Below are 57,671 nucleotides of genomic sequence, written 5' to 3'. Positions count from 1 at the left end.
CACAAATGACTTCCATTGATAAAGCAGCATCCTGAACTGAACTTACCATGGGGCCCGCTTGATCCAACGACGAAGCAAAAGCGATAATACCGTAACGGCTGACACGACCGTAAGTAGGTTTCACACCCACGATCCCTGTGAAGCTTGCAGGCTGGCGAATAGATCCGCCCGTGTCTGTTCCGATAGTGCCCGCAACCAGGCGTGCTGCTTGCGCTGCTGCCGAACCACCAGATGATCCACCGGGAACTCTTTCAAGATCCCACGGATTTTTCACAGTGCCATGGAATGAAGTTTCATTCGATGAACCCATTGCGAATTCATCTTGATTTAACTTACCCATAACCACGACACCAGCTTGTTTTAAGCGCGCCACCACTGTGGCATCATACGGCGGCACAAAGTTGCTAAGAATTTTTGAACCAGCCGTTGTTGTGATGCCTTTCGTGCAAAGCATTTCTTTGATACCAAATGGCACGCCAGCAAGAACGCCGACGTTTTCGCCTTTGGCGATACGGGCATCAATAGCTTCCGCATCTTTCACCGCATTTGGATTCTGCGATGTGAATGAATTTAATTTTGAATCTAAACTTTGAATGCGATTTTGAAAGTGAGTCACCACTTCCTTGGCACTGACTTTTTTAGATTTTACCGCATCGGCAATTTCACTAAATGAAGCAAATGTTAATTCCATGCTTATGCCTTATACGACCGGAGGTACTTTAAAGAGGTTGCCAGCACGGGCTGGTGCATTCGCAGTCATCTCTTCCGCAGAGAATTCCTGTTTTGCTTCATCAGGACGCCAGTAAACTTCGATTTCAGTGGGAGTAATAAGTGGCTCCACATTATTCGTGTCGATATTCGCAATCTTCTCAAAGTTGTGTAAAACTTTTTCAAGCTGTGCACTGTACTCGTTAGCTTCTTCATCAGTGATGTGAAGACGAGCAAGTTTTGCGATATGTTCGATGGTCTTTTTATCGATCACGATAACTCCTCGGTTGACGGCCCACAGTTCGGACTTGAAGTGGGCTTATTAATGTAAGCAAAAAAACAACTGTCAGTCATCAAATGCCCTGGGCTAGGCTAGTTGCAGCTCAGAACGAAGCGTCACTTCCGCGCGATTGCGTGATTCAGAACGCACTCCCTGCTAGATTCGTTGCATGGCCCAAAAAAGTGCAAAGAATCGTCACGAAGAACTTAAAAGCATCATCGCAAAGCATGATCACGCTTATCACGTGCTCGACAAACCCATTATTTCGGATTTCGAGTATGACCAACTCTTTACTGAGCTTTTGAAACTCGAAGCCACTGAAGAGGGCCTCGATCTAACGGATTCACCTTCACAACGTGTCGGGGCAAAACCGTTGGAGGTTTTTAGCAAAGTTGCACATAGAGTTCCAATGCTTTCTTTGGCGAATAGCTATTCTCCCGAAGATATTTTTGATTTTGATGAACGTATTAAAAAGTTTTTGAAGACCGATAAGGAGATTGAATACTTCTGCGAATTAAAATTCGACGGTCTTTCGATGGAACTTGTCTATGAGAACGGCAACTTAGTTCGTGCGCTCACTCGTGGGGACGGAACTGTTGGTGAAGATGTCACTCAAAACATCAAGACCATTAAAAGTATTCCATTAAAACTTGGCAAAGGTGCTCCAGAGGTTCTTGAAGTGCGTGGCGAAGTTCTAATGTTCAAAGAAGACTTCGCTCGCCTGAATGAAAATCAGCAAGAAAATGGTCAACAAACTTTCGCGAATCCAAGAAATGCAGCGGCGGGTTCGATGCGCCAACTTGATCCGCGCATCACAGCGTCTCGTCCGTTGAAATTTTTTGCGTATGCCTTGGGTCACACTGAAGGCATCACATTTAAAACTCAGGAAAATATTCAGGAAACGTTTGCAGAGTACGGTATTCCCACAGCTTTGAAATCCGCACCTGACTTGGTGCAAGTGGCGAAGGGACCGCAAGAGGTTGTCGACTTCTATCATCGTATCGAAAAAGTCAGACCTAAACTTCCGTTTGATATTGATGGCGTAGTGATCAAAGTTAATTCGCTGCGCCTGCAAGACGATCTGGGTTTGGTTGCGCGCAGTCCGCGCTGGGCAACGGCTGCGAAATTTAAACCAGAACAAGCAACAACTGTGGTTGAAGATATCAACGTGCAAGTAGGTCGTACGGGTGCGCTGACTCCGGTTGCGATTATGACACCGGTTAAAGTCGGTGGTGTCACCGTAACCAACGCAACTTTGCACAATCAGGACGAGATCGATCGCAAAGACGTGCGTATCGGTGACACCGTTGTCATCCAGCGCGCGGGTGATGTGATTCCCGAAGTTGTATCTGTCGTTTTAGAAAAGCGTCCAAAGAACAGTAAGCCCTTTACCATTCCTTCAAAATGTCCTGCCTGTGGTTCAGAAGTTGAAAAACTTGAAGGCGAAGTGGTTACTCGTTGTGTGAATCCGCTATGTATCGCGCAAGTGAAAGAATCGTTGAAACATTTCGTCGCAAGACGCGCGATGAACATTGATAAAGTCGGCGATCGTTTGATTGAAACTTTGGTGGATGCACAGTTACTGACAAAATTTTCCGATTTCTATCGCCTGACAAAAGAAGACATTCTGTCTTTGGACCGCCAAGGTGATAAATCCGCTGAAAACATCATTAGCAGTATCGATAAAAGTAAAACACCGCCTTTGGCGCGTTTTATTTTTGCGTTGGGCATCCGTTTCGTCGGCGAACAAACCGGCAAACTCTTAGCCGATCATTTTGTTACTATTGAAAAGTTTTTGGAGGCTTCGGAAGAAGAACTTCTGCAAGTTCCAGAAATCGGTCCTAAGGTTGCAAAATCAATCATCGAGTGGACTTCCAACAAACGTTTGGTGAAGGAAGTACATGAAATGATTAAGCTTGGTGTGAACATAACGAACCCGGTGCGTTCAACCGAAGGCTCTCTTTCAGGTATGAGTTTCCTGATCACGGGCACGTTGCCGGTGAAGCGTGACGATGCCAAAGACATCATTGAAAAGAACGGCGGCAAGATTCTAGGTTCGGTGTCTTCGAAATTAAACTTCTTAGTTGTGGGTGATGACCCGGGATCGAAAGTCGATAAAGCACAAAGCTTGGGCGTAAAGATCATCTCTTGGGATGAACTACAAAAGATGCTGTAGAAATAAAAAACCCACAGTTTTAAGGCTGTGGGTTTTAAAATTTATAAGCTAAAACTAGCTAACAATTATAGGTGATCGATAACGATATCACGAGCCATAACTGTTTTACGGCCATCAGCTTTCGCGCTATCGATGCCTTTCATGCAAAGTTGTTCGATTGCTTTGCTAAGTACGTCGATAGTTTCTGCTGAAGTGTTCATGCCACCTTTTTCTTTGATGAGCTTTTTTACTTTGCTAGTTACTACAAGAACTTCTGCCATGATTGAACCTCTCCATCCGTGTTTAAATTGAAACAGTAAAAGGTTTGCATAGGGTCCAGGAATTGACAAAGAAAATTCAAATTTTGCAGCGCACCAGGTAAGCAGATTTAACCGCGAGCCGACGGATTTACCACTTCAGATTTTCCATCCATGAACTTCATAAGTTCTGCCTGCCGTACTCCATTTTCCCCTGGGGAAATCCAAATAAAGGTTTTTTGGTCAATCGGCTTTGTACACTCCACGTCTAAAAATGCCGGCGACCAACATCCGCTGTTCAAATGTTCAACCGAACCGATGATTTCGTGGCGGGTATGATGAGTATGTCCGTAAACAATGCGTTTCACCTTCGTGATCGCACTGGCCATTGCAAGAACGCGGTCATCTGGTTCCTTATAACTGGAAACTAGTGAGCTGATCGACTTGCTGTAAAACAAGAAAAATGGCAGCAACAAAAATAACGGAATAAATGCCCAGAAGAAGGAAATTTCGTACACCGAACGCACAAACACCATCAATTGGAAAATCAAAAAGAAGGCAATGAAGACGATAAACGCACGATCCAACCACAACTCACGCGCAAGCAATGCCGGTTTACTAGCTGCTGGAACTGCAAAAAGTTCTTTCATCTCTCGCACCATGCGATCTTCGGCATTCGCTTTTTGCGCGATGATTGATACACGGTCTTCAATGCGCAGTGGATTACGAATCGGAGCCGACAGACGATCAAACGACGCGTGCACCAATGTCGCTAGCGAACCCCAGAACCACGTGAATACCAAACCAGGTTGTGCCTTCCAAATATATTTGAAAAAGAACTTAACGTACTCTGAAAGGGTCATGATGTAGTTCGTATCAACATGCGGATTAAAGAATCCCATGCCGTTAGAAATATAACGACACGCCAAATTTCCGAATGGCAGTTTCAAAGCGACGTAATTATAACCGCGCACATAAGGATTAATTGGGTCTTCACATAAGCAATACGGATCATACTGATTGCCATGTTCGATCAATGTGTCTTGGTTGCTGATATAAAACCACTCAACGAAGCGCACTTGTTCTTTTTTATCATCCGGCAGATTCAGACTATGAAAAATTTCTTCCTGTACGCCGGGAAAATGAAGTTCTAAATCGTGATTGCCGATCACAAAGACGGCGCGATTTCCACGCATGATGAAGTCACGTAGTGACGTCATAAACTCAGCATGGTCTTTCAAAATCTTTTGAATTTTAAAACGCGAACGATCCGGGCGTGGGAATAGACCACGATGTTTTTCCAACCAACTGACGTGGAATGTTGGTTCATCGGGAAGTGCCATCACGCTATCAAAATCAAAAATGTCGCCGTTTAAGATCAACTCTATCGGCGCACCTTGGGCTCTTTCTTCGATGTGTTTAAGAAAGCTTTCAAAAACATCATCAAAAAAGAACTGACGAGTCTTAAATTTTTTCCATAAAGGAAAACGAATATTAACAGGTTCTGCCTCAGATAAATGGAGGTCGCTAATCACCGCAGTATATTGCGCTGATCTAAAATCTGATTTCGGATAGCTAAAAAAAGAAGTGGGCAAAGAACCCTCCCAAGAATATGATCGTCGAGATGAAAGACTTTATCAAGAGCCTCAAAACACCAATTGCAATTGTCGGTATGGGAAAAAGCGGTGAAGCAGCCAAACGTCTGCTCATTTCTTCAGGAGTTGCCGCATCTTCAATCAAATGCTTCGACGGCAAACTTGCAACTGCTGACTATAACGATCCGAATAAACTCATGTCTGAGGCTCAGCCAAAAACTCTGGTGGTTTCACCAGGCGTTCCTTTGGCCTCCCAATGGATTCAAGACGCACAAAAGAGTGGCGTAAAAATCACAAGTGAAATCTCGCTTTCTTGTTCGATCCTAACTTCTGAAAAGTTAATGGGCGTAACAGGTTCGGTGGGTAAAAGTACGACCGTGTCTTTGTTGCAAGCGGGATTAGAGTCTTTTTCAAAGACGGGCTTCGTGGGTGGCAATCTGGGAACTCCCTTTGCTGAATACGCTGCCGATATTGTTGAAGGTAAACGCAAACCTGCCGACTGGGTTGTTCTGGAACTTTCCAGCTATCAATTAGAAAATTGTGAAGGCTTGGAACTGGAATACTCCGCGATCACGTTTCTTACTTCCAATCATCTTGAACGCTATGACAATCTTCAACACTACTATGATACGAAGTGGAAAATCTTAGATCTAACAAAGCACGCGATGCTTTTGAACAACGAAGGCGGCGATCTTGTTGAATACGCGCAAGGCAAAGGTCATTCGCAACAAGTAAAAGTTATTTCAAAAAAAGATACTCAGCTTCGCTCGCTACAACTGGATAAAGCTCTTTTGATTGGTCAACACAACCAAGATAATTTGGCTTTGGCAGCGACATTGGCATTGGAAGCAGGCTGGCCTGAATCTTCAATTGAAGCGATGAAAAACTTCAAAGGTTTGGCACATCGTTTGGAAAACATGGGCACAACTAAAGGGATTCGCTTCATCAACGACAGCAAGGCAACAGCGATGGACAGCGTTCTGATCGCAAGCACGGCTGCTCACGATACTTTAGTTCCTGGTGGAAAATTATTTTTGCTATTGGGTGGACGCGATAAAAATCTTCCGTGGGAACAACTAAAACCACTTGAAGGATTCACGGATATTGAATTCGTATTCTTTGGTGAATGTCGTGAAATTGCTCAACGTAAATCGACTTTGCCTGGCGAAAGCTTTGCGAAACTAGATGAAGCATTAAGCTATTCATTCGAAAACGCCAAAAGCGCCGACACGGTTTTACTAAGTCCCGGCGGCACAAGCTTGGACGAATTTAAATCATTCGAAGATCGTGGAAATTTCTTTAAGAAAAAAGTCGAACTATTCGCGGAATGTCAGGATTGATAAAGAGTTCGCGTCGACCGGAACGACACGCGAATAGATTTTTTGTGAGCGTGAACCAAGAACCACAACTTCGTGTGTATCTTCTGGCACGTTGTAGATAATGAATCCGCCACCGCCCATGCCCTTACGATTTTGCAGGATGCGACCTTGCATATCGAAGTACACGATATTGTGCGCATTAAAATCATCATAACCCGCGATATAAACTTCAAAGTCTTCATCAGGAACAAAACCAACAACATAACCAGAAGTAGGTGTGTCGTCGATTTTCAAGAAGGCTTTAATCGCACTTAACCAATTGAATTGTACCAGTGGCACGTGAATAAATTCATCTGCATCGTTATAAAGATAGCGGGCCGGCAAGTAGTCGGCACTTTCTGGATGAACACGCATTAAACCTAAACGATTAATGTGCGGAAGCATCAGTGCACGGCTGCCGTTTTCAACTTGCAGTTCTTCAACCAAACTTTGCATTGTAATCGTTGCAGCTTTTGGTTCACCTGTGAAGGCGTCGTAAACTTTTAACGGAACTGGTTCTGACTTAATCGTCGCTTCAACATCACCGACCGCGACGGAACCTTCCTCAACAACTACATTCGAATAACCAAAGATCGATTCACCACGAGTTGCCAATAGCGATTGGAACCCTGGAGTCACGCCGACGAATGCGAACAAACCATTTTCGCTTGTCGCTTTCAATGTCGGATCAGGAATCATAAATTGATTAAAGTAAATCGCTTGTGCACCAGGATCTGATTCAATTGAAACATCAATACCAGAAATGTTTTTACCATCAAGAATCACGCGGCCCCAAACGATTGTCGGTTCGCCTTCAATCGATGTTGCTCGCTGCTGTGACACGATATCTTGCATCGCTTGAATCATTGAATTCGGATAAAGATTACTTCTGAATTCCTGACCCGAAACAACGATTTGTGCCGTTTGCAAATGTTTCGGAGCCGCCGCACGCATGACCGTCGTCGAACCACGAGTCACATTATCCATCGAAACGGCGCCGTCTTTTTTAACCGCAACATCCGTCACACCTTTAATCAGTGTCACGCGCGTTTGCGAAGGGGCCATATCGTTTGCACGAGTGTTATAGAAGTCATTCACCACGCCTGCGATGTCTGTGCGTGGAAGAACTTTCAGTTTTGGACCTTGCAGATAGTTACCATTATTTGAAGCAACAACATTTAAGCGGAAGCTGCCTTCACCCAATGTCTTACCGTCTTTATCCACAAGTTTAGCCACAACCGAACCAGAAGCTTCTTCAACATCAATATTGTAAGTGCCTTGCACCAGATCAACGCGACCTAATTCTTTTAAGACACCTTCGTCATTACGACGAATTTCAATATGATGTTCATTGGTGATCGCTAAGCCACCAGTGATTTCAATTGGACCAACGATGCGACGTGAACCCGATGCTTGTTCATCGGCACCACCAACAAATGATTTTTGACCCAGAATAGAAGTCGCACCATTGTCAGATGCAGGATTTGCACCTGAACGATTCGGAATATCAACATGCGGACGAGACGGCTCGGTACGCGTGCGACCATAATTATCCGTCGAAGCAACGTATACTTTATTAGTTGGTGCCACATTGATGTTTGTACCAACCAGTACCCCTGATTTCTCCAAAACTTCTTTAGCACGTTCAGAGAATGTTGGTTCCTGCCAGTTTTGATTCAAAACTTCAGTGCGATATTGTGCCTCACGAACACGTTGTTGTTCTTTCGGCGGAAGTTGCGCAATCCACGCGTTATCATTTTCTTGAGGCAGGTTTTCTTGAGCCACCATGCGGCCGGTAGGGCTGTTGGCGGCGGGAATCGGTTCCGGTGACTTCCTCAAAACCATCTCTGCCAAAACGACTTTTTGTGTGAATAGTGGTGCAGAGGATTTACCCGCTTCTAATAGGTTTGCAGTTTTATTTGCAAAAACGTCCCACTCAGAATTCGGTTTTTTATTTTCAACAAGTTCTTCAAAGGCAACATAGGCTGGAGAATTTTTTTGCGCTTTGATTATCAGGGCTTCATAGATAGGAACGAATTTTACGCCGCCAATATTACTTGACCACGTAAAGCATGCCGCTATGACTGCAAACGGTATCAACCGTTTTAGCTGCGTTCCTTGCAACGTCCACCCCAAAATTAAGAATAGTCATCTTTGACTACTCTTAATGTATTTAGAAGGATCTGAAGTCGTCAATGATGTTACGGTTGTCACGACTAAGGGCAAGAGCCTTTTTGATCTTTTCCGCGATGGTAGCGGCTTTGTCGTCATCACGATCAGTGACATCAAAGCCACCGTCGTCGTTTCTGTCTTCAATCAAAACTTCGACTTGAACATCGTAAGGACGGCGGTCGCCAAGCACCAAGACGTGAGTCGAGTAGCGCTCTTTCGCCATATCCATCTTCTCGATATTCTTACCTTTTTTATCGTAGTACTGAGAAAAAAGCTCGCGACCGTTCTGACTGATACTGCGAGGTTCTCCGATAACTGACACAATAACTTTTCTTGTTTCGCTGATATTCAGTGGAGTTTCGCGCAAAACGACGCCCCCACCGTGCATGCAGCTAGACAATAGTAGAGCAACTGGAAGTAGGAAGAACCAACGCAAGTGTTTCATTATTTCTTCTGACCTTTGTTCCAATCAGCCATAAACTGTTGGATACCTTTGTCAGTAAGTGGATGACCCGTCATTGATTGCATTACTTTGAACGGAATAGTTGCGATATCCGCACCCATCAATGCAGCGTTTTGCAAATGCATAGGTCCACGAACGCTGGCTACCAAGACTTCAGTCTCGAATGCATACTGGTCGTAGATCTGAATAACCTGGCTAACCATCTCTAGACCATCAGTTCCAATATCATCCAAACGACCCACGAATGGAGAAACCATTGTTGCGCCCGCTTTAGCAGCTAGCAACGCCTGAAGTGGAGAGAACACCAAAGTAACGTTTGTCTTGATACCTTCCGCAGCAAATTTCTTAACTGCGATCATACCGTCTTCACACATTGGAACTTTGATAACAACGTTATCAGCAATTTTCGCAAGCTCTTTACCTTCACGAACCATTTCTTCGTGTTGAAGGCTAATAACTTCCGCAGATACTGGACCTGTTGTCTCTTTGCAGATGTCGCGGATGATATCGTGGAATGGACGACTTTCTTTTGCGATAAGGGAAGGGTTTGTCGTTACACCATCAACCCAGCCACGAAGATTGGCTTGTCTGATTTCTTCAATGTTTGCTGTATCGATAAAAAACTTCATGGGTTCTCCCTGAACTGATAATTGGCATTAATTATACATAGAAATTTGTACGTCGGCTGATTTTAAAAATCAACCAGGCTTTTACCCTGAATATGGAACTCCGCCATGCGCGCTGGAGGTGCAGTTTTTGAAATTTCACTCAGAGTTTTTTGGAAAATCGGATGTTCGTACTGTCCCCACGCCTCTGCAGCGCAACGAATGATCAATGGATCTGTATGAAGCTCCGGATAGGGCAGAGTCAGGCGCGGAGACATTAAGATCAAATTATCGTAAGCAAGCAAGGTTAGTTCCGCATGGCTTTTTTGACTTAAACCTTGCGCACCTTGTTCGCACAACGAAAGAACCATGTGCAGGCATTGATCCACACTCATCACCGTGTCAAAACGAATGACGAATTCCATGCGCGCACTTAAATCCACACGCGCATCGGTCATATATCTTTTGTAAACGGAAGAAATCGTTTCGATGGCGCCACATTCTTGGATCTTAGCAAGAAGATCTTTGGCCTTCGCTTCGCCACCAACCAAATCAAGTGCGACAAAAATTAACGAACGATGCGGAAGGCTCATGCTTTTTTACCAAACAACACATCACGGATCTGATATTGACCCGGCTTTTGTTTCGCCAGCCAAACCGCTGCACGTACAGCACCTTTCGCAAAGACGGTGCGATTTAAAGCGCTATGTTCGAAAGTAATCACTTCTTCGTCGCTCATCGCAAAAATCTTGTGCACACCAAATACGCCGCCGCCACGAATCGCCAATGGTTCTGGCAATTCACGACCCACTGCTTTTTCAAGGTTCTCTTGCAAAGTGATGGCCGTGCCTGATGGTTTATCTTTTTTGCGATTATGGTGAATTTCTTCAATTTGATAATCGAAATTAGAAATGGCAGAGAAAACTTTCAAGGCCTCATTCAATACTACCACGCCCATACTCATGTTTGAAGCCCACAACAATGGAATTTGTTTTCCATATTTAGGCAACAGAGCTTTTTCTTTTGAAGTAAAACCCGTCGTACCACACACGACCGGAGTTTTATTTTTCGCAGCAAGTTTTAAAACCTCTGGAAAGAATTCCACCGAGGAAAAATCAATCCACACGTCCACTTTGGCTGCTTTTTTAGAATCCAATTTTTCATCACGCAGAAGGGGATAAAACAATTCTGCTTCGGAACTTTGTGCAAGCACCGCTTGGATTTCTTTACCCATGCGGCCATTCACACCGACAAGTCCGATTTTCAGTTTCTTCATGCAAGAACCCCAACTTTGCGCATTTCATTTTTCAATTTCGCTGATTCCGTTTCGCCTAGTTCTACAAGTGGCAAACGAAGTTCTGCAGAATCAATCAAACCCATCAATTGCACAGCTTTTTTAACTGGAATTGGATTTGCTTCAACAAATAACAAGTTAATCAAGTCGTTGTACTTCGCGATATCCTGACGAGCCTTTTCGATGTGACCTTCAGCCACCCAAGATTTCCACTGTGCCATTTGTTTTGGAATCACATGCGAAGCCACCGAAATCACACCGTGACCGCCGACGCCCAAGAATTCCACATAAGATCCGTCATCGCCTGAAAGCATGACGAAATCGCGACCACAGGCTTTTACGATCTCATCAGCGAAATCAACTTTGCCCGTTGCTTCTTTAATGCCGATCACACCTTGAACTTTGGAAAGATCACGGATTGTTTCCGTTGCAAGCGACGTGATTGTACGACCAGGAACATTGTAAAGAATTGTTGGAATGTTCACGGCTGTAGCGATGGCTTTAAAGTGGGCGAACAATCCACGTTGCGGTGGTTTGTTATAATAAGGAACAACAACTAAAATAGCATCTGCGCCAAGACCTTCGGCTTCTTTTGATTCGGCAATAGTTTTTGCCGTGTCATTAGAACCCGTGCCCATGATTAAGGGAATTTTGTCGCCAACAATTTTGCGCATAAATTTAAACAACTCAATACGCTCTGAAGAAGTCAGCGTTGGGCTTTCTGCTGTCGTACCGTTCACAACAAAGCCATCAACACCGTTACTAAGTTGGTGCTTCACCATGCGCTCGATAGAGTCGAAATCAATTTTGCCGTTTTTAAACGGAGTCAAAAGCGCAGTGAACGTTCCTTTAAAGTTTTTCATTTTACTACCTCAAGATTGTATTGAAATTCACCAACAAACACAGCTCCCCCAGTCATCAATGGACAAGGGTCACCTTCGATAAATTGCACTTCCATCGCGCCACCAGGCATTTGCACTTCAACTCGAGAAAGATTTTTTTCCTTCGCATACACCATTGCCGCAGCAACAGCGCCCGTTCCGCAAGCTAAAGTGTAATCTTCAACTCCGCGTTCGAAAGTCACAGCACGAATTTTGTTTTCAGATTCAATCGCGTAATAAGTGACGTTCGCACCCGCAGCACCCAGATCTTTGTGAGAACGACATTCACGCGCAAGATCCTTCATGTTCGCAGCATCGTCCATCGTGATCAGCTTTTGTACTAAATGCGGAACACCTGTATTGACCAACGCAAACACTTCCGAAGAGCCGAAGTGAGTTAACAACGAAATTTTCGGATTTACAAATTTCGCTTCTGGCATCTTCACACGAATGCGTCCATCGCCAAGCACTTGCGCTGTCACAAGCCCTGCGCCCGTTTTAAAACGAATGTTCGCATGTTCCGGAGATAATTTTTCATAACAGAAGCGGGCCGCACAACGAGCCGCGTTTCCGCACATCTCTGCCGTCGAGCCGTCATTGTTATAAAAATCCCAATTAAAGTCGAAACCTTGATCGCCATTTTCGATAAGCAAGAAACCATCCGTCGCGACACCAAGAACTTTATCGCAAACAAGTCGCGCAAAATCGGGACGTGACATATTCAAAGTCTTTTCCACCATTGCCCATCCAGTAGAATCACGTGCATCGATAAGTGCGAAGGTATTTCCCGCGCCTGACATTTTCGTGATTTTAATTGGAAGCAGTGGATTCACAGACCCTCCTGCACTTCAGAAGAATTTCTTTCTTCTAACTCTTGATTGCGATTGGGACGTTTTTTATCTTTCGAAGATTTTTGCGCATCAGAGTACGTGGGTTCACCGCGACCGAGTGGTGCCGGATTCAAGGGTGGAAGTGGAGAACCTTTAACGCCACAGCCAGCGATGCCAGCACACAAGAAAACTGTAAGGAAGACTTTATTCAGCAGTTCCATTCGACCCCTTTAGATCCGCCTCTACCTCGGGCAGATGACGGCAAAGCATGGGGTCTATCATATACTGTCTATACTGATTCGCTGAAATGTTTTTGCAGGCCATCACATATTTCTGAGCATCTTCAAAACCGACCTTTTTGCCGGGTAGGGCCGCGGCCTGAGCGATCTTCCATGACCAATATGAAACTTCTGGGTATTTCGGGTCCAATTTTTTAAGAACCGCGAGGTTTTCCTGCGCTTTCAGAGTCATTTTGGTTTTGAAATAACGCTCGACCTCAAGAATTAGCCAAAACTTCTGAAACGCAGACTTTTTCACATCTGTGCTGTCATAAAGTTTCGCATAGTCTAACCACGACGCTTGGCAGACCAAAGCTTGTGCGGAACCCAATTTCAACTCTTCGTCGTAAGGAAAGAGTTTTATTTGTTTAACCAGATTATCTTGCGCACCGGAACAATCACCTTTTGCGATTAAAGCACGTGAAAGTTCCGTCAAGATGGCAATGTTATCTGGTTCCATGCGAGCAGCATCGTTCAATTTTGCTAAAGCTTGTACGACGTCTGTTTTACGCAATGACAAACCCGCCTCATAAGCTTGTTGAGCTTTGTCGCTGATGAACACATGCGCCACATCGACCAAGGCTTTACGTAGCTCTGCCACAGCTTGCGGACGAGTTTCTTTTTGCAACGCTGTCATCAAGATATTCAAAGCTTGTTGACGATCTTTTTGCAAACTTAGGTTGTAAGCTTTTTCGATGATGTCTTTGTAAGTTTCCGATTTGCTCACCGGCTTACTTACGGGTTTTGATTGCGCATAGGCGCTAGAGATCGGCGATAAAAAAAAGGCCGCCAAGAAGACGGCCTTGATAAAATTCAAATTCAAGTTCATTACCTAGTTCTTCTTAAATGATTTCAAACTCATCGTCATAGTTCCGAATTGAGTTGGCGCTTGTTGTTTCAAAGTGCCGCCCACTGGAACTTGTTGAGGGTTCAACCAAACTTCGATATTACCCTTGTCACTAGACGCTTTATCATGAGCAGTCACGTGAATGCTGTCAAATGTTCCAGCTGGTACAGTGATTTTTTCTTCTTTTGTATCAATGATTTCTAGATCTTGCTTAGGAACTTGTTGCTCTTGGCCATTGGCGATCAGTTTTTTAATCGCACCTGTGTTCGGATCAATCAAAGCTTGGATTTTTTGTTTTCCAGCGAAGCCCAAGTCAGCATCTTGATTCATCCAGATACCATCGTCACCGATAGACGCAACGGACATCACCATCGAACCTTTAATGAAACCACCGATATTCAAATCATAGCTAGCAGTGTCGCCAACTTTCCAATCCAAACCCAGTGTGTGAGCTTCCATCACTGCATTTGTTTGAACTGTAATAAGTTGATCTAGAATTGAAGGGGCCGCTTGTGCGTGAACCGCAAACGTCAGACCCAACATAGCGATAAGTGCCTTAAACATACTTCCTCCTTGAATGGTTTTGAGTCTTTAATCAGACCACAGCTTCAAAGAGGATCAATATGTAATATGACGATTAGTCTCTGTAAGAAGAGACGAGTACTTGGCGCGGCTTACTACCGTTAGCAGGTCCGACGACGCCTTCTTTTTCAAAGACTTCAATCATACGTGCTGCACGCGGGTAGCCTAAACGGAATTTGCGTTGAATTAATGACGCAGAAACTTCTTTTTGCGCAGATGCCCACGCTAAAATTTCATCATAACGTTCATCATATTCTTCTTCGCCACCAAAGCCGCCATCCGAATCACCAGATTCTGAATCTCCACCAGCGAAACCTTCAAGAGCTTTCATTGCGAGAGGATCATATTCAGGTTCTGCTTGATCTGACCAATGCTTAACAACATTCGCGATCTCTGTATCCTTCATGTAAGGACCATGATGGCGCGTTGGTTTACCAATACCCGGAGCTTGGAAAAGCATGTCACCATTCGGAAGAAGACGTTCTGCACCCGAATCATCAATGATGATACGCGAGTCCATTTTCGACGCCACTTTCAAAGCAACACGACCCGGAATATTTGTTTTAATCAGACCCGTCACAACATCTTTACGCGGCGACTGAGTTGCAAGAATCAAATGGATACCGCAGGCACGCGCTTTTTGCGTCAAACGTTGAATCGGCTCTTCGATGTTTTGTTTTTCTACAATCATCAAGTCCGCCAACTCGTCGACAACGATCACGATATAAGGAAGTGGTTGGTAGTAATACTGATCCAACTTCGCTTTGCCTTCTTCAAGCTCAAGATTGATTTTCTCGTGCTCTTCGATATCTGTTTTCGAAAGGTTGCCTGTTTTTTCATTGAACAATTCAATCTTACCGACACCAAATTTCGACAACGACTTATAACGTTTTTCCATTTCACGCACAGCCCACTTCAAAGCGGTCGCAGCTTTTTTCGGCTCTGTGATATGTGGAAGTGCTAAGTGCGGAACAGTTGCAAATGGTGCTAAGTCGACCATTTTCGGATCGATCAAAACAAGACGCAAAGATTTCGGCGAGTGTCTGAACAACAAGCCGGAAATAATCGAGCCCACAAATACTGACTTACCAGAACCTGTCGTACCTGCGATCAACAAATGCGGCATTTTACGCAAATCTACGACTTTCGGTTCGCCGTCAACGGTACGACCGACTGCCATTGGCAAGGCAAGATCATCACTCCAGAATGTGTCTTCCGCGATCAAGTCTTTGTAGTAAACTGTCTCACGCTTCAAGTTCGCAGTCTCGATACCGACAACGTCAGTACCAGGGATGTGACCGACCACACGCACAGATTCAGACGACAATGCCAGTGATAAATCGTCTTCTAATTCTGAAATTTTAGAGATCTTAACGTCAGCATTCGGTTTGAATTCATACATCGTAACCAACGGACCTGGTTTCGCATCTTGAATTGTACCTTCGATCGAGAAGTTTTTAAGTTTCTCAACCAACGCATCGGCTTTTCTTTGAATCTCGGCTTTATCAATTTTGATTCTCGATACCGGAGGATCTTCAAGCAAAGACAACTTCGGCATTTCCCAATTTTCGATACGACGTGGAGGTTTCGCCTTCATCACAACTTTGCGTTTTTGCGCAAGCTTCAATGCCGGAGTTTCTTCCTCTTCATCTTCTTCGTCCTCGTCTTCTTCTTCAGCTTCCGCATCAGCCGCAAGGATTGCCTCTAAATCTTCGTCTTCTTCCTCTTCGTCCTCTTTGAATTTTTTGTCGGACATTGGGAATGGAATTTGTTGAGCCTTGCTTGTATCAACACGATCTTCTTTTGCAGAACGTTTTGCAGAAGCAGGCTTTTTCTTTTTATCTGTTACAAACATTGAAGCGAAAAACGCTGCAATTTTATCAGAGTATTTTTTCTTCTTCCAATCAGCGAAAAATTCTTGCGGATATTCCGCCAACTCTTTCAAAGATTTTTCAGAATAGAACACAACCAGAACGGCCATGAACGACCACAAAATCACTTGCACACCCGCGTAAGCAAAGGCGCGCATCAGTGCTTGTGCGACTCCTAATCCGAGTAAACCACCAAGATAGATTTGGTTTTGATAAAGCTTTGTATTTGGCAAATACAATGACAACAACGCTGCCACGTTGACCATCAAAAGAAGTGCCCAGACAAAACGAATATTTTTTAAATTCAGCGATTCGCCCTTGAAACTTGCATAAGCGACCTTAATGAAGCTTGCCACAAGAACCCAAGCCGCCAGTCCCAGGAATTGGTAGAGCATATCTGCTAAGAAGCTACCGACGATTCCGCAGTAATTTAGTGCCTTTAGCCCTTGGCCGATTGAATTTAAAGAGGGATCCATAGGGTTGTAACTGATAAGAGCCAAGGCCAAGAAAAGCCCTAAGCCCAAAAACCCGATAGCGATGACGTCCTGTCGAAACTTCTTAAGAAATTGGTTCATTTAAAAAATTTACGAGATTCCGATACGTTAGTCATGCGGATGCACCGTAGACTTGACTTAGGACTGGCGTTGCAGGACAAAAGCCCACTATCTATATGCTTAAAATAAATGAGATTTTCTATAGTATTCAAGGTGAAACAAGCTATGTGGGCAATCCCACGGTTTTTGTTAGAACCACGGCCTGCAATCTTCGTTGTACGTACTGCGACACAAAGTATTCGTACTATGAAGGCGAGATGCAGTCGCTTGAAGCTATCATTAAGGAAATCGATTCCCATCAAGCGCCGTATGTTTGCGTTACAGGTGGCGAACCTTTGTTGCAAAAAGAAGTTCACACATTGATGTCAACTTTGAGCGACCGCGGCTACAAAGTTTCTTTGGAAACAAGCGGATCAAAAAGTGTTGAGCATGTTGATCCACGCGTAAAAATAATTTTAGACGTAAAAACTCCAGACAGTGGTGCAGCAAATTCTTTCTTGATGGAGAACATCGGCTTTTCCACTCCCAGCACGGAATACAAGTTTGTGATCTGTTCAGAAGAAGACTTCGACTGGTCTGAAAATTTCTGTCGTCAACACAATTTGTTCGAAAAATTTATGGTTTTATACAGCCCATCATACGGCCAAGTATCTGAACGCTGGTTGGCAGAAAAAATTTTGCAGAAAAAATCATCTGCACGGTTGCAATTGCAGCTGCATAAGTATATTTGGTCTCCAGAAACACGCGGAGTATAGAAACACTTCATCAGCAATTGAAGTTGATCGCTCCAAACCTAAGCCGACATTTTTTTGGGAGTTCCATGACGCCGAACCTAAACAGTTCTGATAATCTTTTTGTCGCCAACCTTCAGTCAGTAAGCTTGGAAAAGCTTGTGAAAAGTAAGTTGGAAGTTTTGTTTGCTCAACAAAAAGAAGCTCAAGTTGAATTGAACGGTCTATATAACGTCGTTATCGAACAAGTAGAAAAACCTCTTCTAGAGCTTGCTTTGCGCGCGTACAACGGCAACCAAGTGAAAACAGCGCAAATGCTAGGCATCAATCGCAACACTCTTAAGAAGAAAATTGACAACTACAAGATTCGTGTCAAAAAACTAAACTAATACTATTGTTTTTCAATTCTTGAATCACATCAGTGGGCTGCTCTTTTGAACCACCATCACGTTTAGGGCCCACAATATTTGTTTTAGTTAATTTCGTGTCTCGAGAGGGGTTCTAATGAGCACGCGAATTCCGCCACAAAATCTAGATGCCGAACAGTCCATTCTGGGCGGCCTCATGCTTGATCGCGAAGCTTTGGATCAAATCGGTGACCTATTGTTTGCCGAAGATTTCTATAAGCCTGGCCATCAAAAGATCTATGCAGCTATCAAAGACTTGCACAGCAAGCAGCAACCTATCGACATCATCACTGTCACGAACGTTCTTCAAGCAGAAGGTTCGATGGAGATGGTCGGTGGACCTGAATATTTGATCAGTCTTCTTGATAAAACTATTTCATCTGCCAACATTTCGTCGCACGCTAAAATCGTTCGTGAAAAAGCTCTTCTTCGTAAAATGATTATGACGAACAGCAAGTTGATCGAGCGCGCGTACGATAATGACTTCCCAGATGTCGAATCATTCATCGATCAAGCTGAAAGTGAAATCTTTAAGCTTGGTGAAAACAAAGCGCAAACGGGCCTTGTTGGTTCGATGGAAATCGTTAAAGCGTCGATCCAAAAAATCGAAGAGCTTTATAAACGTAAAGCTGACGTCACTGGTTTGGGCACAGGCTTTACTGAACTAGATAAAATGACTTCGGGTCTACACCCTGGAGAGATGACGATCATCGCGGCCCGTCCGTCGATGGGTAAAACGGCCTTCTCTCTGAACGTGGCACAACATATCGCTCTTCGTGAAAAGAAAACGATCGCTTACTTCTCTCTCGAGATGGGTAAGGAATCGATGATGATGCGTATGTTGTCTGCGGAATCTAAAGTTTCGATGGGTGATATCAGAAATGGTAAAATCCAAGACTCTGCATGGCCGAAATTGATCAACGCTGCATCGGCATTATCTGAAGCTTCGATCTTTATCGATGATACTCCAGGTATGTCGCCGTTTGAGATTCGTTCTCGTGCACGTCGTTTGAAAGCTGAACACGGACTTGATTGCATCATGATCGACTACTTGCAGTTGATGAGCATGAAGCAAAAATTCTCTTCACGTGAACAAGAGGTTGCAGAGATCTCTAAGAACTTGAAGTCGATTGCCAAAGAATTACAAATTCCAATTATCGCACTAGCGCAGTTGAATCGTGGTGTGGAAGGCCGTGCGGATCGTCGTCCGATGCTTTCTGACCTGCGTGAGTCGGGATCTATCGAGCAAGATGCCGACGTTATCATGATGCTTTATCGTGATGACTACTACGACAAGGATGATCCAGAAAAAGCAGGTCATGCTGAGGTCATCGTGGGCAAACAGCGTAACGGTGCGACAGGTACGGTTAAATTGCGCTTCGATGCGAAGTACAATAGATTCCGCGACGCTGAAGCAGAAGGTGGACCAGTTAATCCACTTCCGCCGCCGCAAGCTCCACCTCCGATGCCAGGTGGCAGACCGAAAAACTTTGCTCCGGGCGCTCCAGCTTAGGATAATAAAGGCCACTTATGTGGCCTTTTTCTTTTAAACGACATCATCATAAGACCGATCAATATTTTAAGCCTGTGATTCTAGTCACAGGTTGTTCATCAGGTATTGGTTTAGCCCTAGCGCGCATGTTGTACGAACACACCGAATATCGTGTTGTCGTCACCGCTCGTGAAAAAAGTGTTTCCAAACTTTATGAAGAATTTAAAGAAAGCGAGCGCTTCATCATTCGCACGCTTGATGTGACTTCGGAACAAAGTCGCAAAAGTCTTATCACCGATATTAATCAATTGTGGACGGGTGTGGATGTTCTGGTGAATAACGCCGGTATCTCGTATCGCGCCGTTGTTGAACACATGACGACGAAAGACGAAATGCTTCAGATGGAAACAAATTATTTAGGCCCGATGGGCTTGATTCGTTTGTGTCTGCCGCATATGCGCGACACCGGCCGCGGAAAAATCGTGAATGTCTCTTCGGTCGCGGGAATGCTTGCGATGCCGACAATGTCTTCATATTCGGCTTCGAAGTTTGCCCTTGAAGGCGCGTGCGAATCTTTGTGGTATGAAATGCGCCCCTTCGGTGTGAAGGTGTGCATGGTGCAGCCAGGATTTATACACTCACAAAGTTTTAAAAACGTTTATCACACCGATCAATCAGAACCGACTCGCAACTGGAGTGGTCCTTACAAAGATTTCTATCAGAATATGACTCCGTTTGTAGAGCGCATGATGAACATGTCACTCACAAGCCCGGAGAAAATCGCGAAGATCATTTTAGAAGTGATCGAAAAAGAAAACGTGCCACTGTGGATTCCAGCAACTCTTGATGCAAAATTATTCTATTATATCCGCCGTGCATTTCCTCGCAGGCTGTTGCTGCCATTCTTATATTGGTGTCTGCCGAAAGCGCGCACGTGGGGCAGAGACTTCTCACACAAGCGCTAATACGGTTTAAATAGGCCTCAAATCGGCGGCCTAGACCTTTGACTATATCGAGTCCGAAAAGATTGTGTTCCTTTTAACCTCTTGATTGAGTGGAAGGGTCAGATCAATGAGAGCAGGCACGGATGCACGGCTCTCGCGATTATAAATAGACACGCACGGAGGCGGGCCTATGGAATCAGGACTTATTAAAACGGTTGTAGCTGCTACTGGCTTACCGGAATCTCCAGTTCAAAAAGAACTACAGTCGTTGATCTCTAAAAGTGGATTCGATTCAGAAGAACTCACGCTCGATGAATTGCGTGAAGTGATGGCTGAATATTTGAATCAAGTTTTCTTGGAAATGGCGCAAGCAGAGTCAGACACTTCTGCGTCGGCGTAAAATAAATTAATTCAAACCCATCTGTTTCAGCGCATCTTTGATAAATGAAGCTTGCGCTGTCAGTTTAGAAACGACGCCGTAAGATAGACAGTCATTAGGACCTACTCCACGGCTGATAATTCCCCACAACAAATAAGTACCGTTGTAGTTCACAAATGCCGGGCCGCCCGAATCGCCGTGGCAAGCGCCAAAGCCATTGCTTTGATCAAAAATAATTTCTGAATCACCAAACTTCTGACCATATGGCAGTTCTACCGAGCGAAGAAGATTATCGCTTGTCGATGAAACCAAATCACTTAAGCCAAAGCCAGCAAGAGTCACGCGTGTGCCACACGTTAAAATATTATCGTTCGGGATAATAAGAGCGGGACGATAAGTAAGCGGCAAAGTGCCTGTATACTTCAAGATCGCAAGATCATGAGAATCTTCACCGTGAGGTCCCTGTTTTTTTGCGAAATCAGGATGCACGACTTGATTGATCACGTTGCGCACATCTTTATCACCAAGATCATTTAAGTCTTTGCTGAATACGACATAGATACGAACTTGATGAGTCTCATCACTTTTCGGAGCACAGTGGGCAGCTGTCAAAATCGCATTCGCACGGATGATCACACCAGCACACAAATACTGAGTCATGTTTTGATCGACAGAACTTAACACTGTCACCAGAACCGCAACCGTTGAACGAGCAACTGGATCATCAGAGGCAACAGTATCACCACCCAAGATGCCTTGAGCGTCGCCAGAAACCGCCGTGTGTGTTTGGTATTGATGAGGGGAACAAGATACACCAATCGCAGCAAATAAAACGAATGCTAGCGATGTCAGCGCCTTGTTGAAAATCATTAAGTCCCCCGGGATGGAAACTTAAACACTTAAAAAAGAATGGGGGCAATTAAAAAGAGCTACCTAACAGAATAAAAAAGGTCCTCGGAAAACCGAGAACCTTTCAAGTTTTTCATCTAATGATGAAATGCTTAAACTATGCGCGCTCAACAGAGATTTGGATCTTAGCTTCCAAACCTTCAGCGTAACGTACAACCGCTTTGTGTTGACCCAATACTTTGATTGGCTCTTCCAAGTGGATGTCGCGACGATCAACTGAGTGACCAGCTTTTTGAAGCTCTTTAGAGATATCAGTTGTAGTAACTGTACCGAAAAGCTTGTCAGAGTCTGCACCAGCTTGCATTTTGAACGTAACAGTTGTGTTGTTGATTTTAGCAAGAAGAGCTTGGCGCTCAGCGATCGCTTTTTTCTTCTTAGCATCAGCAACGCGTTTCAAGTGTTCGTATTCTTTTACGCGTTTTTCAGTTGCTTCAGCAGCCAATTTGCGTGGGAACAAGAAGTTTCTTGCGAAACCTTCAGAAACGTTCACCAACTCACCAACACGGCCTACATCCTTAACGTCTTTTTGAAGAATAACTTTCATGTGATCTCCATAAACTACTTCGATAAATCGAAGTCGAAATTAAAAAACTAGCTGCTCTTAGCAATCATCATTCGACGAATGCGACCTCTAAGATCGAGCCAGTAATCGATCAAACCAACAAAGCTTAAAATAATAAGCAGCTGGCCGACCAAGATTATGTACGTCAGAACTCGAGTGAAAGTACCAACCTTCATCGAACTCAGAAATACTTCCAACACCGCCACACCCTGAAAGAAATAGAGAACAAGTGCTATGTTCACAATATTCACTGCGAGGATGGCAATGGCCTTACCGCCAAAACTCACCATTGTTAGAAGGAAGGCGATCATCGCTACCCAAATAAAATAATCAGGCACACGATATTCTAACAACTTGAGCTGAGAGGCAATTTTCTCGCGGGGCAAATTGAGCCACGAAAAAACCCTTCTCTCAAAAATGAGTCCCACACCTAACGCCAAAATTAAAAGAATGACGATGGCTGATGGAACTTGCTGTAGCATCACAGTTGGATCCAATTTCACAGCAGGATTCGTTTGTTGAACCTTGTCCGCGAATTGTTCAAACAACTTTTGAACTTCAGCGTACGTGTTAATACCGTTCACTTTGAAAGCGCCATAGACACTGATGCATGCAGCACCGGTTCCTAGTAGCACGGCCATCATGCCGGATTGCCACCACCCAAATCCTTTTTGTTCTAGTTCGTTGTATGCGCCTAAAGTCATCCAAACGGAGCCAACGAAAAGAGCAAGAGGTTGAGCGTTGAGGAGCCACGCAGCCCCTGTCACTAACAGTCCAAGAATCCAAAAGGCCCATGGACCGTAAGCCTTGCGCAAAACACGAAGAAGAGGAGCGCCAAAAATCACAGTCACCATCGACAACAAAATCGAAAGAGATGAAATTGTGATGAATTTCTGTGGGCTAGCGATCTTCTTCATGACCTACGCCTTTAAAAACTACTCACCACGCTCAGCGCGCTCTGCTTTAGCAGCAGCAAACGCAGCTTTACGAGCTTGGATCTTAGCTTCGCGCTCTTTTTCACGAGCAGCAGATTCAGCAAGACCTTTTTTGAAGCCTTCCATGAATTTAGCCAAAGATACGCGCTCATCTAGGCGAGTATGCATGAAACGAAGAACTTTATCGTTGATACGCATTGTACGTTCCAACTCAGCGATAGCTTGTGTGTCAGCTTCGAATGTAGAGTGGAAGTAAACTGCTTTCTTCAATTTGCCAATTGGAGTGGCAAGAGTTCTTTTACCCCAAGTCTCAAGAGAGTTCACAGAACCTTTGAAGCCTTCGATAGTGGCTTTGTTCTTTTTGAAAAGCTCTTTTTGATCTTCAAGAGTTGCATCTGGATGCATTAGTACAACAACTTCATACGGTTGTTTTGTCATGTGTATATCCTTTCGGTTAAAGCCCCCACCATACAAGGAGTGGGAACAAGGATGACTTTTAATATTCTGTTTTTACTCCAGTTTTCACCGGAGTATGAGGGTTTAGCACGCCCTTAGCCCAAGCACAAGTAATAGGCATTTGAATCCCGCAAATTCCGGCCCTATCATTTTTAAATGGCTACGTTTATTGAGATCATCGAAGGTGCAAATGAAGGTTCGCGGATGCAAGTCTCTGAGGGGATGACCCTGGGGCGTAGCAAAGCGGATATCGTTATCAAAGACCCCAAAGTGTCGGGGACTCACGCTGAGATCGCATTAAACAACAAAGGGCAGCTGGTTCTGGTCGATTTAGAGTCATCTAATGGGATCCACATCAGTGGTCGCCGTGTGAAGAAAGTGACGTTATTACCAGGGGTTATCTTCGAGGTCGGTCGCACTGTGTTTAAAGTGATCACCGTCGAAGAAGAGCAAGCCATTAACTTCGAAATCTTCGTTACGTGGCGCAGCATTCTGGGGCAAAAGCTTACGGAAACTCCCATTGCCGATGAAGAAGTTAAGATAAAACCCGAAAGTTTTTCGCCTGCGGTGAAGCTGTCCTTCATTCAGGGCATCCAAACTGATGAGGAAATTATTTTAGGGTACGGCCCTCGCAAAGCGGGTTCGGACTCTTTGGATATCGAGCTGTTGGATGAGGACGCGCCTCGGGAAGCTTTTGAACTTCATCCTGGTCCCGGCATGGTAGAGTTAAAAATCAAAGCTCCCGGCCGTGTTTCCCTAAATAATAAATCTGTAGAATCCGAAATGCTTAAAGATGGAGACTTGATTTCTTTCGGTACAAGCCTGATTAAAGTGTCTTATCTGTAAAAGCGAAGGTTCTGATTAATGCAAACAACTCCGGTCACCACAGGTTATTTTGAAAGTTTCGACGGCACTTCGATGTATTACGAAGTGCACGGCGAGGGTGAAGCATTGGTGTTGATTAACGGGATCGCATGCCCCATCAATCACTGGCATTATCAGATCGAATATTTTTCGCGTCACTACAAAGTCATCGCCTTCGATTTGCGTGGTCACTATCGCAGCCAAGCTTTAGGTGATCACAACAACTTGAATATGGATTCGCTTGGTAATGACATCATCAAATTGCTAGAACATTTGAAAATTAAGAAAGCGCATTTCGCTGGTCACAGCTTCGGCGCGCCGATCTTGTTACACTTGCACGAGATGAAACCGTCGCTAGTAAAATCTTTGATCTTCATCAACGGCTTCGCAAAAAATCCGATCAAAGGCATGTTCGGTCTTGATGTCGTTGAGCCGTTTTTCTATTTCATGAAAGCGCAATATCAAAAGCAGCCCGATCTGTGGAGTACTCTGTGGAAATTGGCTGTTGATAATCCGATGTCGATGTACCTAGCGGCACTCGCTGGCGGTTTTAATTTACGTGTGACTCATTTCAAAGACATCGAAGTTTACACTCGCAGTGTTGCGCGCATGAATTTGGATGTGTTCTTAACTTTATTTGAAGAGTTGATGAAGTACGACGGTGAACACGTTTTAGAACAAGTGGAAGCGCCGACGTTGATTATCGCTGGTGAAAAGGACATGGTCACACCGATGCGTTTTCAATATCACTTCAAAGAGAAAATCAAACACTCGGAATTCGTGCTTGTGCCTTACGGCTCCCATTGCACACAATTAGATTTTCCTGATTATACAAATTTGAAAATTGAAAAATTCTTGGCTTCGGTGAAATAAATTTTTTTAGCGAAATGAAAGAATAAAAGCGCAGATCAACTCTGCGCTTTTTTCGTTTTACGTGTCGAGAATATCTCTTCTTGCGCGCGATTTGAATTTCATCGCAGCACCGATAAGTAAAATCACTCCCGCGATCAGATGAATCGAGTGATCGGCTGAACCCAGCTCCAACACTCCAGGGATAAAGTTCCACATGAAATCATCCCGCACTGGATTTGCGATTGTGGCTTCACCTGGAACGCCACCAATGTAACCTAGTAATCCCATGATGGTGAAGAAAGCACCTGCGATGTATGCAAATCTTCTAGCTGCGAGCTCGCTTCTAACGCCAAACCAGACGGCCATGGCACCTGCGACTAAGAAAATCACGTTGTGCAGATAGCTCCAGTGGCCATTTAGAAAATAAGGAATCACGAAGCCTAAAAGTCCAACGACTAAAAAAGTAATTCCAAAAACAACACTGACTTCGCGTGCGTAACTTCTTCTTACGACAGGAAGATGCGCGACAGCTTCAGAAGATTTTCTGAACTGACGCTGTTGTTGATTAGGTGAAGAATTTTGTGGTCGTTGACTGCGCGGTTGCTGCGGCTGTTGCGGTCTCGACGGACGTTGCGGTTCTATTTGTGGTTCCATAAAACCTCCTACCTTGTTTAAGTATGAAACCATTCTGGGAATGTGACAGCCTGGACAGGCAAAAAGCAAAAATCTCAGAATGAGACAGCGGTCCTTTGTCGAACTTTTTATGCGCAGGTTGCCTTTTTCGTCTTCGTTATCTGATTGCAATTTTTCCGATTCATTTATCTGGCGCAAATCGTTGTTATCACACAAATTTTCATTCTTGAAACTGGTATGTCGCTTGCTCCAGATCTAATTGTTCAAAACGAATTAACGAAATTTTTTAAAAGGGAGAAATTTGTGAGAAAGTACGTCCTAGCATCTTTGGTATTCTTGTCTGGTCTTAATGCATTTGCCGGCGCACGCGAATTTAGAATCAATCGCGGTTCGATTTCTCCTGACGGATATGCGATCGCGTGGGGTATCCCAGGTCAGCAATTAGATTTTGAAGCACTAGAGGCTACAGAAGAATCCACAGAGAAATTCATTAATGAGAATATCGATAAAGTTCACAACTACGTTGTCGACTTAGAAACTAATAAAATTCTTTTAGATCTTGGCAATGGTGACGGCGAGTTCGTTGAATTCAGCTTAGGCGGCACACACATTGGCAATCACTATCACATCGACGTCAAACCAATGTATATCGAAGGTGAAGGCTGGAATTCCGATGCCGTTGCGATTATTGAAAATACAAAATGGGCAAACAACCTAAGTCATACTCTTATCGTGAACCGCGAAAGTGGCGTAAAAGTGACCTTAGATGCAAAAATTAACGACCAACTAATCGCCGCTATCCGCGCAAAGCTTAGCAAAGCACAACAGGAAAAATTCGATAAAGGTGCTGTGAATATGACTATCGAAGAAACGTCACTCGATAAAGTCGGTAACGTGAATCTTGTAACATTGGAAAGCTATATTCCAAAATCAGAAGAAGACGGTATCGTCGTGAAGGCCTACGTAAAGCTTGTTTTAAAAGCTGGCAAGATCGAGATCCAAGCTCTTTCAGCTCGCGCGAAGTAATTTTTTATGTAAACACATTTAGAAAAAGGAAAAGCCACCTCATCGGTGGCTTTTCTTTTGAGATACCCATCAAGTATTCGACGATAGGTGGCTCTATTTAATTTTTTGAAAAACTAAATTATCTCCAAGCAGCTTTGTCGATTTCCCAACCGTTACGGTTTACTGAATCGTCTGATGTGAATACCATTTTAACGTATTCACCTTCTACTACTGGACCGAATGAATCATCATTCTTGCCGCTCATTGTGCCAACAAGCTTACCAGTTGCATCGTAGAACTGGATTTTATCGTAGTCTCTTTCTGTATCGAATGTAGAGAAGTGAACTGCGATTTGTTTTGCACCTGGAACACGAACTTCATAAGTCTCATTAGTTTTGCTAGCGTAAGGATGAGCTGAAGCTACACTTTGAGAAACTGTTTGCCAGTTAGAAGGATCGTTTGGATCAGGTTGTGGCAAAGTGTTCGTCAACATTGCGTAGGCGTTTACGAAACCTGCTTTAACTTTTCCGCGGATACCAGCTAGTGGGCGAGAAGTTGCGATGATTCTTTGTTTCATCTCTTGGCCAGTGATGTTTGGCTCATGAGACAACAACAACGCTGCCATACCAGATACGTGTGGCGTCGCCATTGAAGTACCAGACCAAGAATCATAACCAGAACCAGTGATTGATGAATAGATATTCACACCTGGAGCAGCTACGTGAACTGATGTTTTACCGTAGTTCGAGAAAGAAGCGATCTGACCACGATTGTCGATAGCTGCTACTGAAAGTACGTTTGGAACATCGTAAGTTGCAGGGTAAGTTGGGTTTGAATCATTGTTGTTTGATTCGTTACCAGCTGCTGCGATGAAGATCGCGCCTGCATCGTTAGAACGTTGGATCGCTTGTTTCAAAGTTTCAGAGTAGCCACCGCCACCCCAAGAGTTTGAAAGGATTTTCGCACCCATAGAAGTTGCGTAATCAACAGCTTTCAAAGCGCCTTCCAAAGAACCAGAACCGTCTTTGCTCAAGAACTTAACGCCCATGATGCGAACATTCCAGTTAACACCTACGATACCTTTGCCGTCATCACCGTGACCGCCGATAGTACCAGAGCAGTGTGAACCGTGACCATGGTCATCCAAGTTGTTGCCAGTTGGTTTTGCAGCATCAACGAAGTTTGCACCGTAGATATCGTCAACGATACCGTTGTTGTCGTCGTCCACGCCAGCTTGACCAGCTTTTTCAACTTCATTCACCCAAACGTTATCTTTAAGATCTGGATGGTTGTAGTTGATACCTGTATCGATCACAGCAACGATTGTGTTTTTAGAACCAGTTTCGATATCCCATGCTTGAACTGCACCGATATCTACACCAGCAACACCTGCTTTGTTTTCAGAATCTTTTTGACCAAGATTCTGCATGCCCCACAATTTACCGAAATCAGGATCGTTTGGAACTTTGTTGATGCGGTAGATGAAGTTTGGCTCAACGATGTCGACCATTGGATTTTGCGACAAAGTTTTAACTACGCTGTTAGTTAGTTCAAACACTGGGCGTTTGATAACAACGATGTTTTGGCTAGGGATAGTTGATTTGATGTATGCGCCAAGTTGTTGGCTCATAATGTTGACTGAAGAAACAGCGTAATTGTTCTTCAATTTAACGATGTACTCACCTGGAACTGCTTCCGGTTCAGCTGCAAACGCATTTACTGCAACTAAAGTTAGGCATAGTGCCGCAACCTTAGAGGCTCTTTCCATAAGCCCTCTCATAAAATCCCCTCCTTCAATGGGTATTTCAGGACCAACGAACTAGGAAAAATTTTCCTGCAAGTTGTCTAGTTCCAAAATGGTACCAAGTGGAGGAGCATGCGGTAGCGTTTTTTTTGATTACAGAAATAAAAAATATGGTTCTAGCTTAAAGTCTAGGCAAACCTAGACCTTCGTCGAGTGAATTGCTGCATTGTGCAGCAGATTTGAGCCTAGGAGACAGCCTTTTTACCAGTTTTTGGACGCGGCGTGGTCTCTTCAATGAAATCAAAAGCAAGCTGTTGCGGCGCTTTGAACTGAACAACGCGAGTTGGATTTGCTTCAATCTCTCTCTTTTCTGATGGAGTTGTGACGTTCACACCTGTTGAAGCCTTGATAAGGTGTTTAATGAACGCCTCTTTAACGCTGTCTGGAGCGTCTTTGTTGAACCCTAATTCTGCCATTAATTGATCAATCTTCTTCATAAGCCAATCCTTGGTCTAGTTTCGGAAGTTTGATGATGAAGCTTTAGAAGAAATTCGACGAAGGTCGTACAGAAGATGTCTCTCACTGAAACAGACCCAAGACGCAAAGTTTAAAGGTTAAAAGGTGTCTGTCATTTTTTCGGAAAAAATGGCAGGCACCTTCTCCGCAAAAGTGCCTGGCACTTTTTTGGGTCTACGGCGCGTTACTTTTAGAAGTAGCGGCGGTAGTAGATGGTGAAGATCGGGTCGATTTTGTCGGTGTGGTAGTTTCTGAGGTTGTAGTTCGCGTAGTTGATCAGCTCTCCGTAGGATTGTTCGAAACGGAAACCTAATCTCCATGAACCTTTACCCGTTGAGATGTCTGCGTAGGCTGTTCCTTGATAACCGTTTTGATAAACTTTTGATTCATAGCCGACTTCTGTTTTGAAAGTCATCGTGCGCTCGGCTTGTTGACACCACAAAGTGCCACCGATGTTTGAGGCGATAAAACTTGCGCCTTCAATAGTGCTGCCGCGCGAACCAACTTCGGTGAAGCCACGAACACGACACGTGTTTTTTGCGTTCAAATATTCTTTTGCGATACCAACATACATGCCAAGAATCAAACCGTCGCGATCTTCAAGACCGTCTGGCACATTGATCGGAGTTCGTGTTTGTCCCTTATTCAAAGAATTCACCAACTCGTGGAATTTTTCTTGTTGAGTCGCGCCTGAAGCGTAACCACCAAGAGTATCTGAAGAAAGTTTTTGCCAACCAGCTTCTGCTCTCCAGTAGTAGGTTTGGGTGCGTGGTTTATCCATGTTGTCTAAGACAACTTTAAGAATGTTTTCATTCGTAAAATATTGCGAACCCGAACGACTGCCATCCGCAAGTTTTTGTGTCGTTCCCTTGATAGGCTTTGTGTATAAGTCTGTGGAGTAGTCGACACTTAAGTAATAACCTTCAGGCAAAAATCCACCGATAGAAAAACGCGAACCGTGAGTGTAACCTTGATCATCTGTTTTTACATTCACACCAACTGGTGCAAGAAAATTATAATCGTTTGAAACTGCAAGATAGACACTGATCGCTTCAGGGCGATCGAAATCTTTGCCTGGTAAAAATCCTTTGAACATCGTTGGCACTTCTTTGAAAGAAGCAAAGTCCAAACGAATGATCGTATTTAATTTTTCAGGAGCATGATTTTGCAAAGATTGATTGTAAAGGTGGGCCTTGCTGAACATCGGATTTGTATAAACTGAAGGATCCACATCTGTTTGATCAGCGTGAGCAACTCCAGACATACCGAACGCTAGCAATAAGGAAATTACTGACTTCATTCAACCACCTTGCTTCGAGTTCAGCTGAAGCTAAGGGAAGAACGGTCCATTTAAAAGAGCAGGGAATTCCAATGAATTCTTTCGTGCGAAAGACTAAAAGATCGACAGCATCAGCAGCGGCACAAGCATTTTACCTGCACGCGAACCCAATAGTGCATATGGAACACATTCGCAAACGGGCTGTGGATCAGCGTTTCAAGTCGAAGAAGTCCATTGTTAGACAATAAAGCTCTTCTTCTTTTGATTCTTTAATGATGTTGATGTTGTTCTTAATCGACTCTAACAACAGATCCTTCACCCGCACGACATCTTGAGCAGACAGACTAACCACTCCCGAATAGTGAAGCTCGTTAAGCTTTTCGCGTTCTAAACTATTCATCGCTTGTAAGCGCCAATTGGTGTGATGCTTTAAGATATGATGAGAATCGTTGCCTAATCGAATTTGCTGAACACCAGGATGAAATTCGACACCTTCTTTGCGCACAAGCCCGACACGCTCTAAATGCTCAAGCGTCTCCAAAATTTTTTCGCTCGGAAGCTGTAGGGCAGAAGACAGTGAATCGATAGTGCGTAGAGTGGGAATTGTCGTCGCAATATGAACGGCAGAGGGTATCCAACTTGCGTAATACCAACTACGATCTTTTTCTTCGAGCTGTTGAGACTTTCCTAAACGCTCGGTCAAAACCATACGCGCTTTTAAAAGCTCATCCATTTGTTTTTGAAAATAGTCGCGCAAAGTTTTTGTGCCCGCGCGATCTTTCTGCACCAGCAATAAAAAGAAATGCGCTTCTTGAGTTGTATGTTTTAAAAAACTATTCGCGGCTTCAGCTTGTTCTAAACTTAAATGAGCATTTTCCTGCAGAACTTGTGATACGTAAGTAGCTTGCACACCCATGGCCTGGGCAATCGAAGCCTTGCTACCACGACTGCCAGCAGCCTCTAATCGAGCCCGTAAAAAGTGTCTATAATGTGAAAATTCAAAAATAGTTTTTTCCATATAATTCGATAACTTATCGGTACTTCTTTATTTTTACTTTAGTTTGTACTGAATAATAAAGTTAATTCATATGGCGGCGCGTTGTGCGCTGAGTTAAAACCTCTTCCATAGCGATAAACGCTGAAATTAACAAAACCCAGGAGGTTTAAAATGAAAAAGTCAGTAGTAGTAGCAATGGTTATGTTCGTAGGTTCATTCGCTCACGCACAGCTTGATGCAAACTGTGAACGCTTCGTTCGCCAAGCCGCCAACCAACAAGCAATGATTAATGCCGCTATTGCAGAGGGAAGTCTGACTGCTGCAGAAACTGAATTCTTCGCGGGGAGCTCTAAAGAGATGGCTCAAAATGCAGTCAGAACTTGCGTTGGCATTGAAGAAGTTCGTATCGAAAAAACTTTCCGCGGAAAAATGGGTTTGATCTCTCAAGCGGAAATCGAAAAACGTCTTGTAGCAGTGGTTGAAGAAGCAACTGATCTTTACAATTCCCTAACAAAATAAAGGTGATAACCAAAGTTTGGTCTTCGTCTTGCTTAATTAAAGATATTCATTGGAGGCTCGTATGAGACTGTCTCAATTTGGAACAAAATTGTTCGCGGTAACTGCTGCATCTTTCATCAGCTTGAATAGCTTTGCAGTGGGCAATTTGAATTCAACTTCAGACGATTTTCATTCTCGCTTGAAAGAGTTGATGGATGCCAAAAAACGTCCTGAGTTGTCGATTTCGACAGATTCACAAAGGCTTCCATTTAATCGCAAAGGTCATATCTTAAAGAAAGATCAACAAATCGAAGTTCAAAAAATGGGCGGCGTCAGCGATGGCGGCGGCAACGCGGTCGGCGCGACACTGTTTGATTTTTATGAAAACGAGGGTTCTAACGAAATCACGATCGATCAACTTCTGTATCTAGAGCCCCAAGCAAACAATATTCTTAAATTTCTAAACTCCGAAGTGCCTGCTGTAAGAAATGTCGATTCGGGTGGCTTCGGTGATTTATTGAAAAACGCTGTTAAAGGGAAACATATTTTCCTCGAGGCGAAGGCGATTTCTTCTGAAGCTTGTAAAAATCAAAGTATGGTCGCAAGTGACCAACAAACTGTGGTTGCTTGTCAATCGGATTCAGAAATTCGTTTCGACCTAAACTGGTTGAAATCTACTGATGCTAAAAACCGCTCGGGCCTTATTACCCACGAGTTGATTTTGGGTTGGGCACGCGGGACTGCTGGCAATTTAGATAAAAAAGAAATGGAAGAAAAGGTACGTGAGCTAAATCGCGCTGTCTTTTCTCCACGCCAAGACGAAAATACAATGCCGGATAATATTAAGCGTTTGTTTTCTGAAAATGCGTTTAATAAATCACGCTTTAGAATTGCACAAGGCATGAAAATTCGTATCGGCATGGCGATGGCGAATTTCTGCAAAGATGCGACGACAGATATCAATTCCGCATTTGCTGACGTGTGGAATGATGAATTCTTAATGAAAACAGTTTCAGTTTTGCCAGCGACGATTATTTCTATGCGTGACGTTTCATTGGCAGCACGTGCTGGGAATAAAGATGCGGGGCCTGCGCAAGCAAAGCTTTGTGAACTATATAATCTTGATCAATCAGAAATCCGCCCACCACGCATGGACGTTATTCCGCAAAACTGCATTCGTAATTTAAATGATGCCGTGACGTTGGCAGTACAGACAACGGCAGCTACCAAAGAAGATACAGCTATGAATAGTTTCTTTAAAGCACAATCAAAAACGATCCTGCTTTCAAGTGCGAACTTATGTAAGGGCTTACGTGCCATTGAGTTAGAAAAGAAGTGGTTCATGACGAATGAAAAGGCGACGGCAGCAATGGATGAAACCTACAAAGAATCGATTAACTACACTCGCTACTACTTAAAACAAAACGGAATTACGATTCAGTTCCACATCGATGAATAAAATAAAAAAGGGAGTCCGAAGACTCCCTTTTCTTTTTTAAATTTCCGAAGAAAAATTAACCTGCGCCGCCGTCTTTGTGCTTAGGACGTTTTGTCGCTGAAGCAGCAAAGAATTCGCGGTTCATGCGCGAGATGTTCGTCAATTGGATCTCTTTAGGGCAGGCTGCTTCACACGCACCAGTCGTTGTACAAGCACCGAAGCCTTCCGCATCCATTTGCGCAACCATGCGAAGTGCACGATCTTTTCTTTCAACTTGACCTTGTGGAAGCAAAGCCATGTGCGAAATTTTTGCTGATGTAAACAATGCTGCAGAAGCATTTTTACAAGCAGCCACACACGCACCACAACCGATACAAGTTGCAGAAGACATTGCTTCATCAGCGTCAGCCTTAGGAACCAAGTTCGCGTTGGCATCAACAGCGTTACCTACGTTAGCAGAAATATAACCGCCAGCAGAGATAATGCGATCGAATGCAGATCTGTTTACCATCAAGTCTTTGATCACCGGGAAAGCTTGCGCGCGGAATGGTTCGATAGTTAGAACCGCACCGTCGTTGAAGTTTCTCATGTGCAATTGACACACAGTTGTTGATTTCATTGGACCGTGAGCTTCACCGTCGATCACGAAGCCGCACGCACCACAAATACCTTCGCGGCAGTCATGGTCGAATGCGATAGGCTCGTCACCTTTAGAAACAAGCTCTTCGTTCACAGCATCAAGCATCTCAAGGAATGAAGCATCTTCAGAAACATTTTTGGCTTGGTATTCAACCAATTTACCATCGTCCTTAGGACCTTTTTGTCTCCAAACTTTCAAAGTCAGATTGATATGTTTTCCACTCATATTATGCCTCTTATTTATAGCTACGAGTTGCTAGGTGAACGTTTTCGAAAGTCAGTTCTTCTTTGTGACGTACTTCTGGTTTGTTGTCGCCAGTGTATTCCCAAGCAGCTACGTGACAGAAGTTAGCATCATCACGCTTCGCTTCGCCATCAACTTGGTATTCTTCACGGAAGTGACCACCACAAGATTCGTTACGCTCTAGAGCATCACGACACATCAATTCGCCAAGCTCTAAGAAGTCAGCAACACGGCCGGCTTTTTCAAGCTCAACGTTCAAGTAGTTTGCATCACCAGGGATACGCACGTTTTGCCAGAACTCTTCTTTGATTTTTGGAATTTCTTGAAGAGCTTTTTTCAAGCCAGCTTCGTTACGTCCCATACCACAGTATTCCCACATGATGTTGCCAAGCTCTTTGTGGAAGCTATCAACTGTGCGAGAACCTTTGATGTTCATCAATTTAGAAATTTCTGATTTCACGCCGTGTTCAGCGGATTTGAATGCATCGTGAGTTGTAGAAACTTTCTCAAGCTTAGTTCCACCAAGGTAGTTACCCAATGTGTATGGAAGAACGAAGTAACCATCAGCCAAACCTTGCATCAATGCCGAAGCACCAAGACGATTCGCACCGTGGTCAGAGAAGTTTGCTTCACCCGCAACGAACAAGCCTGGAATTGTTGATTCCAAGTTGTAGTCAACCCACAAGCCACCCATTGTGTAGTGAGGAGCAGGGTAGATCATCATCGGCTGTTTGTACGGATTTTGACCTGTGATTTTGTCATACATTTCAAACAAGTTGCCGTAACGTTCAGAGATTTTATCTTCACCCAAACGTTTAATCGCGTCTGCGAAATCCAAGTAAACTGCTTTACCTGATTCATTCACACCGCGGCCTTCATCACAACGATACTTCGCTTGACGAGAAGCCACGTCACGAGGAGCCAAGTTACCGAATGAAGGGTATACGCGCTCCAAGTAGTAATCGCGTTCGTTTTCAGGGATATCGTTTGGATGACGTTTATCACCAACCGCTTTAGGAACCCATACGCGACCGTCATTACGAAGAGACTCTGACATCAAAGTTAGTTTTGATTGATTCTCGCCGTGAACAGGGATGCACGTTGGATGGATTTGTGTGTAACAAGGATTTGCGAAGTAAGCGCCACGTTTGTGAGCTTTCCACGCCGCTGTTACTGCACAGTTCATCGCATTTGTTGAAAGGAAGAATACGTTTGAGTAACCGCCAGAAGCGATAACAACTGCATCAGCTTCGTGTGATTCGATTTCACCAGTTAACAAGTTACGAACGATGATACCGCGAGCTTTACCATCTACGATCACAAGGTCAAGCATCTCGCGACGGTAACGAAGTTCAACTGTACCAGCATCAACTTGTCTCATCATTTCAGAGTAAGCACCAAGAAGAAGCTGCTGACCTGTTTGACCGCGAGCATAGAATGTACGAGATACTTGCGCACCACCGAATGAACGGTTCGCCAATGTACCACCGTATTCACGTGCGAACGGAACACCTTGCGCAACCATTTGGTCGATGATGTTCGCTGATACTTCAGCCAAACGATAAACGTTTGCTTCACGTGCGCGGAAGTCTCCGCCTTTTACAGTGTCATAGAAAAGACGGTAAGTAGAGTCGCCGTCATTTTGGTAGTTCTTCGCGGCATTGATACCACCTTGTGCTGCCACAGAGTGAGCACGACGTGGAGATTCATGCACGCAGAATGCTTTTACTTTATAACCAAGTTCACCCAATGAAGCGGCTGCAGAAGCACCGGCAAGACCAGTACCCACAACGATCACAGAGTGTTTACGTTTATTCGCAGGGTTCACAAGTTTATAATCAAACTTTGTTTTTTCCCATGCTGACTCAATAGGGCCCGTTGGAGCTTTGCTATCTAATTTGTGTGCCATTTTCTATCCCCTTATTGAGCTGCCAAAAAGCAGTAAGCAGGTTGAGAAAGGAAACCAGCAATCACGACAACTGCGTACGCGATGCTCAATTTTTTCCAAGTATTGCGATAAGTGCCTTCCATCAAACCTAGAGATTGGAATGAAGAGTTCACACCATGTTTCAAGTGGAAACCAAGAAGGATCAACGCGATGAAGTACCAAACCACATAGCCAGGTTGTTGGAACACTTCGACCATCAAACGTGCAAGGTCACGCATTTCAACGCCATGAACATTTGTCGTGTAGTGAGTTCCGTATTTGAACGTGATCAAGTGCAGAATGATGAACACAAGAATCAAAGAACCTTGCACAGCCATCGTGCGCGAAGCGAGAGAAGTTTTCTTCTTTCCGCTTGCAGTCACGGCATAACGTTGGTCTTTCGCGCTACGATTTGCAATCGTCAAAGAGATCGCAGTGTAAACGTGAACGATCAAAGCAAGCACCAGAACAGCTTCAGCAACGTAAATGATGTTGCCGCTTGTAAGTGCGTGACCGTAAGAGTTGTAAGCGTCGTGGCTTACGAAAATTAGAAGATTACCAGCCATGTGAGCAAGAACGAAGCCCGCCCAAATAAGACCAGTGATTCCCATTAAGTATTTTTTCCCGACGGTAGAACCGAGAAATCCAGACATGGTGTTGAACCCCTTGTTGTTATGCTTTACGCATTCTCATTAAGTTTTTAATAAACTACTCCTACGGGTTGATTCTGTCCATGACCCCGGTCATGTTTCGCACGACGTTAAATATGGAATTTAGTTTTGCCTTTCCTGGACTTGCGATAGAACAAAGCCTCTAAAAAACGGGGTAAAAATATGAAGATTTTTGTGTGCATCAAGCAGGTGCCTGACACCGAAACAAAGATTAAGATCTCTCCCGACCAAACTGGTATCGACACGGCGGGTATTAAATGGGTTATGAACCCTTATGATGAATATGCAGTTGAAGAAGCGATCAAACTTCGCGACGCCAACGCAGGTTCTCAAGTTTGGGTTTTGAGCGTAGGACCAAAGGCTCGTGTTGTTGAATCTCTTCGTACAGCTTTGGCAATGGGTTCAGATGAAGCAATCGTTATCAACGGCGAAGGCTTGGACAATTTCGCAACGGCAAAAGCACTTGCTGAGGTTATCAAAGCAGAAGGTGGCGCAAAAGTAATCTTCACTGGAAAACTTGCGATCGATGACAACGCATCTTCAGTAAGCCAAATGATGGCTGAATTCTTGAACGTGCCTCACACAACTGTTGTATCTAAGTTCGCTTTCACACCAGAAAACGTAACTGTAGAACGCGACATCGAAGGTGGCGCGAAAGAAGTTGTGCAAATGATGACTCCAGCGGTAGTGGCGGCGAACAAAGGTTTGAATATGCCTCGTTACGCTTCTCTTCCTGGTATCATGAAAGCAAAAAAGAAAACGATCAAAGAGATCGAATTCGCTTCATTGAATATTCCTGCAACTGACATCAAAGTAAAATACTCTGGCATGACTTTGCCGGCAGAAAAACCAGCAGTAAAAATGCTTTCTGGCGATTCATCTGCACAAGCTTCAGAGTTGGTTAAACTTCTTCGCGACGAAGCGAAAGTTCTGTAAGGAGTAGCGAAATGGGTAAAGTCTTAGTTTTTACTGAACAAGCTAATGGTAAACTTAAACGCAGCTCTATGGAACTTCTGCAAGCTGCTGCAAAATCTGGTAACACAGTGGTTGCAGTATCTTTCGGTTCTCATGCAGGTGATGTAACAACTGCAATCGGCAACAACGGCGCGAACGAAGTTCACGTAGTTAAAGATGCTGGTTTGGATGCTTACAATCCTGAATCATACGCTGCAAACCTTGTTGGTATTATCAACAAAGTTCAGCCTTCAATCATTCTTGCTTCTGCATCTTCAACTGGGAAAGACTTGTTCCCACGTGTTGCAGCTCGCTTGAACACAGGCGTTGCTTCTGATTGCGTTCAACTGACAATCTCTGGCGACAACGTGACTGCTGTAAAACCAATGTATTCTGGCAAAGCATTTGCGACTGTAAATTTTGAAAACAGCCCAATCAAAATCGTTTTGATGCGCGCAAATCAACTTCCAGTTGAAGCTGCTGACACATCAAAAACGGCAACAGTAACAGAACACGCTGCTGCGACTGTGGATTTGAAAACTTTGATCAAAGAAATCGTTAAAGGCACTTCAGAAAAACTAGATTTGACTGAAGCAAACGTTATCGTTTCTGGTGGTCGTGGTTTGAAAGAAGCTGCAAACTTCAAAATTTTGAACGACTTGGCTGACGTTCTTGGCGCAACTGTAGGTGCTTCACGTGCCGTTGTTGACGCTGGTTGGGTAGGTCACGGTATGCAAGTTGGTCAAACTGGTAAAACAGTAGCGCCTTCGTTGTACATCGCAGTTGGTATCTCTGGCGCGATTCAACATTTGGCAGGTATGAGTGGTTCTAAAGTTATCGTTGCAATCAACAACGATGCGAACGCTCCAATCTTCCAAAAAGCAACTTACGGTATCGTAGGTGACGCTTTGGAAATCGTTCCAAAACTGACTGAAGAGTTCAAAAAGGCTCTTCACCACTAAGCATTCACAGTGTTTAGAAAATACATTCTACCATTCATTATTTTCGTATTTTACAGAACCCTCTCATGGACGTGGAGGGTTCGAATTATTGAACCTGATTCTTTGAAACAATCCTTAAAAGATAAAAAACCTGTCGTGCTCGCGCACTGGCATGGTGATGAACTGGCTTTGGTTAGCATCGTAAAGCGCTACAGTATCGCAACGATCGCATCGCAATCAAAAGACGGCGAATTGATGGCCACAGTTCTAAAATTAATGGGCGCAAAAACGTCGCGCGGGTCTTCAACTCGTGGTGGAGTTCAAGCCCTCAAAGGTTTGTTGCGTTTACTAAAAGACGGGGGAAATTGCAGCTTTGCGGTAGATGGCCCTAAAGGTCCGTTACACAAAGTGAAGCCGGGAGTGTTCGAACTTTCGCGCATGATTCACGGTCCGATTTATGCGGTCGGAGTGTACTGTAACAGCGCACTTTATTTCCCTAAATCATGGAATAAAACTTTTCTGCCAAAACCATTCGCTCGTGTGATCATTTATTGGGTCGGACCGATGGAAGAGATCAAAAAAGATGTCGATCCAAGAAACCCAGACCTTGCTCTAGAGTTAGAGACTCTTTTGCACCATGCAAGGGCACAAGCTCTTAATTTCATTGCCGATAATAAGGGCTAGTGCTAGCCTTTTTTCATAGTACGAATTCAACTTTTTAAAGGGACTTTTAAAGTATGAAACTTGTTATCTGCATCTTGATGCTCATCTCGGCGACCGCATTTGCACAGAAATCCACTGAAGTGGTAGCGCAAGTGGGCACTAAAACAATCACACTTGAGGACTTCAATAAAAAGTACAATGAAATCCGTTCTCAAACGATCAACCCACCTTCAAAGCAACTTTTTCTTGAAGACCTGATCCGTTACGAAGTCGGCGTACAAGAAGCTCGCAAACGTGGTCTTGAAAAAGATCCAATCGTTCAAGATCAATACAACCAAGTTCTTTACAAAGCATTGCTTGAAAAAGACATCGGTCAACGCGTTCAAAAAATTCAAGTTTCTGATAAAGAGATGGAAGCTTGGTATAAAAACAATCCAGAACTTCGCACAAGCCACATCTTGATCGAATACAAACCAGGTGCAACACCTGCGCAAGTTGAAGAAGCAAGAAAACGTGCTAACGAAATCTTCGAAGAAGTTAAAAAGAGCAAACGTCCATTCGAAGAACTGGTTAAATTGTACTCTGACGATGCGTTGTCAAAACAAGTTGGTGGCGATATCGGTTGGCAATCTCGTGTAACATTGGTACCGAACTACTACGATGCTATCCAAAACATGAAAGTCGGTGAAATCAAGGGCCTCATCGAAACTCAATTTGGTTTCCACATCGTAAAATTAACGGGCCGTAGAAGCTTTGAAAACGCGAATAAACGCCAAATCAGAGCCGCTGTTTTCGATGAAAAAAGAAAACAGATCTTTAATGAGTACTTCGATAAGTTGAAAAAGACTTACTCAATTAAAGAAAACAAAGGTGCTCTTAAATAATAAGGATTCACTTTAAATGAAATTTCTTAAAGGCCCCGCTATGACGGGGCTTTTTATTTTGATGACAGTGGGATTGGCGGGATGTCCGTCGAATTATCAACGTCTTTCGAAGAAACCAGTCGAGCAGGTGAACGATCACGTGCTGACAACGAAAGAGTTCGCCAATCAATTGGCCCGCAAGCTTCGTAACTTCGATGCTCTTGCCGCAAAAGATCCAAATAATATTCATCGAATCAAAGAAGAAATTTTACGCGATTTCTTAGTGAAAAGTCTGACGCTAGATTGGGCTCGCTCACAAAGCATCGTGGTTTCAGAAAACTCTCTGGATAAAGAAGTGGATAAGTTGCGAGCAAGTTATCCAGACGATCTTTCTTTCCGCAGAGCTCTTGCCCAAGAAAATCTTTCCTTTTCAGAATGGCGCGAAGAACTTCGTTACGTGATGATCGAACGCGAAGTTTTTAAAAAAATTAACGAAAAAGTAAAAGCGCCTTCAGAAGACGAAATCAAACGCTATTACGAAGATCGTAAAGACCAATACAAACGCAAAGAGCGCATCTATATCCGCCAAGTTGTGGTTGATAACGAAGCGAAAGCCGATGCGATTAAATTAGATCTTAAGACCAAAGATTTTGCGGAAGTGGCAAAGAAATTCTCAATCACTCCAGAAAGCAAAAACGGCGGTGTCGTTGGCTGGATTGAAAAGGGGACCGTAGATTACTTCGATCCACTTTTCAGCGCAGGATCGGGCGTTCAGACGGTTAAAAGCCCCTTTGGCGTGCATTTGATCAAAGTTGAAAAGAAAGCTCCGGCTTCAACAACTCCTTTGGAAGAAGTAAAACCGCAGATTATTCGTGCCCTAAAAGCGCAACGCGAGCAGGCAGAATATGTCGCATGGCTTGATGCACAGCTCAGAAGTAGTAAAGTCCTCAAAGACTATGATTTGATGAATTCTATCTCTGTCGATACACGAGGCACGAATGATTAGTATTTTATTTGCACTATTGATCTCAGGACCGGCACACGCTGAAGTGGTTGAAAAAACTTTGGCCGTGGTGAATTCAGAAATCGTCTTGGAGTCTGATCTGAAGCTTTTGCAAAAACGTATTTCTAAACCAGGCATGGTCGACGATGCGTTGTTAATGGATAAATCAATCGACAGCTTAAAGAATGATCGCAAAGCGCAACTTGATTATTTGATTAATGAAAAAATCATCGAATCAGAAATCAAACGTTTGAACTTGTCGGTGACAAACGATCGTGTTGAATCTGAATTTAAAGACATGGCTAAAAGAAACAATGTCAGCGAAGCTGAGTTGGAAAATATTCTTAAAGGCCAAGGCATTTCTGCTTCTGAGTATAAAGTTTTCTTGAAAGAAAAAATCGAAAAGCAATCTTTGATGGATACAGAGATCATTTCAAAACTTCGTATTTCTGATGACGATGCTTTGAATGAATACCTAAAAAACAATCCAAACAGCCGTCCATCGATCGATGAATTCTCGGTTGCCCACATCTTCTTTAGCCCGAAAAAAGGTGGCTCTGAAGCCGCTTACAAACGCGCCGAAGTTGTACTGGGCAAACTTCGTAACGGCGAAAGCTTCGAAGTTTTGGCAGAGCAATTCAGTGAAGATCCAAATTTTTCTTCTGGTGGCGCACTTGGTACTTTCAAGTCGGGTGAGTTTTTGCCAGAGATCGAAAGCGCGATTTCAAATTTAAAAGTTGGCGAAACAACGGGAATCATCAAGTCCCGTCTTGGTTACCACATCGCCAAATTGACTGGTAAAAAATTGACGACGGATCCTAAGTTTGAAAAAGCTAAGGAAAGAATCAAAGCGCAACTTCTGGAAGTCAGCTTTAAACGTCAGTTGAAATTCTGGTTACAAAACAAACGTGACGAGTCTTTCGTTAGAATCAATGAGTAATCTGAAAGTTGTTCTTACAACTGGTGATTCAGACGGTATTGGCTTTGAAGTAACAGCCAAAGCCTTACACAAAATCGGCCCACAAAAAGGCGTTCAGTTCTTTTTGTGGCGCTGTGAAGATGCCTCTAAAAAATATTTAAAACTTATCGATGAAAAATTCACGCGTATCACCGTGGATGATTTTTCTGAGGCTTTAAAAGTCGAAGGTCCTTATCTTGTCGACATCGCTTCTGATCTTTCGCCGGCAGAGTGGGTGGAAATCACCGCCAAAGCCTGCTATCAGAAAAAAGTCGATGCGATGGCCACTGCGCCCTTAACTAAAACTTCGATTCAGGAATCTGGTTTTAAAGATCTTGGGCATACAGATATTTTAAAGCGCATTTCAAAAACTAAAAACGTGCACATGGGATTTATTGGCGAGCATTTCAACGTCGTGTTGGCGACCGGACATTTGCCTATTAATAAAGTTCCAAAACACTTAAGTTTTTCAGTTGTGGCAGAAGCTTTACTACACGCCGATCAACTGCGCCGAAAACTTGCTCCGGCGATCGCCAAGAAGCCTATCGCAGTATTGGGATTAAACCCTCACGCCGGCGAAGAAGGTTTAATCGGTCAGGAAGAGCTTTTGATTTTTCCAAATTTGAAATCTTTTGCACAGGAACACGAAATTCCTGTCGAAGGTCCCTTGGTTCCCGACGCGGCTTTCTTTCCCGTTAATTGGAAGAAATATTCCGTGTATGTAAGCCTTTATCATGATCAGGGTTTAATCCCTTTTAAAATGATTCACGGCCAGGATAGTGGCGTGCACGTAACACTCGGCATTCCCTTCGTCCGCACCAGCGTCGATCACGGCACTGCGAAGGATATTTTTGGTAAAAACAAAGCCAATCCAAGCTCGATGATTGATGCCATTCGCTGGGCTATAAAATTAGCTCGACAGCACTAGCAGTTAATATTAATTCTAATCATTCCGAATACCTACTTCACTTTTAGTGAAGACTTGATTGAGAGGTTTTTAATGTATCAACCGGTGATTTTCAGAGAATACGACATTCGCGGTGTTTACAATGGTCAGTTCGATGACCACTTCGCTTATCTATTGGCTCGCGCTTATGTTGTCTACATGAAGCAAAATAAAAATATCACAAACCCAACGGTCACTATCGGTCACGATGCTCGTGTCAGCAGCCCTGCGATCGTAAAAAACTTGGCAAAAGGTTTCATGGAATCTGGCGCAAAAGTTATTCACTTGGGACTTGTGACAACTCCAGTTTGTTATTTCTCTACATTTGAAATGAAAGGTGTTGATGGCGCGGTTCAAGTAACTGGTTCACACAATCCGCCTGAATTCAACGGTTTCAAAATCTCTGTTGGTAAATCAACGATCTTCGGTGCGGAAATTCAAAAACTTCGCGAGATCATCGAAAAAGGTGAATACATCAGCGGTCAAGGTTCTGAAGAACACTTCGACATCAAACCGATGTACTACGAACGCTACAAAAAAGAATTCGGCAACTTGGGCAACGTCAAAGTTGTTCTTGATTGCGGTAACGGTGCCGGTGGTTCTGTTGTGCGCGGTCTTTACGAAGCGTGCGGCATGAAACCAACAATCATGTTTGAAGAACCAGATGGACGTTTCCCAAATCACCATCCAGATCCAACTGTAGAAGAAAACTTGGTAGACCTTGCGGCACAAGTTAAAAAAGAAGGTGCGGTTTGCGGCATTGGTTTTGACGGTGATGCGGATCGTATCGGCGTTGTCGATCACACTGGTAAAATGATTTACGGTGACGAGTTGATGACAATCATCTCGCGCGCAATTTTGGCTGAACAAAAAGGTGCGAAAATCATCGGCGACGTAAAATGTTCTGATCGTATGTATCACGACATCGCAAAACACGGTGGCCAACCGATCATGTGGAAAACGGGTCACTCGCTTGTAAAAGAAAAAATCAAAGTTGAAAAAGCACCGTTCGGTGGTGAAATGTCAGGTCACGTATTCTTCGCAGATCGCAACTACGGTTACGACGATGCTCCTTACGCAGGTTTGCGTTTGGTAGAGATCTTGGCGAAGTCAGGTAAAAACATTCAACAACTTCTTGAAGGTTTGCCACCGGCATTCAACACACCAGAAATTCGCATCGACACAACTGAAGAGAAAAAAGTTTTGATCGTTGAGAAAATGAAAGAAGCCTTCAAAGGCGGCCCAGGCGCAGACTACAAAGTAGATCTGACTGACGGTATCCGCTTAAGTTTCGCAGACGGCTGGGCGTTGTGCCGCTCTTCTAACACACAACCGGTATTGGTTGTGCGCTATGAAGCTTCAACAGCAGCAGGCATGAAAGCGATCCAAGATCGCGTAGAAGCCGTTGTGAATAAATATCTTTAATTCTAAATTTTAAAAGATAAGAAAAAGGGCTGGTGGAAACATCAGCCCTTTTTTGTTATTTAATCAACGCCAAGGTTCCAGCAAGATTTTCTTTTTCAAGTCCCACTGACATCACCGCCGCAAATGAAGATAAAAGCGCGATCTCTTCTTCGAAAGCCAATATCTTTTTGTACTTCATTTCAACTTTTGATTTTAAATTGAAGCCGTAAATTTCCAATTCTTCGCCATCACTGATCACACCACCGATGTGTTGAATCTGTGGCTCCAGCGCACGATTTTTTGTGAAGTAGAAAATTCGACCTTTGCGAACAGCTTCTTGTCCCGCGAATGAAACCGAAGCGCGATCATCAGCATTAATTACAGTCGTGACGTGCGGACCTACTTCCGCAAATAAGCGTAAGTATGCTTTTTCCATTTCTTCGGAATGAACACTGACACTTTTAATAACAATGACATCTGCATTGATTTTAAGAACATCTTCATGTGTTAGAAATTTTTCCGGAAGAATCAGAATATAAGGTTTCGCGTCTGGCAATTCCATACCCGCAGACCAAGTGAAGATCGGTACATCTTGGCCAGCACTTTTAAAATGCTCGTGCACGAAGTGCGCGGTTTTTTCTAGTCCATCACAACCCGTAATCAGAATCGAAACTTTACCATAGTAACTCATGATCGCTCTCCTTTGTTCCGCATGAAGCGGCTCTTGTTTCTTCTGCAAAGAGGAAAGGATGCGTTCGATCTGTTCTTTCTGGGATTTAAGAAGCTCTGCTTGCTCTGAAATCTCTTTCAAGCGTACTTGCATTGAAGTCGCAAGCTTGTCGGAATCTAAAGACTCATCGGCCTCAAGCAACGCCTTGATTTCGGCCAATGTGAAACCAAGATCTTTGAAGCCTTTAATTCGATGAGCTATTTCTAATTGAGATTCTTCGTAATAGCGGTAACCATTTTCACCGCGCGCATGAGACTTGATCAGTCCGATGCTTTCATAAAGGCGAAGTGCTTTCGCCGATACACCCATTGCTTTCGAGAATTGTCCAATTGTCAGCCAGTTCTTCATCCTAACCTCTAAGTAGAATCCTCGAGCTTGCCCAAAGGACAAGGTCAATAGGTGAGTGGCACCTTTTTATTCTTCATCCAGATAATATTCAACGCTAGGTTGATCTTTAATCACTTTATAATATTTAGCGGTTTTCAAACCTTGCTGCATATTTGCGCCACCAGCGATCGCAATCTTTTTTGAATCAGGATACAGCATGATATCAGTTTCGTTAGACGTCGAGATACCAAGATAAACGAGCGGCTCAGCGCCAATGTTCTTCAAAGAGTGCGCGTTTTCTTCTCCAGCAGGGCAGGCAACGTAACTACCAGCGCTGACTTCAAACTTTTCATCGCCAATGCGGCATTCGCCACGACCAGAAACAATGTAAAAGGATTCTTCGTTTCCAAGATGCGCATGATGAGGAAATGCTTGTTTGCCGGGAGGGATTTCATAAATGCTACAGCCCAATTCTTTTCCACCAGCAGCTGCCGACAAACGCTTGCGTTTGCTTTCGAATTTTTGGCCATGAGAACTTGTGACAGATTCAAGATCGTTAATGTTAACGATGTGAGGATGCTTTTTCATAATCACTCCGATCATTTAATGATGAGAGCGAAACACGTTGTAAACAAGAGATTTGGAAATAAAAAAAGGCCGGGATCAACCCAGCCTTTTCAAAATCATATTTTGATTTTCGATTTCTGCAGCTTAGGCTGCGCGAAATTACGAAAGTTTCAAAGCGATGATCAACGCGTAGATAACCAATGACTCGATAAGTGCAAGACCCAAGATCATTGGGATCAAAAGTTTACCAGAAGCCGCTGGGTTACGAGCGATACCATCAAGTGCTGTAGCAGCAGTTTTACCTTGAGCCATAGCGCCACCGAATACCGCTACTGCGATAGTCAATGCAGCTGCCAAAGCGATCAAACCTTTGTCAGAGTTAGCAGCAACAGGAGCAGCAGCTTGTGCAGCTTCTTGTGCGAATGCAGATACAGATGCGAACAATGCAACCATTGCAACGATCATTTTTTTCATGTGTGTTTTCTCCCTATAAGAGTGGTTAGTTTTTGCTTCTTAGTGATCGTGTGCAATCGCGAATGCCACGTAGACCATTGAAAGCAAAGTAAATACAAAAGCTTGAACAAAGCATACGAACAATCCCATTACATAGAATGGAATTGGTACGCCGATTGGTACTAGATCTAAGAATACAGATAGTACCGTGTGGTCACCCATCATTACGTTCGCAAGACGAAGACCTAATGAGAATGGACGAACCAAGTGAGAAACGATTTCGATCACGAACATCAATGGCGCCAAGAAAATAACTGGGCCCATGAAGTGTTTCAAGTAAGCGACTGGGCCGTTTTCTTTTACACCTTGGAAGTTATAGAACAAGAACATCAAGATACCGAAACCAAATGTCGTGTTGATGTTTTCAGTCGCAGGAGTCATGCCCGGAATCATACCAACCAAGTTGTTGAATACGATGAAGAAGAATACCGAAGTGAAGAATGGAACATAGTGTTTGCCGTGTTCGCCGATAACCATTTCAGCTAAACCTGACATCATCTCTGTTAACATTTCCATGATACCGCGAAGAGAGAATTTATCTGCAGGCAATACAGCCGCTTCACCTTTACCCAATGAAGCACGAGCAGCTAAACCAATGAAGATTGTCGCAACTGTCACGATACCCAAAGTAGCAACGTGATAGTACTCAAGGCCCACACTTGGAATAAGTTGTGTCCAGTTAAACGGATGGTGTTCTGCCGCCATTGTCTTTTCCTTCTTTAAGAGCAACGTAAACCGCGTAAATGATTGCGGATATTACAAAACTCGCAATACCCATCGCAAACCATAAAGGGTTGAACCAAGGTTTTTTAACGATATTGAAGATAATAATGCCTAATATCGCGTACTTAAATACAATGATTGAAACTGCTAAGGCAATCAATTTCTTCTGAAAGATAAGCCCCCAGCCCCAACCAAGCAAAAGAAAGCTTAAGCTTAAAAGGCCGCTTCCAGCTAAGTATGAACCAGCTTGATCGGGTGCAGCAAAAATCCAGAGAGCAAGAGATCCCAACAGCGTCAGTGCCAGTTGAGAGAGCAGTGTGATCTTCATTATTTAGTATCGTCTTTATTAGAACTTTTATCGTCTTCGTCTTGGAAACGCTTTAAAAGCCAAATGACACGAACAAGCCAGCCGATTAAGCACAGAACGCTCAAACCGACGAAGATCATTCCCTTCGTTTGGTATTTGTTGTCCAAGATTTGCCCGAGAAAAAAACATCCGACGATCAAACCGACAAGTTCAAAGCCGATAGATGCAAAAATTATATACTTTCTCATTACTTCCTCATCCCGCGAGCTCCCGGAGCATTTCTTAAACGCTCTTGCAAACGCTTGATACGAAGTTCGATGTATTCAGGCGGGTTGTACTTGCCGCGATAATCTTCCAGAACTTTGATCGCTTCTTTAAAATTGTTATTTTCCTCATAACAAACCGCAAGCGTCAGGCCGACGTTTTCCTGAATCGATTTTTGCGGATAATTTTGCATCAGAGTTTTAAAAATATCGATCGCCTTGTTGTACTCTTTTTTTCCAACCAAGATATTGCCCTTCAACATCAAAGCACTGAAACGAATATTTTCGTCAGCCTTTAAACGCAGAAGATTGTCGATCTCTGATTCCGCCTGGAAAAAGTTATTCATGTAGTAATGGGCACGCGCCACGTTCATTTTGTACTGAGCAGCTTCTAAATCAGTATGCGGCATCTGTTGCAGCTTACTGTATTCAAGGATGGCGGCTTTATAGTCTTGAAGATTATTGAAATAAATCGCAGCAATTTGTTTCTGCGCTTCAAGACGTTCTTTTTCATCCGGCGCATGCAAAACGATGAAGTGATAATAACGAACGGTTTTTTGATAATCTTTAATTTCAAAGAAAGAAATACGAGCGGCTTCGCGAGCAGCCTCAAGAGGTAATTCACTAGGGGAATTACGAAGAATCACGCGATCCAAAAAATTCAGGGCCACTGTGTAGTGACCCTGCGAAATATTTTTCTGAGCTTGTTTGAAGTCGCCCTCTTCCTGCGATGAGCAGGCAGAGAGCGCCAAAGCTAAAGCAACCAGAAGTACTCTGATCATTTTAGTGTTTTACTTCCTCTGGAGGTGCTCCTGCTGGAGTTTCATCCGAGTGATCGTCTTCAACAACAGCTACACCTGTTACAGTTTCATCTTTTTCGTCGATGTTAATCAAACGAACACCTTGCGTGTTACGGCCAAGAACCGAGATATCCGACATCTTCATGCGGATGACTTGTCCTTTATCCGTCGACAAGATCAACTCATGTTTCTCGGAAACTTTTTTAGTTCCGATAACGTTACCAACTTTGTCAGTTGTTTTTTGAGTGATGATACCAACACCGCCACGAGACTGAACACGATATTCGCCAGTTTCTGAACGTTTACCGTAACCTTTTGATGTCACCATCAAGATTGTATCAGTTGTGTTTTTCTCTAGAACTTCCATCGCAACAACAACGTCGTCTTTCGCAAGAGTGATTGCTTTCACACCGCGAGCTGTACGACCCATGCCACGCACGTCGTTTTCGTTGAAACGAATCGACATACCTTCTTTAGTAGCGATGAAGATATCGCTTTGGCCGTCAGAAATCTTAACGTCGATAACGCCGTCATCAAGATCTGTCGTCAATGCGATGATACCTGCTGTACGAGGATTTGCGAACGCATCCAAAGATGTTTTCTTAATCACACCTTTTTCAGTCAACATAACTGCAAATCTATTTTCGTCGAATGAATCCACTGGAAGAATCGCACGAACGTTTTCACCGCTCGCCAATTGCACCACGTTCGCCAAAGACTTACCTTTAGAAGTTCTTGAGCCTAGTGGAAGTTTATGAACTTTACACCAGTAGACTTTACCTTTGTCAGTGAAGACAAGAAGCATCGTTTTCGTCGAAGCAGAGAACAAGTCTGTAACGTAGTCTTCTTCTTTCGTTTCCATGCCTTTCAGACCTTTACCGCCGCGTTTTTGCACGCGGTATTCAGCTGTTGGCATACGTTTGATAAGACCTGTGTTTGTCACAGTCACAACCATGTCTTCGTCAGCGATCAAATCTTCGTCTTCAATGTCATCCAACGAACCTTGGATTTGTGTACGACGAACATCGGCATAACGTTTTTTGATGTCTTCAAGTTCGCCCACGATAATTTTGTAAATTTCGCGAACGTCAGAAAGAACGAATTTCAACCAATCGATTTGTTTCATCAACTCTGCAAGTTCAGCGATGATTTTATCACGCTCTAAACCTGTCAAACGTTGCAAACGCATTTCGAGAATCGCAACCGCTTGTTTTTCAGAGAATTCGAAATTCTTCATCAAAGCTTCACGAGCAGCAACGGCTTCTTTAGAAGCGCGGATTGTTTTAATAACTTCTTCGATATGATCGAGAGCTTTTTTCAAACCTTCCAAGATGTGCGCGCGCTCTTGGGCTTTTTTCAATTCGAAGATACAACGTTTCGTAACAACGTCACGACGGTGATCAACGAATGCTTCAAGCATGCCTTTCAAATCGAAAGTCACTGGTTGGTTTTTCGCATCAAGCGCAAGCATGATGATACCAACAGAAACTTGCATTTGTGTGAATTTGTACAAGCGATTCAAGATCACGCTAGCGTTTTCGCCGCGTTTTAATTGAATCACGATACGCATACCTTCACGTGAAGACTCGTCGCGGATATCAGAGATACCTTCGATTTGTTTGTCACGAACTAGATCTGCAACGCTTTCGATAAGTTTCGCTTTATTAACTTGGTAAGGGATCTCTGTAACGATGATCTCTTCACGGTCTTTTTGCGGAACGATTTCAGCAACGGCTTTCAATGTGATGATGCCGCGACCTTTTTTATAAGCTTGAAGAATACCTTCGCGACCCGCGATCACACCGTAAGACGGGAAGTCTGGGCCTTTGATGTGAACCATCAAGTCTTCAAGAGTACATTGTGGATTGTTGATCAAGTGCACACAGCCATCGATCACTTCACCCAAGTTGTGCGGCGGAATATTTGTCGCCATACCAACCGCGATACCAGAAGAACCATTCACCAAAAGATTTGGGAATTTTGCTGGCAACACCAATGGGATTTGCAAAGAGTCATCGTAGTTGGGACCGAAAGCGACAGTTTCTTTTTCGATATCGTTCAACAACTCTTCTGCAAGATGAGTCATACGAATCTCAGTGTAACGCATAGCTGCTGCGCTATCACCGTCGATAGAACCGAAGTTACCTTGACCATCCTCAAGCGGATATCTCAATGAGAAATCTTGGGCCATACGAACCATCGTTTCGTAAACCGCAGAGTCACCATGTGGATGGTATTTACCGATTACGTCGCCGACAACACGGGCTGACTTCAAGTACGGTCTGCCAGGGCGGTTGTTCATTTCACTTTGCGCGAACAATACACGACGGTGAACTGGTTTCAAACCGTCACGAACGTCAGGAAGAGCACGACCAACGATAACTGACATCGAGTACTGAAGGTATGCATCACGCATTTCCTTACTGACGTCTACGCGGGTAACACCCTTTTCTTGATTATTATTTTCCATACATACACCAACTTAAAATCTAAAAATTAAACATCCAGGCTGCGAGCAAGAAGAGCATTGTCGTGGATAAATTGACGACGAGGCTCTACCATTTCACCCATCAAGATCGAGAACGTTTCGTCAGCAGCAACCGCATCGTCGATTGTCACTTGAAGAAGAGTTCTATTTTCCTTGTTCAGTGTAGTTTCCCACAACTGCTCAGGATTCATCTCTCCCAATCCTTTGTAACGTTGGATGTACATTCCTTTTTTCGTAGATTCCATCACGTGAGCGTAGAATTCATTGTAGCTTTCGAATTCAACTTCGTTTTCACCCTCAAGAATTGTGATCGGCAATGTGCTAACAGATTGGATCTCGCCCCAGATTTTACGAAGCTCGATCACTTCTGAAGAACGCAAGCTGTCCAATCCAAACTTCGTTGTCATGCGGTCTGCATAACGAACAGTGTAGATGTCGGCATACGCTTGGCCAGTAAGTTCATCTTTCTTAACTTCGCCTTTGTATTCTGTGATGCCAAGTTTTGGATCAGAGTTAATCCATGCACCAAGATCATTAAGCGCTGATTGAATTTTACCTTCATCAGCAAAAGTTTTTTCGAAGTCAGGAACTTTTGAAAGCAAGAAATACAATACGTCTTTGTCGTATTTCTTAGAAGAAACACGAAGAAGATCGTTGAAGCGTTGAATGTTCAAAATCAACTTACGCAAATCTGCTTCAGGAAGATTTTCTTTGCCTTTGATTTTGAAATTGTTCAGACCCGAGCTTAACAAGAACTCTGTCAAAGCCGCTTCATTTTTCAAGTACGTTTCTTCTTTACCTTTTTTCGCACGGTACAATGGTGGTTGCGCGATATACACATAACCACGCTCCAGTACCAACGGCATTTGGCGATAGAAGAATGTTAAAAGAAGAGTCATGATATGCGAACCGTCGACGTCGGCATCGGTCATGATAATGATTTTGTGATAACGGATTTTATCTACGTTCACATTGTCTTTACCGATACCAGTACCAAGAGCAGAGATGATAACTTTGATCTCTTCAGAAGAGATGATTTTATCAAAACGCGCTTTTTCTACGTTTAGGATTTTACCTTTCAAAGGCAAGATCGCTTGGGTACGACGATCGCGTCCTTGTTTCGCAGATCCACCGGCAGAGTCACCCTCGACCAGATACAATTCGCAAAGTGCAGGATCACGTTCTTGGCAGTCCGCCATTTTACCTGGCAATGATCCCCCATCAAGAGCTGTCTTACGACGAGTTAAATCACGCGCCTTACGAGCAGCTTCACGAGCACGCGCTGATTCCACGCACTTCATGATAACGTTTTTAGAAACTGAAGGATTGCGATCCATCCAGTCAGCTAATTTTTCATTCACCAAAGACTCAACAATACCTTTTACTTCGGCATTACCAAGTTTTGTTTTTGTCTGACCTTCGAATTGTGGTTCACGAACCTTTACAGAAATAACTGCTGCCAAACCTTCACGGATGTCTTCACCCTCAAGGTTTGTTTTCAAATCTTTCAAAAGATTTTTTTCAGTCGCGTAAGCGTTCGTTGTACGAGTCAAAGCCGCACGGAAACCAACTAGGTGAGTACCACCTTCGTGCGTGTTGATGTTGTTACAATAAGTGAAAATAGATTCTGAGTAAGAATCGTTCCACTGCATTGCGATTTCAACTTCGACGTCGTCTTTTTCACCTTTGAAGTAAACCACTTCGTTATGAAGGGCCTTCTTAGATTGATTCATGTATTTAACAAATTCCGCCACACCTTCAGCGTATTGGAAATCTTGTTTCTTACCAGTGCGCTCGTCTGACAAAGAGATATGAAGACCCGCATTCAAGAATGCAAGTTCACGGAAACGATTCGCAAGAGTGTTGAAGTCGTAAGACAAAGTTTCGTCTTTGAAGATATCGCGATCTGGTTTGAAAGTAGTTTTCGTACCAGTTTTTGTTGTCGCTTCACCTTGAGCGATCGGCGCAAGAATTTTACCGCGCTCGTAGCTTTGTCTCCAGAAATGACCATCACGTTGAACTTCAACGCTGACACGAGTTGAAAGCGCATTCACAACGGAAGCACCCACACCGTGTAGACCACCGGAAACTTTATAACCGCCACCGTCGAATTTACCGCCGGCGTGAAGAACTGTCATAACTAGTTCTAGTGCAGATTTGCCTGTTTGTTTTTGTGTCGCAACTGGAATACCACGACCGTCGTCTTCGACAGTGATCGATTCATCGGCGTTGATAGAGACTTTGATAGATTTGCAATAACCTGCAAGATGTTCGTCTACCGAGTTATCCACAATTTCATACACAAGATGGTGATAACCTTTGAAAGCTGTATCACCGATGTACATACCAGGACGTTTACGAACCGCTTCGAGACCTTCCAGAACTTGGATCGAATCGGCCGAGTAGGATTTTTGTTCTTCTACTGACACTGTAACCCCTCATTGTTTTGCATACCCTTCGACACTTTCGAAGGAGTCGCACGTTTCTACTCAAGGATGTGACCATCCTTGATGCGCACAACGGAAAGCTGATCGAGGCTGAATGATTCAGGCAATGTGAAATCGGTCGTCGTCACAAAAATCTGCGTATTGATCTCGTGTAAGAACGTAATCAGCGCTTCTCTTTTGGCTTTATCGAGCTCGGATAAAACATCGTCTAACATCAGCACGGGATAGGTTCCGTGAGCCTTCCTATGATACACAATTTGGGCCATTTTGAAAGAAAGAATGATGGCTCTTTGCTGCCCTTGGCTACAAAAAAATCTTGAGTCTTTTCCACCATATAGGAAGACGATGTCGTGCTTGTGGGGCCCTACCAAACTGGTTCCACTTGAGAGCTCCGCATCATGCAATTCTTTGATGCGTTTTTCGAGTGCAGATTGGACTTCTTCTCGGGAAAATTTCACGGCGTTTTGATCGGAAATCACATATTCCACCGAGATATCCACAGCGGAATTGCCAGAAATGTATTGCATGGCATTATTGAACTCTTTCGACAAACCAGCCAATGCTTCGATGCGGGCGTATGACAAATCGGTCGCTAAACGCACAAATTGGGGCTCTAGGGACTCCAAAAGGTTCTCGGTGACCGTTTTATCCTGCAGGCCTTCCAAAAAGTTTTTAAGGATCTTGTTACGCGTTTTCAGCGCTTTTCGATAATCTGAAAGTAAATTCACATTTTTGCGATCAAAAGTAACCAGCAACTCATCAACCAGTTCGCGGCGATGATCGGCACCTTCTTTGATCGAAGCCAAACTTTCTGGACTAAACACAACACTAGCAAAAATTTTTCTGATGTCGGCCGAGTTCACACGTTTTTCATTCAACGTTAAAACCTTGCGGCTTTTCGACAGACCCATTTTTAATTTGTAGTGAAGATCGTTCTGACTAATCAACGCTTGAATAAGTGCTTCTTGGTTATTCGAGTTGATCAGTGTGGAATTGTCAGAGTAGCGGAAGGAGTCTCCTTGAGAGATCATATACATCGCTTCAAGGAGATTCGTTTTACCTTGTCCATTTTCTCCGAGGAAAACATTCACTCGAGGAGAGAATGAGATCACTACGTCTCGGTAATTCCGAAAATTAACAAGACGTAGTCGTTCGAAAATCATTAGATTCTCATAGGCATAACAACGCAAGTGTAAGATGCGTCGTCGTGTGGTCTCATCAAACCTGGTGACAAGTGATCGTTTAATTCGAAATCAATTTTGTCATCGTTGATTGAAGTCAAAATGTCAGTGATGTATTTCGCGTTGAAACCAATTTTGATTTCGCCACCCGAATATTCTACTTCGATTTCTTCTTTCGCATCACCCAACTCTGGATTGTTCGAAGAGATTTCCATTTTGCCGTTGTTCAAGATCAAGTGAACTGCTTTTGATTTTTGATTCGCTAGCAACGACACACGTTTCAACGAAGTTAAGAAAGCTTCCTTGTTGATCATAACTTTTTGCGGAAGTTTCTGTGGAATAAACTGTTGATAATTCGGGTACTTTCCTTCGATCAAACGGATCATCAAGATTGTTGATGAATGTTTCAATACGAATTGCGAGCCTTCCACAGCGATTTCCACAGAGCCATCGATACCTTCTAAAATCTTTTTGATTTCATGAAGACCTTTGCGTGGAATGATCACACCTTGAGTTGCTGCAACTTTTACATCCGAAGAGTTTTTAGAAACTAAACTCATACGGTGACCATCTGTCGCAACCATTTTGAAACCAGCTTGTGGATTCAACTCAAAGAATACGCCATTCAAGTGGTAACGAGTTTCATCGTTCGATACAGAGTAGATTGTTTTATCAATCATCTCTTTCAACACTTGCGCATCGATTTTAATAAATGCTTGAGAGTTGTAAGTAGGGAAGATCGGATATTCTTCAGCAGAGATACCAACAATTTTCGAAGTGTACTTACCTTGTTTGATTTCCAACCAGTTGTTTTCTTTTTTAATCAAAGTGATTGGACCTTCAGAAAGTTCTTTTGCGATTTCGAAAAGTGACTTTGCTGAAACAGCAACTTTACCTGGTTGATGAACTTGCGCTTTGATTTGGTCAGTAAGACTTACTTCCAAATCTGTTGCGAAAACTTTCAACAAGTTCTGATCTGCCTCAAGAAGAACGTTGATCAAGATTGGCATTGTGTTGCGTTTCTCAACGATATTCTGAGTTTTACCGATAAGGCTTAATAGATCTCTCTTATCAATTTCAATTTTCATAACAAGTCCTCTTTTAAACCCTCTCTTATTATCTATTACTTATAATATAAATAACTAGTAGTAGTAGTAGGGGCGTGGAAAACCTAACAAATCCTCTAAGTGCGTGTAAACACTAAAAAACAGTTGTGGATAAGGGTTCTGTACAAGTCGCCCTGAAAAGCTGCGATTTTGGGGGTAACTCAGATCCACATTTTTACCCTCAAACTCTTCCACAGCTCTTTCCACAGTCCACATTCACACCCCTGTGATATTGTGGATTCTCTGTTCCAAGTCTTCGATATCTTTAGCGATATCTTGATCGGTCGCCTGTAGATTTTTAACCCTCTCAAGCGCGTTCATCACAGTTGTGTGATCTTTTCCGCCAAAAGCTTTACCAATATCCACCAAAGATTTATCCAAAAACTTCTTAATCAAATGCATCGCAATTTGACGTGGAACGACAATTGGTTTTGCGCGAGTCGACGATTTTAGATCTAAAACGCGCACTTTATAGTGGTCAGCAACAAGCTTCATGATCTCTTCCACTGAAATAGTAGATTGAGTTTCATGATGCATCAGAATGCGTTTCACAAGCTCACCATCAATCGGCAAACCTTGAAGTTCAGAGAACATCTTAACCTTCTTAAGATTGCCTTCGAGCTCTCTGATTGAACGTTTAGAAATACGTGCGATGTAAGTCACAACGTCTTCTGGAAGACGCATATTAAATTTTTCCGCTTTATAACGAAGGATCGCGATACGTGTTTCCAGATCTGGCATCGTGATGTCCACAATCAAGCCACGTTCAAGACGGGTACGACTGCGGTCTTCAAGGCCATGGATATCCTTCGGCATACGATCGCTCGCCAAGATAACCTGTTTGCGGCTATCGATGAAGCTATTCACCGTGTGGAAAAACTCTTCTTGAACAGCTTCACCACGCGCGATGAACTGCACGTCATCCACTAAAAGGATGTCGGAGTTTTCGCGGTATTTTTGTCTGAACTTATCCATCTCGTGACGACGAATCGCCGAGATACATTCATTCATAAAGCGTTCAGCCGAGATATAAGTAATTCTAAGTTGCTGAAATTGATCACGAATATGGTTTCCAGTAGCGTGCAAAAGATGGGTTTTACCCATCCCAACCGGTCCATATATATAGAGAGGGTTGTAATCATCAGCGCCAGGGTTCCTAGCCACGTTAAAGCACGCGGCGTGGGCAAATTCTGAATTTTTTCCCACAACGAAAGTCGAGAAAGTGAGCTCACTATTCAAAGACCCTTCACTAGATCTTTGTTGAGTAGTCTGGATACCCTGAGTACGTGACAACTGAGCCTGAAGAACTTCAGAACCACCCGAAACCTCTTCCATTGGGGCATGGGAAGTCTCGATATGTGGGTTTACTTTGTGGCCCGTAATACTAAATTCAACCTCAAATGGATGGCCGTAAGTATCTGAAATCTCTGTATAAATTTTATCCTGAAGGTTCTCAATTACGAAGTACTGATGTAAAGCATTTGGGACCCCAAGTATTAATTTGGGACGTTCTTGAGTACCCGCAGTCGAAATGTATTCGATCGGATCTAGCCAAGTATCCAATAACTTATTGTTATCGTTACGGCTCTTCATCTTAGTTTTAATCAGGTTCCAGAAAGAAGAGTTCAACTCCAC

General features: G+C 43.6%; 59 protein-coding genes (1 of these 59 running past the window's edge). 20 read left to right on the top strand and 39 right to left on the bottom strand.

Annotated features, from left to right (window positions below):
• Positions 1-691, bottom strand: partial view of an Asp-tRNA(Asn)/Glu-tRNA(Gln) amidotransferase subunit GatA gene (gene gatA / locus DOE51_RS00295; protein WP_142694625.1) — the start only. The gene continues 782 nt to the left of window position 1, outside the view; 691 of the gene's 1,473 nt are visible here — the first part of the coding sequence; the start codon lies at positions 689-691; its stop codon lies off the left edge, out of view.
• Positions 692-700: 9 nt separating this feature from the next.
• Positions 701-982: an Asp-tRNA(Asn)/Glu-tRNA(Gln) amidotransferase subunit GatC gene (gene gatC, locus DOE51_RS00290; RefSeq protein ID WP_142694624.1), complete on the bottom strand. Its 282-nt coding sequence runs from the start codon at positions 980-982 to the stop codon at positions 701-703.
• A gap of 175 nt (positions 983-1,157) precedes the next feature.
• On the opposite strand from gatC, the gene ligA reads away from it, so the two are divergent.
• Positions 1,158-3,164 (top strand): NAD-dependent DNA ligase LigA, encoded by a 2,007-nt coding sequence (ligA, locus tag DOE51_RS00285; protein ID WP_142694623.1) that lies wholly within the window; start codon positions 1,158-1,160, stop codon positions 3,162-3,164.
• A gap of 65 nt (positions 3,165-3,229) precedes the next feature.
• Here the strand turns inward: ligA and DOE51_RS00280 are convergent, their stop codons facing one another.
• The gene (locus tag DOE51_RS00280) at positions 3,230-3,424 is read right to left on the bottom strand and encodes a hypothetical protein (protein ID WP_142694622.1); all 195 of its coding nucleotides are present in this window, start codon (positions 3,422-3,424) and stop codon (positions 3,230-3,232) included.
• A 107-nt stretch (positions 3,425-3,531) separates the two neighbouring features.
• On the bottom strand, positions 3,532-4,995 hold the full coding sequence (locus DOE51_RS00275; protein ID WP_142694621.1) for a metallophosphoesterase: 1,464 nt from the start codon (positions 4,993-4,995) through the stop codon (positions 3,532-3,534).
• Between the two features lie 29 nt (positions 4,996-5,024).
• Here DOE51_RS00275 and murD point away from each other — a divergent pair, with 29 nt between their 5' ends.
• On the top strand, positions 5,025-6,335 hold the full coding sequence (murD, locus tag DOE51_RS00270; RefSeq protein WP_246845204.1) for a UDP-N-acetylmuramoyl-L-alanine--D-glutamate ligase: 1,311 nt from the start codon (positions 5,025-5,027) through the stop codon (positions 6,333-6,335).
• Here the strand turns inward: murD and DOE51_RS00265 are convergent.
• The 11 genes from DOE51_RS00265 to DOE51_RS00215 all read right to left on the bottom strand — a co-directional run bounded on the left by DOE51_RS00265 (position 6,312) and on the right by DOE51_RS00215 (position 16,751).
• A complete protein-coding gene (locus DOE51_RS00265; protein WP_246845203.1) occupies positions 6,312-8,453 on the bottom strand; it encodes a hypothetical protein in 2,142 nt (713 codons plus the stop codon). The two genes, murD and DOE51_RS00265, sit on opposite strands and share 24 nt — an antisense overlap.
• A 73-nt stretch (positions 8,454-8,526) precedes the next feature.
• Positions 8,527-8,970 (bottom strand): hypothetical protein, encoded by a 444-nt coding sequence (locus tag DOE51_RS00260; RefSeq protein WP_246845202.1) that lies wholly within the window; start codon positions 8,968-8,970, stop codon positions 8,527-8,529.
• Positions 8,970-9,617 carry a fructose-6-phosphate aldolase gene (gene fsa / locus DOE51_RS00255; RefSeq protein ID WP_142694618.1) on the bottom strand — a complete coding sequence of 216 codons (648 nt, stop codon included), beginning with the start codon at positions 9,615-9,617 and terminating at the stop codon, positions 8,970-8,972. The genes DOE51_RS00260 and fsa overlap by 1 nt, the downstream gene beginning before the upstream one ends.
• A gap of 62 nt (positions 9,618-9,679) precedes the next feature.
• Positions 9,680-10,186 (bottom strand): hypothetical protein, encoded by a 507-nt coding sequence (locus DOE51_RS00250; protein ID WP_142694617.1) that lies wholly within the window; start codon positions 10,184-10,186, stop codon positions 9,680-9,682.
• On the bottom strand, positions 10,183-10,869 hold the full coding sequence (locus tag DOE51_RS00245) for a 4-hydroxy-tetrahydrodipicolinate reductase (RefSeq protein ID WP_142694616.1): 687 nt from the start codon (positions 10,867-10,869) through the stop codon (positions 10,183-10,185). Before DOE51_RS00245 ends, DOE51_RS00250 begins: the two co-directional genes overlap by 4 nt.
• Entirely contained in the window at positions 10,866-11,750 is an 885-nt protein-coding gene (gene dapA, locus DOE51_RS00240) for a 4-hydroxy-tetrahydrodipicolinate synthase (protein ID WP_142694615.1), read from the bottom strand. Before dapA ends, DOE51_RS00245 begins: the two co-directional genes overlap by 4 nt.
• A complete protein-coding gene (gene dapF, locus DOE51_RS00235) occupies positions 11,747-12,601 on the bottom strand; it encodes a diaminopimelate epimerase (RefSeq protein ID WP_142694614.1) in 855 nt (284 codons plus the stop codon). The genes dapA and dapF overlap by 4 nt, the downstream gene beginning before the upstream one ends.
• A complete protein-coding gene (locus DOE51_RS00230) occupies positions 12,598-12,819 on the bottom strand; it encodes a hypothetical protein (protein ID WP_142694613.1) in 222 nt (73 codons plus the stop codon). The genes dapF and DOE51_RS00230 overlap by 4 nt, the downstream gene beginning before the upstream one ends.
• On the bottom strand, positions 12,803-13,705 hold the full coding sequence (locus tag DOE51_RS00225) for a hypothetical protein (protein WP_246845201.1): 903 nt from the start codon (positions 13,703-13,705) through the stop codon (positions 12,803-12,805). Before DOE51_RS00225 ends, DOE51_RS00230 begins: the two co-directional genes overlap by 17 nt.
• Positions 13,706-13,708: 3 nt before the next feature.
• Positions 13,709-14,287 (bottom strand): DUF3108 domain-containing protein, encoded by a 579-nt coding sequence (locus tag DOE51_RS00220; protein WP_142694612.1) that lies wholly within the window; start codon positions 14,285-14,287, stop codon positions 13,709-13,711.
• A 73-nt stretch (positions 14,288-14,360) separates the two neighbouring features.
• Positions 14,361-16,751, bottom strand: a complete 2,391-nt coding sequence (locus DOE51_RS00215; protein ID WP_142694611.1) for a DNA translocase FtsK — start codon at positions 16,749-16,751, stop codon at positions 14,361-14,363.
• Positions 16,752-16,846: 95 nt separating this feature from the next.
• On the opposite strand from DOE51_RS00215, the gene DOE51_RS00210 reads away from it, so the two are divergent.
• The 5 genes from DOE51_RS00210 to DOE51_RS00190 all read left to right on the top strand — a co-directional run bounded on the left by DOE51_RS00210 (position 16,847) and on the right by DOE51_RS00190 (position 20,704).
• The gene (locus tag DOE51_RS00210; protein WP_142694610.1) at positions 16,847-17,485 is read left to right on the top strand and encodes a radical SAM protein; all 639 of its coding nucleotides are present in this window, start codon (positions 16,847-16,849) and stop codon (positions 17,483-17,485) included.
• Positions 17,486-17,622: 137 nt separating this feature from the next.
• Entirely contained in the window at positions 17,623-17,850 is a 228-nt protein-coding gene (locus DOE51_RS00205; protein WP_246845200.1) for a helix-turn-helix domain-containing protein, read from the top strand.
• Between the two features lie 115 nt (positions 17,851-17,965).
• The gene (gene dnaB, locus DOE51_RS00200) at positions 17,966-19,381 is read left to right on the top strand and encodes a replicative DNA helicase (protein WP_142694609.1); all 1,416 of its coding nucleotides are present in this window, start codon (positions 17,966-17,968) and stop codon (positions 19,379-19,381) included.
• A 74-nt stretch (positions 19,382-19,455) separates the two neighbouring features.
• Positions 19,456-20,325: an SDR family oxidoreductase gene (locus DOE51_RS00195; protein WP_246845199.1), complete on the top strand. Its 870-nt coding sequence runs from the start codon at positions 19,456-19,458 to the stop codon at positions 20,323-20,325.
• A gap of 169 nt (positions 20,326-20,494) precedes the next feature.
• Complete coding sequence (locus DOE51_RS00190; protein ID WP_142694607.1) at positions 20,495-20,704, top strand: hypothetical protein; 210 nt, start codon at positions 20,495-20,497, stop codon at positions 20,702-20,704.
• Positions 20,705-20,710: 6 nt separating this feature from the next.
• On the opposite strand, the gene DOE51_RS00185 is transcribed toward DOE51_RS00190, so the two are convergent.
• The 4 genes from DOE51_RS00185 to rpsF form a co-directional block, all read right to left on the bottom strand.
• On the bottom strand, positions 20,711-21,553 hold the full coding sequence (locus DOE51_RS00185) for a trypsin-like serine protease (RefSeq protein ID WP_142694606.1): 843 nt from the start codon (positions 21,551-21,553) through the stop codon (positions 20,711-20,713).
• A gap of 136 nt (positions 21,554-21,689) precedes the next feature.
• Positions 21,690-22,136: a 50S ribosomal protein L9 gene (gene rplI, locus DOE51_RS00180; RefSeq protein ID WP_142694605.1), complete on the bottom strand. Its 447-nt coding sequence runs from the start codon at positions 22,134-22,136 to the stop codon at positions 21,690-21,692.
• A 47-nt stretch (positions 22,137-22,183) separates the two neighbouring features.
• A complete protein-coding gene (locus tag DOE51_RS00175; RefSeq protein ID WP_142694604.1) occupies positions 22,184-23,071 on the bottom strand; it encodes a DUF2232 domain-containing protein in 888 nt (295 codons plus the stop codon).
• An 18-nt stretch (positions 23,072-23,089) separates the two neighbouring features.
• Positions 23,090-23,527 (bottom strand): 30S ribosomal protein S6, encoded by a 438-nt coding sequence (gene rpsF, locus DOE51_RS00170; protein ID WP_142694603.1) that lies wholly within the window; start codon positions 23,525-23,527, stop codon positions 23,090-23,092.
• A 174-nt stretch (positions 23,528-23,701) separates the two neighbouring features.
• Here rpsF and DOE51_RS00165 point away from each other — a divergent pair, with 174 nt between their 5' ends.
• The gene (locus DOE51_RS00165; protein ID WP_142694602.1) at positions 23,702-24,391 is read left to right on the top strand and encodes an FHA domain-containing protein; all 690 of its coding nucleotides are present in this window, start codon (positions 23,702-23,704) and stop codon (positions 24,389-24,391) included.
• Between the two features lie 18 nt (positions 24,392-24,409).
• A complete protein-coding gene (locus DOE51_RS00160) occupies positions 24,410-25,282 on the top strand; it encodes an alpha/beta fold hydrolase (RefSeq protein ID WP_142694601.1) in 873 nt (290 codons plus the stop codon).
• A gap of 57 nt (positions 25,283-25,339) precedes the next feature.
• On the opposite strand, the gene DOE51_RS00155 is transcribed toward DOE51_RS00160, so the two are convergent.
• Entirely contained in the window at positions 25,340-25,915 is a 576-nt protein-coding gene (locus DOE51_RS00155; RefSeq protein ID WP_142694600.1) for a DUF4383 domain-containing protein, read from the bottom strand.
• Between the two features lie 282 nt (positions 25,916-26,197).
• Here DOE51_RS00155 and DOE51_RS00150 point away from each other — a divergent pair, with 282 nt between their 5' ends.
• Positions 26,198-26,920: a hypothetical protein gene (locus tag DOE51_RS00150; protein ID WP_142694599.1), complete on the top strand. Its 723-nt coding sequence runs from the start codon at positions 26,198-26,200 to the stop codon at positions 26,918-26,920.
• 118 nt (positions 26,921-27,038) lie between these two features.
• Here the strand turns inward: DOE51_RS00150 and DOE51_RS00145 are convergent, their stop codons facing one another.
• The 4 genes from DOE51_RS00145 to DOE51_RS00130 form a co-directional block, all read right to left on the bottom strand.
• Positions 27,039-28,679: a S8 family serine peptidase gene (locus DOE51_RS00145; protein ID WP_142694598.1), complete on the bottom strand. Its 1,641-nt coding sequence runs from the start codon at positions 28,677-28,679 to the stop codon at positions 27,039-27,041.
• A 209-nt stretch (positions 28,680-28,888) separates the two neighbouring features.
• Positions 28,889-29,140: a hypothetical protein gene (locus tag DOE51_RS00140; RefSeq protein WP_142694597.1), complete on the bottom strand. Its 252-nt coding sequence runs from the start codon at positions 29,138-29,140 to the stop codon at positions 28,889-28,891.
• A 209-nt stretch (positions 29,141-29,349) separates the two neighbouring features.
• Entirely contained in the window at positions 29,350-30,459 is a 1,110-nt protein-coding gene (locus tag DOE51_RS00135) for a hypothetical protein (RefSeq protein WP_142694596.1), read from the bottom strand.
• Between the two features lie 187 nt (positions 30,460-30,646).
• Positions 30,647-31,456 (bottom strand): TIGR02147 family protein, encoded by an 810-nt coding sequence (locus DOE51_RS00130; RefSeq protein WP_142694595.1) that lies wholly within the window; start codon positions 31,454-31,456, stop codon positions 30,647-30,649.
• Between the two features lie 150 nt (positions 31,457-31,606).
• Here DOE51_RS00130 and DOE51_RS00125 point away from each other — a divergent pair, with 150 nt between their 5' ends.
• Positions 31,607-31,954, top strand: a complete 348-nt coding sequence (locus DOE51_RS00125; protein WP_142694594.1) for a hypothetical protein — start codon at positions 31,607-31,609, stop codon at positions 31,952-31,954.
• 61 nt (positions 31,955-32,015) lie between these two features.
• A complete protein-coding gene (locus DOE51_RS00120) occupies positions 32,016-33,392 on the top strand; it encodes a hypothetical protein (protein WP_142694593.1) in 1,377 nt (458 codons plus the stop codon).
• Positions 33,393-33,447: 55 nt separating this feature from the next.
• Here the strand turns inward: DOE51_RS00120 and DOE51_RS00115 are convergent, their stop codons facing one another.
• The 3 genes from DOE51_RS00115 to DOE51_RS00105 are packed head-to-tail and all read right to left on the bottom strand — an operon-like array spanning position 33,448 to position 36,834.
• Entirely contained in the window at positions 33,448-34,236 is a 789-nt protein-coding gene (locus tag DOE51_RS00115; protein ID WP_142694592.1) for a succinate dehydrogenase/fumarate reductase iron-sulfur subunit, read from the bottom strand.
• 10 nt (positions 34,237-34,246) lie between these two features.
• Positions 34,247-36,163, bottom strand: coding sequence for a fumarate reductase/succinate dehydrogenase flavoprotein subunit (locus DOE51_RS00110; protein WP_142694591.1), 1,917 nt, complete (start codon positions 36,161-36,163; stop codon positions 34,247-34,249).
• A gap of 11 nt (positions 36,164-36,174) precedes the next feature.
• Positions 36,175-36,834, bottom strand: coding sequence for a succinate dehydrogenase cytochrome b subunit (locus DOE51_RS00105; RefSeq protein WP_142694590.1), 660 nt, complete (start codon positions 36,832-36,834; stop codon positions 36,175-36,177).
• A gap of 180 nt (positions 36,835-37,014) precedes the next feature.
• Here DOE51_RS00105 and DOE51_RS00100 point away from each other — a divergent pair, with 180 nt between their 5' ends.
• The 8 genes from DOE51_RS00100 to DOE51_RS00065 all read left to right on the top strand — a co-directional run bounded on the left by DOE51_RS00100 (position 37,015) and on the right by DOE51_RS00065 (position 44,605).
• Positions 37,015-37,788: an electron transfer flavoprotein subunit beta/FixA family protein gene (locus tag DOE51_RS00100; RefSeq protein ID WP_142694589.1), complete on the top strand. Its 774-nt coding sequence runs from the start codon at positions 37,015-37,017 to the stop codon at positions 37,786-37,788.
• Between the two features lie 11 nt (positions 37,789-37,799).
• Positions 37,800-38,768, top strand: coding sequence for an electron transfer flavoprotein subunit alpha/FixB family protein (locus tag DOE51_RS00095; RefSeq protein ID WP_142694588.1), 969 nt, complete (start codon positions 37,800-37,802; stop codon positions 38,766-38,768).
• A gap of 102 nt (positions 38,769-38,870) precedes the next feature.
• The gene (locus DOE51_RS00090) at positions 38,871-39,431 is read left to right on the top strand and encodes a lysophospholipid acyltransferase family protein (protein ID WP_246845198.1); all 561 of its coding nucleotides are present in this window, start codon (positions 38,871-38,873) and stop codon (positions 39,429-39,431) included.
• A gap of 53 nt (positions 39,432-39,484) precedes the next feature.
• Entirely contained in the window at positions 39,485-40,294 is an 810-nt protein-coding gene (locus DOE51_RS00085; RefSeq protein WP_142694586.1) for a peptidylprolyl isomerase, read from the top strand.
• Positions 40,295-40,310: 16 nt separating this feature from the next.
• Positions 40,311-41,279 (top strand): peptidyl-prolyl cis-trans isomerase, encoded by a 969-nt coding sequence (locus DOE51_RS00080; protein WP_142694585.1) that lies wholly within the window; start codon positions 40,311-40,313, stop codon positions 41,277-41,279.
• The gene (locus DOE51_RS00075) at positions 41,272-42,216 is read left to right on the top strand and encodes a peptidylprolyl isomerase (protein ID WP_142694584.1); all 945 of its coding nucleotides are present in this window, start codon (positions 41,272-41,274) and stop codon (positions 42,214-42,216) included. The genes DOE51_RS00080 and DOE51_RS00075 overlap by 8 nt, the downstream gene beginning before the upstream one ends.
• Positions 42,209-43,162 carry a 4-hydroxythreonine-4-phosphate dehydrogenase PdxA gene (locus DOE51_RS00070; protein WP_142694583.1) on the top strand — a complete coding sequence of 318 codons (954 nt, stop codon included), beginning with the start codon at positions 42,209-42,211 and terminating at the stop codon, positions 43,160-43,162. Before DOE51_RS00075 ends, DOE51_RS00070 begins: the two co-directional genes overlap by 8 nt.
• A 72-nt stretch (positions 43,163-43,234) precedes the next feature.
• Positions 43,235-44,605: a phosphomannomutase/phosphoglucomutase gene (locus DOE51_RS00065; RefSeq protein WP_142694582.1), complete on the top strand. Its 1,371-nt coding sequence runs from the start codon at positions 43,235-43,237 to the stop codon at positions 44,603-44,605.
• 55 nt (positions 44,606-44,660) lie between these two features.
• On the opposite strand, the gene DOE51_RS00060 is transcribed toward DOE51_RS00065, so the two are convergent.
• From DOE51_RS00060 to dnaA, 12 genes are all read right to left on the bottom strand, one after another.
• Entirely contained in the window at positions 44,661-45,662 is a 1,002-nt protein-coding gene (locus tag DOE51_RS00060) for a MerR family transcriptional regulator (protein ID WP_142694581.1), read from the bottom strand.
• A 66-nt stretch (positions 45,663-45,728) separates the two neighbouring features.
• Positions 45,729-46,229: a cupin domain-containing protein gene (locus DOE51_RS00055; RefSeq protein WP_168196354.1), complete on the bottom strand. Its 501-nt coding sequence runs from the start codon at positions 46,227-46,229 to the stop codon at positions 45,729-45,731.
• Between the two features lie 138 nt (positions 46,230-46,367).
• The gene (locus DOE51_RS00050; RefSeq protein ID WP_142694579.1) at positions 46,368-46,682 is read right to left on the bottom strand and encodes an ATP synthase F0 subunit C; all 315 of its coding nucleotides are present in this window, start codon (positions 46,680-46,682) and stop codon (positions 46,368-46,370) included.
• A gap of 39 nt (positions 46,683-46,721) precedes the next feature.
• Positions 46,722-47,426, bottom strand: a complete 705-nt coding sequence (gene atpB / locus DOE51_RS00045) for a F0F1 ATP synthase subunit A (RefSeq protein ID WP_142694578.1) — start codon at positions 47,424-47,426, stop codon at positions 46,722-46,724.
• Complete coding sequence (locus DOE51_RS00040; protein WP_142694577.1) at positions 47,401-47,772, bottom strand: hypothetical protein; 372 nt, start codon at positions 47,770-47,772, stop codon at positions 47,401-47,403. The genes atpB and DOE51_RS00040 overlap by 26 nt, the downstream gene beginning before the upstream one ends.
• Positions 47,772-47,999: an AtpZ/AtpI family protein gene (locus DOE51_RS00035; RefSeq protein ID WP_142694576.1), complete on the bottom strand. Its 228-nt coding sequence runs from the start codon at positions 47,997-47,999 to the stop codon at positions 47,772-47,774. Before DOE51_RS00035 ends, DOE51_RS00040 begins: the two co-directional genes overlap by 1 nt.
• On the bottom strand, positions 47,999-48,796 hold the full coding sequence (locus tag DOE51_RS00030) for a tetratricopeptide repeat protein (protein ID WP_142694575.1): 798 nt from the start codon (positions 48,794-48,796) through the stop codon (positions 47,999-48,001). The genes DOE51_RS00035 and DOE51_RS00030 overlap by 1 nt, the downstream gene beginning before the upstream one ends.
• A gap of 1 nt (position 48,797) precedes the next feature.
• Entirely contained in the window at positions 48,798-51,284 is a 2,487-nt protein-coding gene (gene gyrA, locus DOE51_RS00025) for a DNA gyrase subunit A (protein WP_142694574.1), read from the bottom strand.
• Positions 51,285-51,310: 26 nt separating this feature from the next.
• Entirely contained in the window at positions 51,311-53,731 is a 2,421-nt protein-coding gene (gene gyrB / locus DOE51_RS00020; protein WP_142694573.1) for a DNA topoisomerase (ATP-hydrolyzing) subunit B, read from the bottom strand.
• A gap of 56 nt (positions 53,732-53,787) precedes the next feature.
• Positions 53,788-54,939: a DNA replication/repair protein RecF gene (locus DOE51_RS00015; protein WP_246845197.1), complete on the bottom strand. Its 1,152-nt coding sequence runs from the start codon at positions 54,937-54,939 to the stop codon at positions 53,788-53,790.
• Positions 54,912-56,018, bottom strand: coding sequence for a DNA polymerase III subunit beta (gene dnaN, locus DOE51_RS00010; protein WP_142694572.1), 1,107 nt, complete (start codon positions 56,016-56,018; stop codon positions 54,912-54,914). Before dnaN ends, DOE51_RS00015 begins: the two co-directional genes overlap by 28 nt.
• Before the next feature lie 234 nt (positions 56,019-56,252).
• On the bottom strand, positions 56,253-57,671 hold the full coding sequence (dnaA, locus tag DOE51_RS00005) for a chromosomal replication initiator protein DnaA (protein WP_142694571.1): 1,419 nt from the start codon (positions 57,669-57,671) through the stop codon (positions 56,253-56,255).

This window comes from Bdellovibrio sp. NC01 (assembly GCF_006874625.1).
Lineage (GTDB): Bacteria > Bdellovibrionota > Bdellovibrionia > Bdellovibrionales > Bdellovibrionaceae > Bdellovibrio.
Note: the sequence above shows the minus strand (reverse complement) of the source record. Positions and strands in the feature narration are given on the sequence as shown.

Coding starts and splice junctions, on each gene's coding strand:
- ligA (WP_142694623.1), top strand. CDS start 1,158: ATGGCCCAAAAAAGTGCAAAGAATCGTCACGAAGAACTTAAAAGCATC.
- DOE51_RS00280 (WP_142694622.1), bottom strand. CDS start 3,424: ATGGCAGAAGTTCTTGTAGTAACTAGCAAAGTAAAAAAGCTCATCAAA.
- murD (WP_246845204.1), top strand. CDS start 5,025: ATGAAAGACTTTATCAAGAGCCTCAAAACACCAATTGCAATTGTCGGT.
- DOE51_RS00260 (WP_246845202.1), bottom strand. CDS start 8,970: ATGAAACACTTGCGTTGGTTCTTCCTACTTCCAGTTGCTCTACTATTG.
- fsa (WP_142694618.1), bottom strand. CDS start 9,617: ATGAAGTTTTTTATCGATACAGCAAACATTGAAGAAATCAGACAAGCC.
- DOE51_RS00250 (WP_142694617.1), bottom strand. CDS start 10,186: ATGAGCCTTCCGCATCGTTCGTTAATTTTTGTCGCACTTGATTTGGTT.
- DOE51_RS00245 (WP_142694616.1), bottom strand. CDS start 10,869: ATGAAGAAACTGAAAATCGGACTTGTCGGTGTGAATGGCCGCATGGGT.
- dapA (WP_142694615.1), bottom strand. CDS start 11,750: ATGAAAAACTTTAAAGGAACGTTCACTGCGCTTTTGACTCCGTTTAAA.
- DOE51_RS00230 (WP_142694613.1), bottom strand. CDS start 12,819: ATGGAACTGCTGAATAAAGTCTTCCTTACAGTTTTCTTGTGTGCTGGC.
- DOE51_RS00225 (WP_246845201.1), bottom strand. CDS start 13,705: ATGAACTTGAATTTGAATTTTATCAAGGCCGTCTTCTTGGCGGCCTTT.
- DOE51_RS00220 (WP_142694612.1), bottom strand. CDS start 14,287: ATGTTTAAGGCACTTATCGCTATGTTGGGTCTGACGTTTGCGGTTCAC.
- DOE51_RS00215 (WP_142694611.1), bottom strand. CDS start 16,751: ATGAACCAATTTCTTAAGAAGTTTCGACAGGACGTCATCGCTATCGGG.
- DOE51_RS00210 (WP_142694610.1), top strand. CDS start 16,847: ATGCTTAAAATAAATGAGATTTTCTATAGTATTCAAGGTGAAACAAGC.
- dnaB (WP_142694609.1), top strand. CDS start 17,966: ATGAGCACGCGAATTCCGCCACAAAATCTAGATGCCGAACAGTCCATT.
- DOE51_RS00190 (WP_142694607.1), top strand. CDS start 20,495: ATGGAATCAGGACTTATTAAAACGGTTGTAGCTGCTACTGGCTTACCG.
- DOE51_RS00185 (WP_142694606.1), bottom strand. CDS start 21,553: ATGATTTTCAACAAGGCGCTGACATCGCTAGCATTCGTTTTATTTGCT.
- rplI (WP_142694605.1), bottom strand. CDS start 22,136: ATGAAAGTTATTCTTCAAAAAGACGTTAAGGATGTAGGCCGTGTTGGT.
- DOE51_RS00175 (WP_142694604.1), bottom strand. CDS start 23,071: ATGAAGAAGATCGCTAGCCCACAGAAATTCATCACAATTTCATCTCTT.
- rpsF (WP_142694603.1), bottom strand. CDS start 23,527: ATGACAAAACAACCGTATGAAGTTGTTGTACTAATGCATCCAGATGCA.
- DOE51_RS00165 (WP_142694602.1), top strand. CDS start 23,702: ATGGCTACGTTTATTGAGATCATCGAAGGTGCAAATGAAGGTTCGCGG.
- DOE51_RS00160 (WP_142694601.1), top strand. CDS start 24,410: ATGCAAACAACTCCGGTCACCACAGGTTATTTTGAAAGTTTCGACGGC.
- DOE51_RS00155 (WP_142694600.1), bottom strand. CDS start 25,915: ATGGAACCACAAATAGAACCGCAACGTCCGTCGAGACCGCAACAGCCG.
- DOE51_RS00145 (WP_142694598.1), bottom strand. CDS start 28,679: ATGAGAGGGCTTATGGAAAGAGCCTCTAAGGTTGCGGCACTATGCCTA.
- DOE51_RS00140 (WP_142694597.1), bottom strand. CDS start 29,140: ATGAAGAAGATTGATCAATTAATGGCAGAATTAGGGTTCAACAAAGAC.
- DOE51_RS00135 (WP_142694596.1), bottom strand. CDS start 30,459: ATGAAGTCAGTAATTTCCTTATTGCTAGCGTTCGGTATGTCTGGAGTT.
- DOE51_RS00130 (WP_142694595.1), bottom strand. CDS start 31,456: ATGGAAAAAACTATTTTTGAATTTTCACATTATAGACACTTTTTACGG.
- DOE51_RS00125 (WP_142694594.1), top strand. CDS start 31,607: ATGAAAAAGTCAGTAGTAGTAGCAATGGTTATGTTCGTAGGTTCATTC.
- DOE51_RS00120 (WP_142694593.1), top strand. CDS start 32,016: ATGAGACTGTCTCAATTTGGAACAAAATTGTTCGCGGTAACTGCTGCA.
- DOE51_RS00115 (WP_142694592.1), bottom strand. CDS start 34,236: ATGAGTGGAAAACATATCAATCTGACTTTGAAAGTTTGGAGACAAAAA.
- DOE51_RS00110 (WP_142694591.1), bottom strand. CDS start 36,163: ATGGCACACAAATTAGATAGCAAAGCTCCAACGGGCCCTATTGAGTCA.
- DOE51_RS00105 (WP_142694590.1), bottom strand. CDS start 36,834: ATGTCTGGATTTCTCGGTTCTACCGTCGGGAAAAAATACTTAATGGGA.
- DOE51_RS00100 (WP_142694589.1), top strand. CDS start 37,015: ATGAAGATTTTTGTGTGCATCAAGCAGGTGCCTGACACCGAAACAAAG.
- DOE51_RS00095 (WP_142694588.1), top strand. CDS start 37,800: ATGGGTAAAGTCTTAGTTTTTACTGAACAAGCTAATGGTAAACTTAAA.
- DOE51_RS00085 (WP_142694586.1), top strand. CDS start 39,485: ATGAAACTTGTTATCTGCATCTTGATGCTCATCTCGGCGACCGCATTT.
- DOE51_RS00080 (WP_142694585.1), top strand. CDS start 40,311: ATGAAATTTCTTAAAGGCCCCGCTATGACGGGGCTTTTTATTTTGATG.
- DOE51_RS00075 (WP_142694584.1), top strand. CDS start 41,272: ATGATTAGTATTTTATTTGCACTATTGATCTCAGGACCGGCACACGCT.
- DOE51_RS00070 (WP_142694583.1), top strand. CDS start 42,209: ATGAGTAATCTGAAAGTTGTTCTTACAACTGGTGATTCAGACGGTATT.
- DOE51_RS00065 (WP_142694582.1), top strand. CDS start 43,235: ATGTATCAACCGGTGATTTTCAGAGAATACGACATTCGCGGTGTTTAC.
- DOE51_RS00060 (WP_142694581.1), bottom strand. CDS start 45,662: ATGAAGAACTGGCTGACAATTGGACAATTCTCGAAAGCAATGGGTGTA.
- DOE51_RS00055 (WP_168196354.1), bottom strand. CDS start 46,229: ATGAAAAAGCATCCTCACATCGTTAACATTAACGATCTTGAATCTGTC.
- DOE51_RS00050 (WP_142694579.1), bottom strand. CDS start 46,682: ATGAAAAAAATGATCGTTGCAATGGTTGCATTGTTCGCATCTGTATCT.
- atpB (WP_142694578.1), bottom strand. CDS start 47,426: ATGGCGGCAGAACACCATCCGTTTAACTGGACACAACTTATTCCAAGT.
- DOE51_RS00040 (WP_142694577.1), bottom strand. CDS start 47,772: ATGAAGATCACACTGCTCTCTCAACTGGCACTGACGCTGTTGGGATCT.
- DOE51_RS00035 (WP_142694576.1), bottom strand. CDS start 47,999: ATGAGAAAGTATATAATTTTTGCATCTATCGGCTTTGAACTTGTCGGT.
- DOE51_RS00030 (WP_142694575.1), bottom strand. CDS start 48,796: ATGATCAGAGTACTTCTGGTTGCTTTAGCTTTGGCGCTCTCTGCCTGC.
- gyrA (WP_142694574.1), bottom strand. CDS start 51,284: ATGGAAAATAATAATCAAGAAAAGGGTGTTACCCGCGTAGACGTCAGT.
- dnaN (WP_142694572.1), bottom strand. CDS start 56,018: ATGAAAATTGAAATTGATAAGAGAGATCTATTAAGCCTTATCGGTAAA.